Source organism: Bacillus sp. XB1, from assembly GCF_053557995.1.
Window position 1 is genome coordinate 1 of sequence record NZ_JBNRIL010000004.1, and the last position, 57,671, is coordinate 57,671.

The window sequence follows — 57,671 nt, forward strand, 5'->3', positions numbered from 1 at the left end:
ATACAAGTTCACAAAAGAAGAGTTAGTAGAGGCGTGGAAAGATCCACAAGTAAGAGAAAAGCTAAAAGACTTACCGAAACACCCATCTGGAAAAGCACTAAATGAATTAAGTGAGGAAGAACTAGCGGGAATTCAAGGGGCATCAGATGTACAACCAGAAACAACACCACTTTGTGTGGGAGTAATTATAGGAATAACGGCATCAATTAAAATTTGTAAGTAGATAGGTTTCATTCGAAAGGGGTGTTCATCTCCTTTTGAATGAAACAGATTCCAATATTCGAATGCGAAAAATCGAATGTTGGAATCTGTTTCCCCTGAAGGGGAGCCAATTTATTGGAATATGGATTTTAAAATAAGGAAGGGGATTAAATTATTATGTTAATTCACTCATATATAAATGAAAAGGCATTTGCGAAGAGTCTTAATTTGAAAGAGCGTTATAAAACGCTAAAGAGTAGAAGAGATTTATTATTATCGGAGGATTTAAATTTAGCCCAATTAAATAAATGGATAGATAAAATGTTTAGAAGTAATAAAGCTGATTTTGATTTTAAATTAAAAATGAATGAAATGACAAAAGAAGATTTTGCGAGTTTAATTGAGAAAATCCCTGAATCAAAAGAGCATTTATATATAGATGAATTAAATGAACATGTGAATTTGCGCGTGTTAGAAATAGGAATAGAGTTGTGTGAAAGTAAGCCATTAAGTTCAGAGGAAGATTTAGGGTTTATAGAATTTGTTAGGCCGTTTGCACTTTATGCAGCCGAAATGATAGATAGTTCGTTGAAATATAGATTAAATAAGATACGTTATGAGCATGAAGAGATTAAAGAAATGCTAGTGCGATCTTTAGTAGAAGAGTTATTAAATAATGCGGTGCGATCACTAGTCTTAGAATTTAATATTGCAAAACTAAGGGAAGAACTAGTAGGAGAGACTCCAGAAGAGCGATTTCTTTCCTTTGTCAGAGAGAAAGCTAGAAATAAGGAGAATTTAATTGCGTTCTATGAGGAATACGCAACATTAACACGAAGGTTAATTTTGAGAACAGAGTATTTTATACAAAATGTTCAAATGTTACTATTTCGTTTGAATGAAAATTGGCTACAATTACAAAAAGAATTTCAATTGCAGGATGTATCATTAAGCGAAATTAAGGTTGGATTAGGAGATACACATCAAGAAGGGAAAACAGTTGTTCAGCTTGTATTCTCTTCAGGTAAAGAAATTTTATATAAGCCAAAGTCTATGGAAATTACAAAATCGTACCATGCATTTTTAGAATGGATGAATGAGGTAAGTGGAAGTATACAACTTCCATCATATAAAGTTTTAGACTTTGGTGAATATGGATGGGAAGAAAAAATATTGTATAAACCGTGCTCTTCTAAAGAAGAGGTGGAGCGCTACTATTTACGTTTTGGTAAGTTGATTGGTTTAATGCATATGTTAAAAGGTGCTGATTTGCATTTTGAAAATATAATTGCTCATGGAGAGTATCCATACATTATTGATTCGGAGACGATTTTTCATCAATATCCAAAACTGAATTTTCCGGATAGTGCGGAAGTAAAATTGAAATATGAACAAAGCGACTCAGTGATAGGATCTGGATTGTTACCGCAAGCTATGTTTCAAAACATCGATGGAAAAGGTATAGATTTAAGTGCTTTAAATGGAAAAGAGCAAGATTTGCCGTTTAAGGTGTTGGCTTTAAATCAAAATAGTAAGGATGAAATGGAATTTACTATGAAAGAAGCTAAAAGTCAAAGTGCTAAAAATCTACCGAAACTTGGAGTAGAAGAAATTTATGTAGAGGATTATTTAACCTTTATTATTGATGGTTTTCAGGAAATGTGTAAATTTTTTATCGAGTATAAGGAAGAGATTTTATCAGAAAGAGGACCTTTAATTATATTTAAAGAAAATAAAATTCGCATTGTTGCTAGGGCGACTCAACAATATTGTAATTTCTTACAAGAGTCTACACATCCAGACTATATGAGAGATTCAATTTTATTGGAACAATTATTTGAAAGAGTATGGTATTACCCATATGAAAATAAGGAACTGGTCATTCATGAGATTCAAGACTTATTACGTGCGGATGTTCCTATATTTACGACTTTTACAGATTCACGAGATTTATATAGTAGTACAGGTGAAAGGATGGAAGACTTTTTTAAGGAGAGCGGTTATGAGCAAGTATATAATAGAATTTATCATTTTGATGATAAGGAATTGGAAAAGCAACGAGGATGGCTGAAGTTGGCAATACAGGGAAATAGAGATGTTGATATTAAAGTGGGAAGAAAAGGGGAGTATAGAAGTGAATTGTTAGAAAATCATCAGGAGACAATCTTGCAGGAAGCTATAAATATCGGAGAGGCTTTAGTAGAGAATGTAGTATTATCAGATGATAAAACAACGGCTTCATGGTTACAAGCAAATGTTATTCACGACAAGTGGTATGTTGCCCCTATGAAGCAAAATTTATATGACGGTTTAGGTGGCGTAGCACTATTCTTATTGTATCTAAATAAGGTTACAGGAAACGAAAAATATTTAGAGGTTGCTCATAAGGCGTTGAAGTCAGCGATGAACCCTTTATCGAAAGCGAAGGGGCTTCTATCGACATTCTTGGGTAAATATTCATTGTTATATCCATTAGCACATTTTCAATCTATAAGTCCTAGAAAAGAATATCAGGATTTTTTAGAAGAAATAAAAGTAGAATTAAAAGAAAGGCTCAAAGAAGAAGAAGAGTTTGATTTGTTAAGTGGCTCAGCAGGAGTTATTCAAGTGGCCCTTAATTTATTTGAAATGACAAAGGATCAAGATTATTTAGATCTTGCTGATATGTACAGTAAGCATTTGGTGGAAAATGTATCAATATTAGAAAGTGGAGTAGCGTGGAAGAATAAACATACTAACAGTTATTTAGGCGGTTTTTCTCATGGGACGAGTGGTATAGCTTGGAGCTTATGGCGTTCAGGGATTATGAATAGGAATCAAGAATATATTGATTTAGCTAAAAAAGCATTTGCTTATGATCGATCATTGTTTGAAAAAGAAGAAAGTGCGTGGAAAGACACAAGAGAGAGTGAGAAGAAGTGCTTACATCAATGGTGCCACGGTTCCACTGGAATAGGATTGAGTAGAGTTTTAGTAAGAAGCTATGAAGAAGATGTAGAAATGGACGAAGAAATTCGAGTGGCTGTAGATAATGTACGAAAGTATGGATTTAAAAATAATGATACATTATGTCATGGGAATATGGGGGACACGGAATTACTATTGGCTGTTTCACAGTTATATGGTAATAAAGAATTGTATGAACAGGCGTTACAAATTGGCATACAAGTTATTAATAATTATAGAGAAACTGGTAGTTATCAATGTGATGCACCAGATGATATTCAATCATTTGGTATGTTTGTAGGGATAGCAGGAGTTGGTATGCAGTTGTTAAGACTATTACAGCCGAATGAAATTCCATCCGTTATGACATTAGAAAATGTAAAAGGATAAATGAAAAGACATTCTACCTTTTGGTAGAATGTCTTTATTATACATTTACATTTATTATACCTTTTCGAACAGCTTCAGCTAATGCTTCAGAGCGAGAACTCACCTTGAACTTTTTAAACAGTTTCGTTAAATTATATTCAACAGCCCTAGAACTCATATATAATTCATCTGCAATTTGTTTATTACTTTTTCCTTTCGCGATGGATTCAAGAATTTCTAATTCTTTTTGTGTAATTGTAACATGGCTTGATGCTCTTTTCGTATCTAAGTTATCAACAGTCATATCTTCAACTCGAAGTTGTCGCAATAAAGAAATTGGAATTAAAGTATACCCATTTAAGACGGCCCGAATAGCCATTAATAACTCTTGCTGTGATGCTGATTTGCTAACAATACCGCTAATACCAGAATCTATTAATAAATTAAATTGTGATAAATATTCGAAGCCTGTATAGAGAATGATTTTTGCATCTGGTTGTATGTGTAAAAGTTTTTGAGCCACATCAAGTCCACTATAATTAGGCATGTTCATGTCTAAAAGATATATATCAAAAGGTGTTTTTGAACTTTGAGAAATTGCTTCCTGTTCGTTTAAAATGTATGTTGCTTGAATATCTTCTTCTAATTCGATCATATTTTTCGTACCTTCACCCACTATTTGGTGATCGTCTACAATCAAAACGTGTATCATTTTATTCACCTCGGTATAGTAATATTTACTTGTAGTCCATTTCCTATTTCTGAAATAAGCTGAATTTCGCCTCCTATTCCTTGAACGCGCCCTTTGATTCCGGATAAACCCATATGTTTATTTGAAGAATAGGGGGCTTGGGTATTAAAACCGATGCCGTTATCACGATAGTCTAGATAAATACAATTATTTTCTTCCCATAAAAATATATTAATTAAGGTTGCATTAGAGTGCTTATCAGCATTATTTAATAATTCTTGGATAATACGATAAATAGATAAAATTTTATCAAATTCGTAATGATTCTCCTGTATTGAGTCATATTCAAATTGAATTCGGAAATTAGTACGTAGTTGCATTTGTGCTAATAGCTCTTTAAGTGCACCTATAAGTCCAATTTCAGATAGAAGAGCAGGTTTTAATTCATTACAAGTGTCACGAATTTGTTGAATAACATCAAACATACCGAATTTTATTTTTTCTAATTGTCCCTGCAATTCACCTGGTACAGTATGTTCTTTTAATACGGTTTCTAGTTTACGATACCAGACAATTTGGTCTTGCAGGGCAGCGTCATGAAGATCCGCAGCAAGCCGACGCCTTTCAGTTTCTGAGATTTGAAATAGTAGGCGCGAAAGAGTTGCTGAGTGTGTTTTATTTGCTATGCTTTCTTTTTCTAAAGATTGAATGATTTGGTTAACTGAATTTAGGTTTTCATAAACTAGACGTACATATTTTACGATAGCAATAAACCAAGTTTTTTCATTGATATTAAATTTAATATTGTTGGTTTTATTTCCAACCCAAATGTAATGCTTTGTGTTTTGGGTAGAATATAAATAAATACCGATGCATCCGTCATCTTCTAATAAATCATTTATATACCCTGATTCCATTCCCCATTGTTTCTTTTTCGAAAGATTAAATTTTTCTGTTTCTCCGTAACTTTTATAACAATTGTATGTATTTTGTTTTGTATCAAACTCAATAAATTGTATAAAACACGGTTTTAGTAGGGAGATAATTTCATTCATAAATTTTTTCTCTAAATCTTTTACTTTCATAATGGAAGAAAGTTGTTGTGCGAATTGATCAATACTTACATGTAAATTGGTTTTGCTTCTGAATAATTGATTGCGAAATGTGAAATCTAATCGTTCTTTTATTACAAGAAACAGTATGTTTAAAGGGAAAATGATAATGAAATTTTGCATGAGTCTAATAAAGAATCGTTCGTCAGGATTAATACCCCAGCTTATAATTAATGTAATAATGATAGTTGGAAGTAATGAAAGCAAAGAGTAGTACCGAACACGATCAAACATAAAATCAATATCAAAGATTTGCTTTGTTAATATTAAATAAAAGTAGCCAATTGGAATGCAAAATAGGAATAATGCTGCAATATCAGCCCTAATAATGGCTGCATTAAATAATATCCTTGGAAGAGCATATAGCATTATAAATGGCCCGAAAGAAATACATTGGATAACTAACATAAATTTAAAAAAAGGTCTGTGTAAAGTATTTCTATATTTTATGTATCCTTTTAAAAGGAAATATACACTTAAAAGAATACTAAAACATAAATAAGCTAAATCTGTATAAGCAGAGACTTGTTGCAAATTTGGAAGAAAGGTAACGGATAATAAGCCGGTAGTAATAACGGTCATGTATAGGAAAATGTGAAATCTAATCACATTTTTATGTATAATAATAATTTCCTTCCGCTTAAACAGCTGATATAAAAATAAAGTAAGAAATAAAGATACACTTTGAAAAGAGATACTTATAATTAAGAGTCCGCCAAAATCAGATTTACTAGATATAGAAGAGGCGGAAAGGCTAATAGAGGTTGCTAATAAAAAAAGCATAAAATAACGCTCTTCTCGCCTTATAGCTTTATTTCTATAGACAATAAAGCATAAGCTTAAAATGGTCAGAGAAAAAATCATTGGTAGATATAATGTAATAATTAGCTCTTCGTTGTCTGAAGTAGCTGTTGTGCTATAAGTAGAAATCCTATCATTCTGTATAGTTTGAATTTCAGTTGCATTTAAAAATTGATTTTGGTACCGCTTGAAAACCCCTAAATAAGGATTCGCCCCATCCACTTTGTAAATTTCATCACCTGCTTTTAAGGCTGTTTTTGCAGCCCAACCCGACGTATCAATTTGACTGATTGTATATGTATTATGTTTTTCTTTAGAAGCGATAATGCCACTGTAAGGCTGATAAAACTTGTAGAGAATGTAACTTTGTATAATTAAGTAAAAAATTATTAATGAAATTACGAAATAAATTGGACGTTGTTTAATCATTGCTAGAATTACCTCACTATCATATATAATTTCGGAATCCCGCAATAGGATTGCGGATAATAGCAAAAGAATATGTAATAATATAAAACTATAAAAATTGGTGGGGTGAACGATATATGATTAGAGAATTAGTTGAACGTATATTAGAAGATATTCAATTTAAAAATGTGTGTAGTCAAGGAACAATAGCCATTGATGGTATATCAAAACAAGAATTAGAAATTATTTTAGGTACTTTAAATAAATCGTCTTTACTTAGTAAAGCTGCTGAGACATGGAAGTAAACTAAATTAGAGTATCAATTAACCTATCCTTATTTGCTTGACTGAGTGAAAGTTGTTCGATGTATCCTTTTGATTTGTATACATATAGGTTCTGCATAACGGAGCAGTACTCCATTGATCCACCGTACAGTAATATGTGTTTTAAAGAATCTAATGTTTGATTATTTAATTCATCATATTGTATCTCTTGATTAAAGAACTTTTTTATAAGTATAAAGTTATCATTTTTACTATTTAAATAATATAGTATTGGTAAAGTTTTCTTTAAATTAAGAAAATCATTTTTCTTATCCCATTGCATAATATCACGCATGTCGTTTTTTATTTGATTAATAACGCCTATACATAGTGCGTAGTTTTCAATTAAAGAACGCTGGATAGGGTTGATATTCCCTGTTCCTAATAAGCATGCAAGTTTAATTAGATATCCAGATTTGTGAGTTACCATATCAATATAATCTTTCTCGGAATGGATTTCATTTTTAAGATCTAGTTGTTGTCCATTAATAGAGTTTAAAATAGAAGAGTGTATTTCATTTTTGAGCCAGTTTTTCATTTGAATTGAAAGGGAAGCCTTGTCAATTTCTTGCAAACAAATAAGTAAAAATCCCATAATTATATTGAGATTTGTGGCAATTGGATGTTTTGTCCAAGGTCCTTCTAAGAAATCTTCGTCTTGAATATCATCCATAATATCTAGAGCGAGCATAAGTAATTCTATAATTGTTAGCAGTAATTGTTTTTCCTCTTCATTTTGGTTATCTTGAAATATTTCATAATGTACGAGAGTGATGTTAGCAAAACGAGTAGAATCATTGAATTTGTATTCAATATATTCTGAAGAACATTGACGTAATGTAGATTCGAAAAAATGTCCATAAACCAGTTTTTTTGCACGCAAAATTAATTCATTTTGTAATGAATAAATCACTCGTAGCTCCCCTTTTGTAAAAATTCGGAATATTCCAATTGTAACATAAGAGGGACATCTTCACAATTAAGCATATCGCAAATGCGATGTGTTTTTTTTATGAAGATGTTGCGGAGAATCCCGCTAATTTGTTTGCGGTAACTACAACATGCATTGCGGACAATAACGTTTAAAAGAAGGATATGATATGAGTACAGATTAAGACAACACAGTTTAATAAACGAGAAAAAATAATCTAATATGGATTGAGAATAAAGGAGGAGAATGATGAAGAAAGTTTTAAGTGGTCGAGAAAAAGAAGTAGCTGTGTTGATTGCACGAGGTTTGAAGGATGTTGAAATAGCAAGGGAGTTATTTATTAGTAGAAGGAGAGTGGGGGAATTAGTAGCCTCAATTAAAAGAAAGTTAGAAATACATTCAAGGGTCCAAATTGGAATAGCTGCATATTTTTTAGGATTAATTACATTTGAATTTAATTTTAATCATGGTAACCATGAGGGTGTTGCTATGATTAATAGTTAAAGAGATAGGGGGGAATAAAATGGCAAAGGTGCCCTTTATAGAACAGATGGAACATAGCGAATGTGGATTAGCCTCATTGGCGATGGTCTTTAGTTTTTATGAAAAGCATGTTTCGTTAGCTGAATTAAGAGAAGAGTTTGGTGTTCCAAAAGGTGGTACATCTTTATACCAGCTTATGCATATTGCTAGGAAAAATGGTTTTCAAGTAAAAGGATATAAAGCTGAATATGAAGCTTTAAGTGAAGTTAAATTACCAGCAGTTATCCATTGGGAACATAAACATTATGTAGTCCTAGAGAAAGTGACAAAAAAGGGGGCTATAGTTATAGACCCTGCTTACGGAAGAAATAAAATCTCTAAAAAAGAAATGGAGGAAAAGTATTCTGGATTTGTATTAACACTAGAACCAGATGAGTCATTTCAAAAACAAAAAGGTGTCTCTCATTTGCAATTCTTTTTATCGTTTGTGTTAGGGAAAAAGAAATTAATAGCTTTAATTGTATTAGCCTCTTTGATAATTCAGGCTTTTGCGCTGGTGATTCCATTTGTCACAAGTTGGATGACTGACCATGTAATTATTCCGAGAGATCCGAGCTATATGAATATGATAGGTTACAGCATTTTAGTATTGCTAATAAGTTATCAAGTATTTGCTTCGTTAAGAGGTTTCCTAATAGCGAAGTTGCAAACGGCAATTGATATGTCTTTAATGCAAAGTTTTATAGAAAAACTATTAAGTCTTTCTTATAACTTTTTTGAGAATCGCTCTATGGGAGAACTGTTATTTAGAGCAAATTCCAATGTATATATTAGACAAATATTATCTACTAAGGTAATTTCCTTTCTTATAGATGGAATTCTGCTTTTCACTTACTTATTTTTCATGTTTCGTTATTCGACCTTATTAGGATTCGTTGTGTTAGCAGTTGGGAGTGTTATATTCGCCCTACTTGTCATGAGCACGACTGTTTCTAAGAAGTTAGCTGATAAAGAGGTTTCGGCTCAAGCTCAAGTTCAAAGGATTTTGTCTGAGAGTATTAATGGGATTAGTGACGTGAAGGTTATGGGATTGGAAAAGCAAGTATATAAAGAATGGCAAGAACGCTTTGGTTCTCAGCTTATTCATGCAGAGAAGAGATCTATATGGACGGCATTGATGAATACATTAGCGGGTTCTATTCAATTTATCTTACCGTTGTTTCTACTTTGGTTCAGTGGACAACAGGTGCTAGCTGGAAATATGACATTAGGAAGTGTACTCGGCTTTAATGCGTTAGCGATTTCGTTTATAACTCCGATTATTTCCATTGGGAGTGGCTATGGTGAATTGATTTATATTAGCTCCTATATTCAGCGGATTTACGATGTAATGCATGCAAGATCGGAGAGAGAGGTCAATCAATTTTCAGGAATTAAGAAACTGAATGGTGATATTGAGTTTGACAATGTTTCTTATCGTCACAATTATTTCAGTGAAGATGCAATTCAGAATGTTTCATTTAAAATCAAAGCGGGTGAGAAGGTTGCAATTGTTGGGGCGTCTGGGTCTGGAAAAAGTACAATTGTAAAAATGCTTCTCGGACTATATACACCAACGAATGGGAAAATTCGATTTGATGGGATTGAAAGCGAAAAGTTAAATTTGAAATTTTTAAGGAAATCAATAGGCGTTGTTTTCCAAGAAGCGAGATTGTTTAACAAAACGGTAGGAGAAAATATCATTGCGCAAAGGAAAGGGGTGCCTCCGAATGGAGTAATTGAGGCATCGAAGCAAGCGAATATATTAGAAGATATTATGATGCTACCATTAAATTTTCAAACGATGGTATCTGAATTTGGAGTTAACTTCTCTGGTGGGCAAAGGCAAAGATTAATATTAGCTAGAGCATTGGTAACAAACCCATCTATTCTAATATTAGATGAGGCGACAAGTGCACTTGATACATTGTCTGAAAGAGTTATTGATGAGAATTTAACTGATATGTTATGTACAAGGATTGTCATTGCACATAGGTTAAGTACGGTTAAGAATGCAGATAAGATTATTGTTATGGATAAGGGAGCAATTGTAGAGATAGGATCACATACAGAATTACTTGAGAAGCAAGGGTATTATTATCAATTGTCAAAAGCTCAGGAAGTAAAAGGAGGGATTAAAAGTGAAAGATTGGCCTAAATATCGAAACACTATGGCGAAAATAGGTGCTGGAATTACAGTAGGATTATTATTAAACCTTCCTATAGTTGGAGTTAGTACGATAAGCGCTGAAGAAATGAAACATAATCAAATTAAAGAAAATTCGTATGTGTTTACATTGAGGCAAGGTGAAAATACGGATGAGATGATAAAGGAAATTAGAGATAAATATCCCGATTTAAAGCTAGAAGTAATAAAAGAAATTAAGATGCTGAATATCGAAGGTGATAATTTAGAAAGAGTACAAGAAGCGAAGCAGTATTTATTAAAAAATTATAAAGGGATAATTGAAAAAGCAGGTAGAGAGGATGTAGTGGAATTAAAGCCGCCCGCTATAGTAAAGAAACCTTCGAATATAACAAAATACGCACCTTCACAACTAGAACAAGAAGAGGTCGATTATAGCAAATGGAAATGGGATGTCGATAAGGTAACAGAAAATGGAGAGAGCTATAAAATTGAACAAGGAAATCATAGTGTAAAGATTGGTGTTATTGATAGTGGGATTGATGTAAATCATCCTGCGCTAAAGGGAAATATAGTTAGTCAGGGGAAAATTTTAGTTCCGAATGTAGAATCAATTGAAGATAATATTGGTCATGGAACAATGATTGCGGGGTTAATAGCTGCTGATGGGAAAATAAAGGGAGTAGCGCCCAAAATTGGGATTGTACCATACAAAGTATTTCAAGGTAGTTCTGCGGATTCAAGCTGGATTATTAAAGCTATTGTAGAGGCTGCAAATGATGGTATGGATGTTATTAATTTAAGTTTAGGAACATACAAGTCCATTAAAGATCCAGAAGAAGGAGCTGTGTACTTAGCTTATAAAAGAGCAATAGAGTATGCGAATAGTAAAGGGAGTTTGCTAGTGGCTTCCTCTGGAACAGAAGGATTCGATATTTCAAATCCTTTTCAATTAGCTAAGCAAAGAGGATATGAAAACGACTTGCAACTTCATATGCCAGGAGGTTTACCGGGGGTAGTAACTGTTGCGGGAACAAATAAAGATGATCGATTAGCTTATTACTCTAATTATGGAACCAATGTTGATATTGCAGCTCCATCAGGAGATTATGGATCTTTGTGGGAAAGTGAAAAAGTGGGAGATGAAACAGCTATGGTATTAACCACATATCCTACAAACCTTCCGCAATCCCAGCTAAGTGAATGGTTAGGGTTTGATAGAGGGTATGAGCTAATGATTGGAACGAGTCTAGCAGTTCCTAAAGTGTCTGCTACAGCCGCACTTGTAATTGCGGAATATAAAGAAAAATTTAGGCTGAAGCCTAGTAATGGATTTGTTAAAACAAGATTATATCAGGGGGCCAAACCCGCATTAGATGACGGAAAAAAGTACTTTGGAAAAGGTATTGTAAATGCGAAGGGTGCACTTGATTTTCGAAATACAAATTTCAAAAAATGGGAGAGATAAAGATGAATTTTAAAAAGTTTTTACTTATGATTGGTGGAATTGCTTTAGGAATGGCAGTTATTTACTTTATTAAACAGTAAAGGGGATGTTATATATGGCATTTGAAATTCAAGGATTAAATAAAACATTTGGTGAATATAAAGCCGTTAATGATTTAAATATACGTGTAGAAGAAGGTGGAATTTTAGGGATGCTGGGCCGAAATGGTGCTGGTAAGACGACAACGATTCGTATGATCTTAGATTTAATCAAACCGGATAGCGGCCAAATTCTATGGAATAATCGCCCTTTTTCAAAGAAAGACCTATCTATTGGCTATTTACCAGAAGAGCGTGGATTATACCCGAAAATGAATGTAGTGGAGCAATTGGTGTATTTCGGCAAGTTAGAAGGAATGCCAGCTAATCTTGCAAAAAGGCATGCGTTACAATGGCTAGAAAAATTAGAAATGACACCACATTTAAAGAAGAAAACAGAGGAATTGTCAAAGGGAAATCAACAAAAAATCCAATTGATTTCAGCGATATTGCATAATCCGGAATTCATCATACTAGATGAACCATTTAGTGGATTGGATCCTGTAAATGCAGAGATGTTAAAAAATGTTGTGCTTGAGTTAATTGCGCAAAGAAAAACGATTATTTTTTGTAGTCATCAAATGGACAGTGTAGAAACGTTCTGTGAGGAAATTTGTATTATGAAAAACGGTCAACTTGTATTATCGGGTGCTTTGTCAGATATTAAGAAAAGTTATCAATATAAATATATGACGTTGCAAACGGAAGGGGATATTGAACCTATTCTTAAGAAGAAAAATTTCAATTTTGAAAAAGTTAATCGTACGTTCATGATTAAAGTTAATGATGGAGAGGATGCATTTTCGCTGCTTGAAGATATTAAAACTAAACAATATATCCGAGATGTTTCTATTAAAGAACCTTCTTTACATCAAATCTTTGTTGAAAAGGCGGGTGCATAAGTAATGAGGAATTTCTGGATTGTTTTAGGGCAAACATACTGGGACCGTGTGAGAACGAAAATATTTATTGGGATGACATTGTTATTAATAGGAGGAGGGATATTCTTATTCTCTTTTCCAACTTTAGTACAAAAGTTTTCTGGGGAGAAAGAAAAAGCAAAGGTTGTATTTATTTCTGAAGCACCCAATGTTACGGTGGATCAATCTAATCTTAGTAAAGCTCTGCCAGAATGGGATTGGTCTTTAGGAGATAAAACAAAATTAAATCAATATAAGCAACAATTGTTAGATAAGAAAGTCGAAGCGCTCTTTATATTAAAAGAGGGTGCGGGTGCTGAACCAGTATTAGATTACTTTATGAAGCTAGATAATCCTAAGTTGATTCAAAGTGCACAGGTATTTGTACAAAATCAGTATTTTCAAAGTGCGGTAGTTAAGCAGCAGTTATCAGAAGAGGCTGTGAAATCATTGACGATGAACGTGCAAGCGACAAAGCAAAACTTAAATAATGAAGAAACAAGTTCATTTTTACTAGTATATTTATTAGTAGCGATTATGTACTTAGCGATCACTTCATATGGAAATGCTATCGCGACAGCAGTTGCATCAGAGAAAGCCTCACGTGTTATGGAAGTGATGGTCACAAAAGTATCTCCTGTCCATATGGTTTTCGGGAAAATTTTAGGAGTCGGTCTTGCTAGTTTGACACAGTTATTTATCTTCTTCTTTAGTATGGCGCTATATATTAAATCTGGAATTTTTAAGGTATCGGATTCGTTTTTTGGAGTGAATATTGATGTAAATATGATTACAGGTGAGCACGCTGCATATTTCTTGTTATATTTTGTTCTCGGTTACTTCGTTTATGCGGCACTTTTCGCAGTGTTTGGTTCTATGGTAAGCAGGCCAGAAGAATTATCTGGAACAACGATGCCAATTACTCTTATATTGATGGGAAGCTTAGTGGTGGAGTTATTAGTAGTACTTGATAACCCTGAAGGGCTAGTATCAAGAGTGACATCATATGTACCGTTTACAGCTCCGATTAGTATGGTAGTTAGGATTATTAATGGATCCGTTGGGAGTTTAGAAATTATTACATCTATGGTTGTATTATTAGCTAGTATCAGCTTAATTGCTATGTTTGCAGCGAAGGTCTATCCGAAAGGCGTGTTAAGAAGTGGTAAGAGCCTTAAATTTAGTCAATTGTTAAAAAATAATTAATTGTAGGGGGGAATAAATAATGAGATTTTTTTCGAAAAGAAAACAAAAAATGATGGATAGTAGTGGCGAGAGAAGCGTGAAAAAAATAGTTGAGTTGTCTGTGGAAGAGATGAGGGGAATTCAAGGAGCGTCTAGTGAATCAAATGATTATCTCTATGATTCCTATGTAATTAGGAATCAAAGTTCCTTAGCGTTGAATAAAAGGTTTCTTCCTTAATAAAAATCACAAAAGAGTAGTTAGGCATAGTGAAGCGTCACTATACCTAAACTGCTCTTTTTATTTTGGAATTGAACAGAGAGAAATTTAATGTTGTTATATATAAAATTAAGAGTTACTATTAGTATGTGGTTGTAAAAAAGTTTATCCCGCATTAACGGGCAGTAAGACCCCCACCTCAAAATTCAGCGGAAGCAAAGAAGTTAGGTGGGGGTCGGACTGCCCGTAAAAGCCCGATTGGTAAGGGCTAATAATCAGTGGGGATGGACAAAACCCCCCACTGATTAAAGTTTCACTTTATTATTTTCTTTCAATATTATTCAAATTTCGGTTGTAAGTTGTAAATCTCATTAATACATATAAATTAATAATATTTTGGAATGGGTGTCTGCGTGAGGATTCTCCTTTTACCAAACTTATTGTACAATAGAAACAAGGGGGAGATTAGTTTGAAGGCAAGTCTTTTACAAGAACAAAGCTTACGTTTGGCAATGACACAAGAGTTAAGGCAAGCGATTACAATGCTCCAGTATAATGTACAAGAATTATCTGAGTTTTTGTATGAGCAATCGTTAGAGAATCCCCTTATTGAGTTAGGTGGTTTTGAGAGGGAGAAGAAAAAGAGCTCTAACAACAGTAAAAGTACCAGCAAACAAGTCGAGAATCAGATGGAGATCTACAGTGTGGATTCTACAACGATTCAGCAACATTTATTAAATCAAATACAGTATTATAAAATAGATGAAGAAGAGCGAAAAGTAGCTTCTTTCATTATTATGAACATGGATGGAAATGGATATTTACAAGAAACGAATGAAGAGTTAGCAGAGCTCCTTTCTGCACATATTCATGTAGTCGACCGTTCTGTAGAGCTTGTCCAATCACTGGAGCCAGCAGGGGTAGGGGCGCGTAATATTCAGGAATGTTTAACCTTGCAATTGAAGCGCTTACAAAGACGTAATGGATTAGCAGAAGAGGTTGTAGAAGATCATTTCGCTTATTTTGTGAAGAAAGATTGGCGAAAGCTCGTTCAAGTGTTGAAGTGTAGTAATGAGGAATTGCAGATTGCGGTAAATTGTATAACGTCATTACAACCAAAACCAGGTCTTGCGTTTTCTTCAGATAAACCACTTTACATTGTACCTGATATGGCGGTGAAAAAAGATGGCGATCGCCTCGTTTTACAAATGAATGAGAGAAATATGCCGAGAATTGAAATTCATTCCGAATATAGTGCGCTTCTTAATAATAGTGAAAGTGAAGTAGCATCTTACGTATCAGAAAAGTATCAGCATGTGCAGTGGATTATGCGCAGTTTGAAGCAGAGAAAACAGACATTGCTGCAAGTAATGACTATTATTATGGAAAAACAACGTGATTTCTTCTGGAAAGGTCCAGAGTATTTAAGACCTCTCGCTTTAAAAGAGGTAGCGGAAGAGTTAAGTGTGCATGAATCGACAATTAGTCGTGCGACGCGAAATAAATATGTGCAAACACCACACGGTTTATTTGAGATGAAATCGTTCTTTAGCAATGCCGTTTCGACGACTGAAGATGAAGCAGTTTCTACAAAACGTGTAAAACAATTTATTCAAACGCTAATTGGGGCAGAGGATAAGAAAAAGCCACTTTCAGATCAAAAGATTTCAAAATTATTAGAAGAAGAGCATGAAATTGTTATTTCTCGAAGAACAGTGGCGAAGTATAGAGAACAAATGCATATCCCAGCTTCGTCATTACGAAAAACGATCGGATAGGTGAAGAAGATGAAAGTTGTACTGTATACTAAAAAAGATTGTGGCCTTTGCGTGAAGGCAAAACAAGTTTTACAGGAAGTACAATGTGAATATTCTTTTCAAATCGAGGAAATAGATATATATGAAGATAATGACCTTTTAGAAAAATATCACTTAATGATTCCGGTTGTAGAAATGGACGGAAAACAAGTAGAATATGGTAACATTCACAAAGGTGTCATAATAAACTATATAAAGAATGCAGTTAAGAGTTGAATAAGTTTCTATCTCCTGTTACAATAATACACGTAGCAGGGATTATTTTTTTAACCTATGTGGGACACAAAATGTCACTACGGGACGTAAAGTGACCACGAGGGAAAATGAACCGATGTAGTGAGGAGAAAAGATATGCGCTCATGGATTCAGAACACAAAAAAATTATTACCTGATCTGCTACCTGTTATGCAAACGAGAATGCAAATTCTTCAATACATTAGGCTCATGCAGCCGATTGGAAGAAGAAACTTATCAGCAAGTCTCGGTATGACAGAACGAGTATTGCGAAGTGAAGTTCAAGTTTTGAAAGAACAAAACTTAGTTCACGTCGCTTCTTCTGGAATGACTTTGACAGAAGAAGGAACAGCTTTAGTTCTTGCTTTGGAAGACTTTATGAAAGAAATTTCCGGGTTAAAGGTTTTAGAAAAGCAACTTAAGGAAACATTAGACTTGGATGAAGTTTTCGTTGTCCCTGGTGATAGTGATGAATCACCTTGGGTCAAACTGGAGATGGGCCGTGCTTGTGTGACTTGTATAAAAGACCGTCTGACAGCGAATAATATCGTTGCTGTGGCTGGAGGAACTACGCTAGCTGCTGCTGCGGACATGATGCAACTTGATTGCAAAGATTTACATATGCTGTTTGTCCCAGCACGTGGTGGAATTGGAGAAGGTGTTGAATTAGAAGCCAATACCATTTGTGCCAAGATGGCGCAAAATACGATGAGTAATTATCGCTTATTGTATGTTCCAGACCATGTTAGTAGCGAAGCATATGCGTCTATTGTGACAGAGCCTTCCGTGAAAGAAGTTCTTGAGTTGATTCGATCTTCCAATATCGTCATTCATGGAATAGGTGATGCGTTAACAATGGCACGTCGCAGAAGTACTTCAGAAGCAGATTGGTTAAAGATTCAGGCAAGCGAAGCGGTTGGCGAAGCTTTCGGTTACTACTTTAATGAAGAAGGAAATGTTGTTCATAAAGTAAGAACAGTTGGTATGCAACTAGAGGACTTACAAAATGTATCTCATGTTGTTGCAGTCGCTGGAGGTTCTTCAAAGGCAAAAGCAATACAGGCTGTAATTAAACAAGGGCACACTTCAATTCTAATTACAGATGAAGGTGCAGCAAAACAGTTAACAAAGGGTTTTACCCTTTAATATAATCCCCCAAGGAGGAAATTCAAATGACTAAAATTGGTATTAATGGATTTGGACGTATCGGACGTAACGTATTCCGCGCAGCTCTTAACAACTCTGAGGTAGAAGTAGTAGCAATCAACGACTTAACAGATGCTAAAACATTAGCTCACCTTTTAAAATATGACACAGTTCACGGAACTTTAAATGCAGAAGTATCTGCTAACGAAAACAGCATCGTTGTTAACGGTAAAGAAATTAAAGTTATCGCTGAGCGTGACCCAGCTCAATTACCATGGAGCGACTACGGAGTAGAAGTAGTAGTAGAATCTACTGGCCGTTTCACTAAAAAATCAGATGCTGAGAAACACTTAGGTGGATCAGTTAAGAAAGTTATCATCTCAGCTCCAGCTTCTGACGAAGATATCACTGTAGTTATGGGTGTTAACCACGAACAATACGATGCAGCTAACCACAACGTAGTATCTAACGCTTCTTGTACTACAAACTGTCTAGCTCCATTCGCTAAAGTATTAAACGAAAAATTCGGCGTAAAACGCGGAATGATGACAACAATTCACTCTTACACTAACGACCAACAAATCTTAGACTTACCACACAAAGATTTACGTCGTGCTCGTGCAGCAGCTGAAAACATGATTCCAACATCTACTGGTGCAGCTAAAGCTGTAGCATTAGTATTACCAGAACTTAAAGGTAAATTAAACGGTGGCGCTGTACGTGTTCCAACTGCTAACGTTTCTCTAGTTGACTTAGTTGTTGAACTTGACAAAGAAGTAACAGTTGAAGAAGTAAATGCAGCATTCAAAGCAGCAGCTGAAGGCGAATTAAAAGGTATCCTTGGATACAGCGAAGAGCCATTAGTATCTATCGACTATAACGGATGTACAGCTTCTTCTACAATCGATGCATTATCTACAATGGTAATGGAAGGTAACATGGTTAAAGTACTTTCTTGGTACGATAACGAAACTGGTTACTCTAACCGCGTAGTAGACCTAGCAGCTTACATGACTTCAAAAGGTCTTTAATTCTTAATTATATAAGTTATCAATGACAAAACGAGGGAGAGGGTTTGTTCCCTCTCTCTCTTCTTTCGTTTTAAAAGCAAATGTGTTAAGCTTTTGAGTGGGTTTTGTCAATCCTAACTAGTAGTCGGAGGGAAATCCAATGAACAAAAAATCAATTCGTGACGTAGATTTAAAAGGTAAGCGTGTATTTTGCCGCGTTGATTTCAACGTACCTATGAAAGAAGGCAAAATTACAGATGAAACTCGTATCCGTGCAGCTCTTCCTACAATTCAATATTTAGTAGAGCAAGGTGCGAAAGTTATTTTAGCAAGTCACTTAGGCCGTCCAAAAGGTCAAGTAGTAGAAGAAATGCGTTTAACTCCAGTAGCAGCACGTTTAGGCGAGCTTCTTGGTAAAGACGTTAAAAAAGCGGACGAAGCATTCGGACCAGTTGCACAAGAAATGGTTGCAGCAATGAACGAAGGCGACGTATTAGTTCTTGAAAACGTACGTTTCTATGCGGGCGAAGAAAAGAACGATGCAGAACTTGCGAAAGAATTTGCAGCACTTGCTGACATCTTCGTAAACGATGCATTCGGTGCAGCTCACCGTGCTCACGCTTCTACAGCAGGTATCGCAGACTACCTACCAGCAGTATCTGGTCTATTAATGGAAAAAGAGTTAGATGTACTTGGTAAAGCACTTTCTAACCCAGAACGTCCATTTACAGCTATCATCGGTGGTGCGAAAGTAAAAGATAAAATCGGTGTAATTCGTCATCTATTAGACAAAGTAGATAACTTAATCATCGGTGGTGGACTTGCTTACACATTCGTTAAAGCTTTAGGTCATGAAATTGGTCTATCTCTATGTGAAGACGACAAGATCGAACTAGCTAAAGAATTTATGCAACTTGCAAAAGAAAAAGGCGTAAACTTCTACATGCCAGTTGATGTTGTAATCACTGAGGAATTCTCTGAAACTGCAACAACTAAAATCGTTGGTATCGACTCTATCCCTTCTAACTGGGAAGGCGTGGACATCGGTCCTAAAACACGTGAAATTTATGCAGATGTAATTAAAAATTCTAAGCTTGTTGTATGGAATGGACCAATGGGTGTATTCGAAATGACTCCATTCGCAGAAGGTACAAAAGCAGTAGGACAAGCATTAGCAGATGCAGAAGATACATACTCTGTTATCGGCGGTGGTGACTCTGCAGCAGCTGTTGAAAAATTCGGTATGGCTGATAAAATGAGCCACATTTCTACTGGCGGCGGTGCGTCATTAGAATTCATGGAAGGTAAAGAGCTTCCAGGTGTAGTTTGTCTTAACGACAAATAAGTAGCAGCCAAAGAAAAAGGACGGTGCAAAGCATGCGTAAACCAATTATCGCAGGTAACTGGAAAATGAATAAAACTCTATCTGAAGCAGTTAGCTTCGTAGAGGAAGTTAAAGGTCAAATCCCAGCAGCTTCAGCTGTTGATGCAGTAGTTTGCTCTCCAGCTCTATTCTTAGAGCGCCTTGTAGCAGCAACTGAAGGAACTGACTTACAAGTAGGTGCACAAAACATGCACTTCGAAAAAAATGGTGCATTCACTGGCGAAATTAGCCCAGTAGCACTTAGCGACTTAAAAGTTGGCTATGTAGTACTTGGCCACTCTGAGCGTCGTGAAATGTTTGCTGAAACAGATGAGTCAGTAAACAAAAAGACTATCGCAGCATTTGAACATGGTTTAACACCAATCGTATGTTGTGGTGAGACTTTAGAAGAGCGCGAAAGCGGAAAAACATTTGATCTAGTAGCAGGTCAAGTGACAAAAGCACTTGCAGGTTTAACAGAAGAGCAAGTTAAAGCAACTGTTATCGCTTATGAGCCAATCTGGGCTATCGGTACAGGTAAATCTTCTTCTTCTGCAGATGCAAACGAAGTATGTGCGCACATCCGTAAAGTTGTTGCAGAAGCTGTTTCTCCAGAAGCTGCAGAAGCTGTTCGTATCCAATACGGCGGTAGCGTAAAACCAGAAAACATTAAAGAGTATATGGCACAATCTGACATCGACGGCGCTTTAGTTGGCGGTGCTAGCTTAGAGCCTGCTTCGTTCTTAGGTCTTCTGGGGGCGGTAAAATGAGAAAGCCAACAGCTTTAATCATTCTTGACGGTTTCGGACTTCGTGAAGAAACTTACGGGAATGCTGTAGCACAAGCTAAGAAACCTAATTTTGATGGTTACTGGAACAAATTCCCTCACACAACGCTTACAGCTTGTGGCGAGGCAGTAGGTCTTCCAGAAGGTCAAATGGGTAACTCTGAGGTTGGTCACTTAAATATCGGTGCTGGCCGCGTAGTATATCAAAGCTTAACACGCGTTAACGTTGCAATTCGTGAAGGCGAGTTCGATAAGAACGAAACTTTTCAAAATGCAATTAAAAGCGTAAAAGAAAAAGGTACTGCACTTCATTTATTCGGTTTACTTTCTGACGGTGGTGTGCACAGTCACATGAACCATATGTTTGCTCTTCTTCGCTTAGCAGCAAAAGAAGGCGTGGAGAAAGTTTATATCCATGCATTCTTAGACGGCCGCGATGTTGGACCACAAACAGCAAAAGGTTATATCGATGCAACGAATGAAGTAATTAAAGAAACAGGAGTAGGACAATTCGCGACTATCTCTGGTCGTTATTACTCTATGGACCGTGACAAGCGTTGGGATCGCGTAGAAAAATGTTACAGTGCTATGGTGAATGGTGAAGGCCCTACTTATAAATCAGCAGAAGAGTGTGTAGAAGACTCTTATGCGAACGGTATCTATGATGAATTCGTATTGCCGTCTGTAATTGTTAACGAAGATAACACGCCAGTTGCAACAATCAATGATGATGATGCAGTTATCTTCTATAACTTCCGTCCAGACCGTGCAATTCAAATTGCTCGTGTATTTACAAACGAAGACTTCCGTGAGTTCGATCGTGGTGAAAAAGTACCTCACATTCCAGAATTCGTATGTATGACACACTTCAGTGAAACTGTAGATGGATACGTGGCATTCAAGCCAATGAACCTTGATAACACTTTAGGTGAAGTTGTTGCGCAAGCGGGATTAAAGCAACTTCGCATCGCGGAAACTGAAAAGTATCCGCACGTTACATTCTTCTTTAGCGGTGGTCGTGAGGCTGAATTCCCAGGAGAAGAACGTATCTTAATTAACTCACCAAAGGTTGCAACGTATGACTTGAAACCTGAAATGAGCATTTACGAAGTAACGGACGCTTTAGTAAATGAAATCGAAAATGATAAACATGATGTTATCATTCTTAACTTTGCGAACTGTGATATGGTTGGCCATTCTGGGATGATGGAACCAACAATTAAAGCAGTAGAAGCAACTGACGAATGTTTAGGAAAAGTTGTAGAAGCGATTCTTGCAAAAGATGGTGTAGCACTTATTACTGCTGACCATGGTAATGCTGATCAGGAGTTAACTGCTGATGGTGGTCCTATGACAGCTCATACAACTAACCCGGTTCCTTTCATCGTTACAAAAAATGATGTAGAGCTTCGTGAAGGTGGTATTTTAGGAGATATCGCTCCAACAATGCTTACACTTTTAAATGTGGAACAACCGAAAGAAATGACAGGTAAAACAATTATTAAATAATTTGCTTATATAAAAAGGAGAGAATTTATTATGCCAACAATTATTGATGTTTATGCTCGCGAAGTCCTTGACTCTCGTGGTAACCCAACTGTAGAAGTAGAAGTTTATACAGAAAGCGGCGCTTTCGGACGCGCTATCGTACCAAGTGGTGCATCTACTGGTGAACACGAAGCAGTAGAATTACGTGACGGTGACAAATCTCGTTACCTTGGTAAAGGTGTTATTAACGCAGTAAACAACGTTAACGAAATTATCGCTCCAGAAATCGAAGGTTTCGATGTAACTGACCAAGCTGGTATCGACCGTGCTATGATCGAATTAGATGGCACTCCAAACAAAGGTAAACTAGGCGCTAACGCTATCCTTGGTGTATCTATGGCAGTAGCTCACGCAGCAGCTGACTTCGTAGGTCTTCCATTATACCGTTACCTTGGTGGATTCAATGCAAAACAATTACCAACTCCAATGATGAACATCATCAACGGTGGTTCTCACGCTGATAACAACGTTGACTTCCAAGAGTTCATGATCTTACCAGTTGGTGCTCCAACATTCAAAGAATCAATCCGTATGGGTGCTGAAGTATTCCATGCACTTAAAGCTGTATTACATGACAAAGGTCTTAACACTGCAGTAGGTGACGAAGGTGGATTCGCTCCAAACCTTGGTTCTAACCGTGAAGCTTTAGAAGTAATCATCGAAGCTATCGAAAAAGCTGGTTACAAAGCTGGCGAGAACGTATTCTTAGGAATGGACGTTGCTTCTTCTGAGTTCTACAACAAAGAAACTGGTAAATATGACCTTGCAGGCGAAGGCCGTACTGGCTTAACTTCTGCAGAAATGGTTGATTTCTATGAAGAGCTTTGCAAAGACTTCCCAATTATCTCTATCGAAGATGGTTTAGACGAAAACGACTGGGATGGTCACAAATTATTAACTGAGCGTATCGGTGATAAAGTACAATTAGTTGGTGATGATTTATTCGTAACTAACACTCAAAAACTTGCTGAAGGTATCGAAAAAGGTATCTCTAACTCAATCTTAATTAAAGTTAACCAAATCGGTACTTTAACTGAGACTTTCGAAGCTATCGAAATGGCTAAACGTGCTGGTTACACAGCAGTTGTATCTCACCGTTCTGGTGAAACTGAAGATGCTACAATCGCTGACATCGCAGTTGCAACTAACGCTGGCCAAATCAAAACTGGTTCTATGAGCCGTACTGACCGTATTGCTAAGTACAACCAATTATTACGCATCGAAGACGAACTAGGCGAAATCGCTGTTTACGATGGTATCAAATCTTTCTATAACATCAAACGATAATTGTAGAAAATAAACGACAGACCGTGAGAAATCACGGTCTGTTTTTTTATGCTAAAATTGTTCACCCGTCATAAGTGACATGAAATGTTTGAAGAAGCGGTTATAGTCAAAATCAATTGCGATTTGATGAACCGGCCAATCAATAAATGGCTTCTGGTTCACTAGAGAGCGAAATTCCCCTATGCTTGCTCCTTGTGCAGAGGATTCTGTCATGACAACAATAGGTGATTTATGATACGTGAACATAGAGTTATCAAATAAAGCGAGTATTGGCATTGTGTCATGGAAGGGGCTCCCCTTTAAATGTGGTAGGGCGTCTTTATAATATCCGTAGTAATAATGATCAAATAACGGTTTGACAAGTGGAGCTTTTCCTTTTGCCTCAATGTATTCTGCCATTTCTGGTGTAATGATGGAGTATTGAGTGACGTTTAATGGGTATATGTACATGTTAACTGCGGATTGAAGGACTATATTAGCAGCAGTAGGATCGCCATAAAAGTTTGCTTCGGAAATAGGGGTAACATTACCAGGATGTAAAAAGGCACCGCCCATTACGTAGTAAGATTTAATTTGTTTCATTAACTGTTTGCACATGATAAACAAAATTGCTAGGGAGGTAAGTCTTCCTAAACTCACAATGATTAATTCATCTTTATACTGTTCAATAAGAGGAATGACTTCAAAAAAATTCTCCATTTCTCCGTTAGTCACATTCACCTTTGGAATAATTGGACCGAGCCCCTGTTTCCCATGTACATCCGTAAAAAACGCAGGTGAGGCACCAGTAAGGGGACGTTCTGAACCACCGAATATCTTGATATTTCTATTCTTTGTTTCGTTATTAAAAAAATGAGCATTTTCTACGGCCGTTTTTTTTGGAACATTGCCGTAATCAGCAACGATACCGACGATTTCTATTTCATCGATAAAGAATGCTAAGAGGAGAGCCATCGTATCATCAATCCCAGGATCACAAAAAATGAGAACTTTTTTGGGCATATGTTCACCACCTATCTTGTTTATCCGGTACAAATCCGCTTGGTGAGGGCTAATAATTAATGGGGATGAGGAAAACCTCAATGATTAAAGTTTCACTTTATATATATGTAAGTTTAAGGATAAAAAGATTATTTTATTGAAATAATAGTCTTTTAAATTCAGAAAATAAAAACTTTTTATATTAGGTCAAGGTTTTTGACGTAATTTTCGTTTAGAAATGCAGTCATATCAAGGTTGTAAGCGTATAACATAGGCTGTTTTTGCTGTCAAGTTGATAAATTGCAGCTTTTTACAATTTATACTATGATAAAGATATTAACAGAAGATCGTATAAACATGAGGGATGATGAACATGAAATTTACAAAGATTCTTGTCCAAATTGCTGCTCTTTACGTGTTTTATATGGTTGGAACTTGGGTGCAAGAAATGTTAAATATTCCGATTCCAGGAAGTTTGATTGGAATGTTCCTCTTACTTGTTTTACTTAGCCTAAAAGTTCTTCCAGTGAAATGGTTCGATTTAGGAGCAGAAACACTCGTTGCTATTATGCCGTTTTTATTAATTCCGCCAACGCTTGGCCTAATGAATTACGGTGCTTTTTTTATGAGTAAAGGAATTTCTCTTTTCATTACAGTTGTAGCGAGTACATTTTTAATTATTATTGTCGCAGGACATACAGGACAATATCTTGCGAATAGGAAGGAAAGAGAGTCGCGATGAGCCAAATATTAATCGGAATCGGTTGGGTTCTTTTTACGGTGCTATTATATCAATTATCTAAAAAAATCTATAAATTATTTCCAACACCATTCACCATTCCAATGCTTGTAGCAACTGGATTAATGGCTTTCCTATTTATCGTGCTTGATATACCATATCAACATTATATGGAAAGTGGTGGTGGCTGGATTGCAAAGCTACTTGGACCCGGTGTTGTAGCATTTGCAATTCCTCTTTATAAACAACGTCATGTTCTGCAAAAATATGTTGTACCGATTGCTGGCGGGGTATTAGTAGGTACAACAGTTGCAATCGCTAGTGATTTTGCGATTGCTTCACTTATGGGAACGGATAAAAGCTTAATCTTATCGTCATTACCAAAATCGGTGACAATGCCAGTTGCGATGAGTGTTTCAGAGCAAGTCGGTGGTGTACCTTCCTTAACAGCAGCTTTCGTTGTTATCGCAGGTATTACTGGAACGATTACAGGACCCCTTTTATTAAAATGGAGCCGTGTTACAAACTCAGTTGGTAAAGGTATCGGATTTGGATGTGCTTCTCATATTATGGGCGTGATGAGAGCGATGAAAAATAACGAACATGAAGGTGTTATTGGATCGGTAACAATGACATTAACAGCAATTTTGACATGTTTACTTGGACCGTTATTTGCGATGATGTTTATGTAATAGAAGAAAAGCGAGAGCGCCTCTATAGCTCTCGCTTTTCTATAGAATTTATGCTACAGTTACAATAACTGAATCTTTGTAGGAGGTACGCCAAGTGCATACGTTATTATCAGTTTTACTTATTATTGTATCGATTTTAATGATTGTTATGGTACTTATGCAATCTAGTAATAGCTCAGGCCTTTCAGGTGCAATTTCAGGCGGTGCGGAGCAATTATTTGGTAAGCAAAAGGCACGTGGAATTGAAGCGGTATTAAACCGTATTACAATTGTTTTAGCTGTATTGTTCTTTGTATTAACAATTGGTGTTACGTACTTCAATTTATAAAATTGAAAGAAGAAGCGTTAGTGAATGGTACTAATGGTTCTTCTTTTTTTGTTTTGCTATTTGAAAGATGTTTCTAATTAGATTATAGAAATACAAATATGGTACACTAGATATAGAAAGAATACGACTAGATTACAGAAGAGAAAGAGGAGAAATACATGATGAAATTAGCATCTCCGAAACCATTTACATTTGAGGGTGGAGACCGCGCTGTTTTATTACTACATGGATTCACAGGGAACTCAGCTGATGTACGTATGTTAGGGCGTTTCTTAGAAAAGAAAGGCTATACTTGTCATGCGCCAATTTATAAAGGGCACGGTGTACCACCAGAAGAGCTTGTTCATACAGGGCCTGAAGATTGGTGGCAAGATGTAACGGAGGCATATCAGCTTTTAAAAGATAAAGGTTTTGAGAAAATTGCAGTTGTTGGATTGTCACTTGGCGGCGTATTTTCTTTAAAATTAGGTTATACAGTACCGGTTTTAGGTGTAGTACCAATGTGTGCACCGATGTATATTAAGAGCGAAGAAACGATGTACCAAGGTATATTGGCATATGCCCGCGAATATAAAAAACGTGAGCAAAAATCACCTGAACAAATTGAACAAGAAATGTTGGAATTCCAAAAGACACCGATGAATACATTAAAAGCATTACAACAATTAATTGCTGACGTACGTAACAATGTGGATATGATTTATGCGCCAACATTTGTTGTACAAGCACGTCATGACGAAATGATTAATACAGATAGTGCTAACATTATTTATAACGGTGTAGAATCTACGTTAAAAGACATTAAATGGTATGAAGACTCTACGCATGTCATTACACTTGATAAACAACGTGACGAGCTACATGAGGATGTATATAACTTCTTGGAGCAACTAGATTGGTAAGATCTAGTTGCCTCTTTTTTTCATAAGGAATTTTTTGTGAAAACTGTAAAAATCATAAGGGGAGTATTGAAGTTTCACTTTATACATCCCCTATCTTTCGGATACACTAAATAATATAAGGTTTTAAAGGAGGTATTTTTGCTTGGAAGAAATCATACAAGAACATATTGATAAGTTGTTATTATTTATGAGAGAAGAAGCGTATAAACCGCTAACGATACAAGAGTTAGAAGAGGCATTTGGGATTGAAGGTTCTGAGGGCTTTAAAGATTTCGTAAAGGCACTTGTAACGATGGAAGAAAAGGGACTTGTTATTCGTACTCGTAGCAACCGTTACGGTCTTCCTGAAAAGATGAATTTAGTAAGAGGTAAGTTAATTGGACATGCACGTGGTTTTGCATTCGTTGTACCAGACGAGAAGAAAACGGGAGACGATGATCTTTTCATCCCGCCTACAGAATTAAACGGTGCACTTCATGGTGATACAGTATTAGCACGCCTTAGTTCTCAATCGAGTGGCTCGCGTCAAGAAGGTTCAATTGTACGCATTTTAGAGCGTGGAACGAAAGAACTAGTTGGTACATATACAGAATCGAAAAACTTTGGATTTGTTATACCTGACAATAAGCGCTGGACGAGTGATATCTTTATCTTGAAAAGCGCATCGATGGGTGCTGTAGAAGGTCATAAAGTAGTTGTGAAAATTACGAGCTATCCAGAGAATCGTTTAAGTGCAGAAGGTGAAGTTATTCAAATTCTAGGTCATAAAAATGATCCAGGAGTAGATATTTTATCTGTCATTCATAAACATCATTTACCTTTAGCATTCCCTGAGGAAGTGATGGAGCATGCAAACCGTGTACCAGAAACGATTTCAGAAGAAGATTTAAAAGATCGCCGCGACCTGCGCGATCAAATGATCGTAACGATTGATGGTGCGGATGCGAAAGACTTAGATGATGCTGTTACAGTAACGAAGCTTGAGAACGGTAACTACAAGCTAGGCGTTCACATTGCGGATGTAAGTCATTACGTTCAAGAAGGCTCTCCAATTGATGTTGAAGCAGCGGAAAGAGCGACGAGTGTATATCTTGTTGACCGTGTAATCCCGATGATTCCGCATCGTCTATCTAACGGTATTTGTTCATTAAATCCGAAAGTAGACCGTCTGACGTTATCTTGTGAAATGGAAATCAACAACTTAGGTGATGTTGTTAAACACGAGATTTTCCAAAGTGTGATTAAAACGACAGAGCGTATGACGTATGCTGACGTAAGAAGCATTTTAGAAGATGAGGACGAAGAGTTAATTAAGCGTTATGAGCCGCTCGTACCGATGTTTAAAGAGATGGGTCAATTGGCACAAATTTTACGTGAAAAACGTATGCGCCGTGGTGCAATTGACTTTGACTTTAAAGAAGCGAAAGTATTAGTGGATGAAGAAGGAAAACCGACTGATGTTGTTATGCGTGATCGTTCTGTTTCAGAGAAGTTAATTGAAGAATTTATGCTTGTTGCGAATGAAACAGTAGCAGAGCACTTCCACTGGATGAACGTACCGTTTATGTACCGTGTCCATGAAGATCCGAAAGAAGATAAGCTTGAGCGTTTCTTCGAGTTTGTAACGAATTTCGGATATGCGGTAAAAGGACGTGCGAATGAAGTGCACCCTCGTGCGCTGCAACAAATTCTTGAAATGGTTCAAGGACAGCCAGAAGAAGTAGTTATTTCAACAGTTATGCTTCGTTCTATGAAGCAAGCTCGTTACGATGCGGATAGTTTAGGACATTTCGGTTTATCAACTGAGTTCTACACACATTTCACATCACCAATTCGTCGTTACCCAGATACAATCGTTCATAGATTAATTCGTGAATACATTATTAATGGTAAAGTCGACAACGAAACGCAAGCAAAATGGCGTGAAAAATTACCTGAGATTGCAGAGCACTCTTCTAATATGGAACGCCGTGCTGTTGAAGCAGAGCGTGAAACAGATGAGATGAAAAAAGCAGAGTATATGGTTGATAAGATCGGTGAAGAGTATGACGGTATGATTAGTTCTGTAACAAACTTCGGTTTATTCGTAGAGCTTCCAAATACAATTGAAGGTCTTGTACACGTTAGCTACTTAACGGATGATTACTACCGTTATGACGAGCAACATTTCGCTATGATCGGAGAACGTACAGGAAACGTATTCCGCATCGGTGATGAAATTACAATTCGCGTTATTAACGTAAACAAAGACGAGCGTGCAATCGACTTTGAAATCGTTGGCATGAAAGGCACACCTCGCCGTAAGTTCAAAGATCGTCCAGTCGTTATCGAACAGCCAAGAACAGGCAGAAAGAAACGCGGTGGACGTAGCGAGCGCAGTAATGAGCGCGGCGGTGAACGTGGCACAGGTAGAAAATTTGACCGTGGTGGCAAAGGAAAAGGAAGAGGATCCGCATCTGCATCCGCTTCTGCTAGCCAGCCAGGAAAAAAAGATGGTAACGGTAAGAAGAAAAAAGCATTCTTCGAAAACGTACCAGGATTCAAGAAGAAAAAGAAAAAGCGTAAGTAAGAAAAGAGTGGCTTCGCTTTGATGAAAAGCGGGGCCGTTTTCTTTTTTCTTCGTGGCTTGAGAGCGAGCCACTTTCGCTTTTTAATGGAATCCAGCTACAGTGGCTAGAATGTTCGGCGGCTTCACTTCTTCCCGAGAGGCAAAGAGCGCCTCAAGGTCAGAAGCTCCATCCACCTCACATTCTGAGCGAGCCACTTTCGCTTTTAATGGAATCCAGCTACAGTGGCTAGAATCTGTTGGCCATTTCACTCCCTCGGCCGAAGCAAAAAGCGCTTCTCTGTCGGGAGTTCCAATGTCCAAAGATTCTGAGCGAGCCACTTTCGCTTTTTATTAACATTTGTTACAATAGTAAAAATAGAGGAGGGACGTTATATGCCAAAGGGTACAGGTAAGGTTATTGCACAGAATAAAAAAGCATTTCATGATTATTTCATCGAAGAAACATACGAAGCAGGGCTTGTCCTTCAAGGAACGGAAATTAAGTCGATTCGCGCTGGACGCGTAAACTTGAAAGATGCGTTTGCACGTGTACATAATGGTGAAGTATGGGTTCATAATATGCACATTAATACGTACGAACAAGGGAATCGTTTCAACCATGATCCACTTCGTACGAGAAAATTACTTCTGCATAAAAAAGAAATTGATAAACTAGCGGGCGCTGCGAAAGAAACAGGTTACGCATTAGTTCCACTTAGAATTTATTTGAAAAATGGATTTGCAAAGATGGCACTTGGTTTAGCAAAAGGTAAGAAACAATACGATAAACGTCACGATTTAAAAGAGAAAGAAGCTAAACGTGAAATTGCCCGCGCGTTCCGTGATCGCCAAAAGATGTAATACAGATATTTACATTTGTAAAATGGAACTCGTATGTTATAATAACTTATGTAAGGTTGTTGCACATTGAAAAACAGCTCTTAGTAGCTATCACGATATTTTCTTCGTATGCTCCATTTTTATCATGGGGACGTTACGGATTCGACAGGGATAGTTCGAGCTTAGGTTGCGAGTCGAGGGGATCGGCCTCGTTAAAACGTCAAAGCCTATAATTGGCAAACAAAACAATCTTTCTTTAGCTGCTTAATTGCACTAAAGGTTCCTCCCTCCATCGTCCATGTGGTAGGGTAAGGGACTCAAACTAAGTGGACTACGCCGGAGTTCGCCGTCTGAGGACAAAGGAAGAGAACAACCAGACTAGCAACTTGGAAGCCTGTCGATAGGCCGAAGAGTTCGCGAAATGCTAATATATCGACTACACTCGTAGAAGCTTAAGTGCCGATATTTTTGGACGTGGGTTCGACTCCCACCGTCTCCACCAATACATATTTGGTGGTTTTTTATTTTGTATAATATGAACCATAATTTTGCCAGGTTGGTGAGGTTATGGTTCTTTTTGTTTGTGGTTTTATAGAATGCTGAAGTTGATGGGACGGTATCCCTGAAAGAGAGAATAAAAAATGGTTATTGATGATAAGCGGGTAGATACTATAGCAGATTGTAAACGCTCAATTGTTAAGTAGTTATTATTTTTTTACTTTATTCGAATCTTCATATGTTTTGTGTTTTTATCCATACCTATTGTAAGATTATATAGAGTTCTCCTAATAAACTGTTTTAATGGATTATTTAGGGGTTTTAAATTTATAAATCTTAAATTATTTTTTCGGGATAATTTTTTTATCTAAATAATTTATATTGAAGTAGAGGTGAACCATCGGTGAAGCAGGTGTTGGTGATTAAAAATGAACGGTCTTCAGCAAAGAAAATCGTAAGCGGTTTAACGCAAGAGGGCCATTTCATTTTAAAACTTCACAATGAAAACCAAGGTTTAAATATAGCATATGAGCAAGATTGGGATATTATCATATTGGATTGGGATTCATTAAGTATATCGGGACCAGAAATTTGTAGACAAATACGACTTGTTAAAACGACACCAATCATTATTGTGACCAACAATATTTCTAGCGAGGATTGCATAGCAGGGTTACAAGCAGGAGCAGATGATTATATTAGAAAACCATTTGTGAAGGAAGAATTAGTAGCGAGAGTTCAAGCTATTTTAAGAAGAAGTGACTATAACCAGCAAAATGAGACAAACTTTTTTCAGTTTAAAGATCTCTTTGTTGATGCATCTAGCAATATTGTGAAAAAAGGTGGCAAAAATCTCTCGCTTACGAAGCGCGAGTACGATTTACTTGTATTTTTAATTAAGAATAAAAATACGATATTAAGCCGTGAAATGCTTTTGAATCAAGTTTGGGGATATGACGTAGTAGTAAATCCGAATGTAGTAGACTTATATATTGGGTATGTAAGAAAAAAGCTAAAGTGCGAGAAGAAAGATAGATATATTCAAACGATACATGGCAGAGGCTATTCAATGGTTGAATGATAAAAATAAGATAATAAAGTAGTTTCTGTGAAATATTAGCTATTACTGCGCGTATTTTGTAAGGGAAGGTCTCTGTCCCGTATTTGTTGAGAAAGTATTTAATGAAGGTTAATCAACAGTCCTGACCGCACATATTACTTTTTATGCTTGATTTTATGAATTCATACGATTCACAAGATTTTCACAGAATTAATGACTATACTAATTAACAGGATGTTCAAATGAAAATGATTATCAATAGCGATTCAATTGAATAAAAGTTACCTTCTAATTCAATCTATGGATGTCATCATTTTCGAAATAAATCACACTATAAGGAGTATACATATGAAAAAATCTATGCTTTTAAAATTAGTGAGTATTCTAGCAATTTTCACTTTAATGTTAGTGGCTTGCTCAGATTCAAGTAAAGAAACTTCGAAGGCTAATAATAAAGATAATGGTAGTGATAAGCCAAAAACGGTTGAAATCACTGATGCTCATGGAACTGTTAAAGTACCTGTAAACCCAAAGAATGTAGTTGCTTTGGATAACAGAACTTTTGAAACTTTATCTGATTGGGGAATTAAATTAGCGGCTGCTCCAAAGGATATCATGCCTGCTGATTCAGCATATAAAAAGGATGAAAAAGTTCAAAATATTGGGAATCACCGTGAACCAAATCTAGAAATTATTGCAGCGGCAAACCCTGATCTTGTAATCGTTGGTCAAAGATTTGCTGATCATTATGAAGAAATCAAAAAATTAGTGCCAAATGCAGCTGTTATTGATCTTAATTTTGATGTTTCTGAGAAGGCTACTAAGCCTGGAGAAAACTTAGTAAAAGGACTTAAAGATTCTACAACTACTTTAGGTAAAATCTTTGCTAAAGATAAAGAAGCTAAACAATTAGTAGCTGATTTCGATAAATCTATTGAAAAGGCAAAATCTGCTTATAACGGAAAAGATAAAGTTATGAGTGTTATCGTTACTGGTGGAAATATTGGCTTTGCTGCGCCGCACTCTGGTCGCGTTTGGGGACCTATGTATGACATTTTCGGTTGGACTCCAGCATTAGAAGTTTCGAATTCTACTGCAGGTCATAAAGGTGATGACGTTTCTGTTGAAGCTATTGCACAAACAAATCCTGATTGGCTTTTCGTATTAGATCGTGATGCTGCAACATCTGATGCAGCTAAGTCAACACCTGCTAAGGATGTTATTTCTAAATCACCTGCTCTTCAAAACACAACTGCTGTTTCTAAAAAACAAGTTATTTATGCACCAGAAGATACTTACACAAATGAATCAATTCAAACTTATATAGAGTTATTTGGAAATATGGCAAAAACTTTAGCTAAGTAGTGTAAAGGGGTACGAAACAGTGTCAAAAAATATGATTTCTAGGGTTGAGAATATTTCTCAACCCCAGTTTTATAATCAAAATAAAATATGGACAAAACCTTTTATAATAGCAGTTATAGTTGTTATAATTTTAGGGATTATATCACTGTTTACTGGAGTTTATGATATACGTGGACAAGAGGACGGAATGGAGATGTTTTTCATCACTCGTGTTCCAAGAACGTTTGCATTAATGCTTACTGGAGCTGCGATGGCGATGGCAGGGCTCGTCATGCAACTTATTACACAGAATCGCTTTGTTGAACCTACTACAACGGGGACTATTGAATGGTCAGGCTTAGGCCTGCTTTTTGTGTATTTATTATTTCCTGCCCCGACTTTAGTTCAAAGAATGACTGGTGCAATCATTTTTTCTTTTATAGGAACTATGATTTTCTTTCTATTTTTAAGAAGAGTTAAGCTTCGTTCGTCTTTAATTGTTCCGATTATTGGATTGATGCTTGGAGCAGTAATTTCTGCAGTGTCTACTTTTTTAGGACTCCTTTTTCAAAAGACGCAAAGTATTGAAACTTGGTTTGTCGGTTCATTTGCTAACATTCAGGTGGGAAGATATGAATATTTATGGCTGATTGTTATCATTACTTTTCTTATTTTTATGTATGCTAATAGATTGACTTTAGCTGGACTAGGAGAAGATGTCGCAACAAGTCTTGGAGTTAATTACAATAGAATTGTTCTTTTTGGGACTGCTCTTATCTCTGTTGCAGTTGGAATTGTTGCAGCTGTTATTGGACACTTACCTTTCTTAGGATTAATTGTGCCAAATATCGTTTCAATGTTTAGAGGTGATGATCTTAGGAGTAATTTACCTTGGGTTTGTGTGATCGGAATGGGATCAATAACTGCCTGTGACATCATTTCTCGAACAATTATACAGCCTTTTGAATTACCTGTTTCTTTAATACTTGCAACAGTGGGAGCAGTCGTGTTTATTACTATTTTATTGAGAAAAAGAAAACCAAGGAGGCTACGATGATCACATTAGAATATAGAAAAAAAGAAAATGTCGAGATCGATTCTAGCCTTCATAATGAAAGTAGATCAGCTAGCGCTTTTCGGTCTAAGAAGGAAGCAAGACGTTATTGGATTTTACTGATAACATTGATTGCTTTAGGTCTTCTTTCTTCATATGGACTTTTAGTTTATAACAATCCAGTTCCGATAGATTCACCTTCTTTTATCCCAGTCGTTAAGAGAAGGATAGTAGCTATTGTTGCAATGATTATTGCTGCGGTTTGCCATAGCTTGTCGACAGTTGCTTTCCAATCTATTACGAATAATAAAATTATTACTCCTTCACTTTTAGGTTTCGAATCACTTTATTCAGCAATTCAAACGAGTACAGTATTCTTCTTTGGTGCTAGTGCGTTAATAAATTTTAATGGAATTGGATCATTTTTATTCCAAGTTGTTGTTATGGTCTTCATGAGTTTAATACTTTATGGATGGTTACTTTCCGGTAAATACGGGAATTTACAACTTATGCTTTTAGTTGGAATTATTATTGGTACCGGGCTAAATTCTGTGTCAACTTTCATGAGAAAACTACTTGCGCCTTCAGAATTTGATATTTTACAAGCAAGATTATTTGGTTCTGTTAATCATGCAGATCCTGCATATTTTCCTATTGTAATTCCTATGATCATAATTGTAGCGGTATTAATTTTTGCTCATTCTAAGAATTTGAATGTTTTGTCACTAGGAAAAGATGTTGCTACTTCTTTTGGAGTTAAATATCAACCTAGTGTAATTTATACGCTTGTATTAGTAGCTATTTTGATGTCTATTTCAACAGCTCTAATTGGGCCACTTACTTTCTACGGCTTTTTAGTAGCAACTTTGAGTTATCAGGCAGCGGCAACTTATGATCATAGATATATTTTTCCGATGGCTTTTGCTATAGGATTTTTAATAATGACGAGCGCATACTTTTTAATGTATCATGTATTCCATGCTCAAGGTGTAGTTTCAGTTATTATTGAATTATTTGGTGGAATTATATTCTTAACTATAGTTTTAAGGAAGAGGGCTTTATGATAAAAATTGATAATGTTAAAAAGTTCTATACTGATAAGGTAAAAATAGGACCTTTGGATATTGAAATACCAAAAGCAGGCTTTACTTCTTTAATTGGACCAAATGGCGCTGGAAAGTCCACGACACTTTTGATGATTGGCAGACTTTTAGATATGGATGAAGGCCAAATTCAGGTAGCAAATATGGATGTTTCTGAATCCAAATCAAAAGACTTAGCAAAAGTTTTGACTATATTGCGACAAGAAAATCATTTTGTAACTAGGCTTACAGTTAGACAATTAGTTGGATTTGGGCGCTTTCCTTATTCAAAGGGAAGATTGACTAAAGAAGATGAGGTTATCATTTCTAAATATATCGATTTCTTAGATTTAACTAGTTTAGAGAATAGATATTTAGATGAGCTTTCTGGTGGTCAAAGACAAAGGGCATATGTAGCGATGGTATTGTGCCAAGAGACGGAATATGTACTTTTGGACGAACCTTTGAACAACCTTGATGTTGCTCGTTCTGTTCAAATGATGGAGCATTTAAGACGTGCAGCTAATGAATTTGGACGAACAATTTTGACTGTTATGCATGACATAAATTTTGCAGCTAAATACTCGGATAAAATTTGTGCTATGAAAGATGGACAAATTGCTGCTTTTGGAACAGTAGAAGAGGTTATGGACTCAACACTTTTGACAGATATTTTTGAAACAAAAATAGAGATTATTAATGGTCCTTATGGGCCGATCGCTGTTTATTAGTTATAAAATGTGAAAAAATACTGTAGCTTGCGTAGATTATGCAAGCTACTCTAGGTGAAGTTGCTGTCTGTATTTTATAGGCAGCGGCTTTTTTATGTGACTACTCATAAAATGCAAAAGAATGCTTCACCTTTTCAAATATGTACTAAACGAAAAAAATATCCCTGTATAACTTTTTAAAAGAATTCAGCTTGTTTTTTGATATGTAATATTGCATATCAGAGTGTATTGATAAAAGTGTAAGGGGTCACTATAATGAGGGCATAAAGATAAATCACATTTTCGTAGCAATAAAAAGGAGGAAATAATATGGAAATCGCAATGGCAGTTTTAAAATTTGTAGGTGGCGTAATCCCGTTAATTCAAGAACTTTTAAAAGCATTTATGTAAGTTTATTAGTTAGCTATCATTTATCAATCATTATCATATTTTACTAAAAAAAGAACGGGGTGATTTTTCTGAATATTAAGAAAAACACTAAAAGAAGAAAGTTCCTTGCATGTTTATTAGTTAGTCTATGCACTATTAATTATTCATCTATTTCCTTCGCAGAAACACAAGCAAGTAATGCAACTGATGTAACCAAAAATGCTAGTGGCATTGATACTGGTATAGCAAATCTTAAATATAATAATCAAGAGGTTTTAGCTGTAAATGGTGATAAAGTAGAAAGTTTTGTTCCGAAAGAAAGTATCAATTCAAATGGTAAATTTGTAGTAGTGGAACGCGAGAAAAAATCACTTACAACGTCACCAGTCGATATTTCAATTATTGATTCTGTAGTGAATCGCACGTATCCAGGAGCTGTACAACTTGCAAATAAAGCTTTTGCAGACAATCAACCAAGTTTATTAGTGGCTAAGAGAAAGCCTTTGAATATTAGTATAGACTTACCGGGCATGAGAAAAGAAAATACAATCACTGTCCAAAATCCGACATATGGTAATGTAGCTGGAGCAGTAGACGATTTAGTATCTACTTGGAATGAAAAGTATTCTACAACACATACGTTACCTGCAAGAATGCAGTATACGGAATCTATGGTTTATAGTAAATCACAAATAGCAAGTGCTCTTAATGTTAACGCTAAATATCTTGATAACAGTCTAAACATTGATTTTAATGCGGTTGCAAATGGAGAGAAAAAAGTGATGGTAGCGGCGTATAAGCAAATATTTTATACGGTAAGTGCTGAACTACCTAACAATCCATCCGACCTTTTTGATAATAGCGTTACTTTTGACGAGTTAACTCGAAAAGGCGTAAGTAATTCGGCTCCACCTGTTATGGTTTCAAATGTAGCTTATGGTAGAACGATTTATGTAAAATTAGAAACAACATCTAAGAGCAAAGATGTACAAGCTGCTTTTAAAGCCTTACTTAAGAATAACAGCGTTGAAACAAGTGGACAGTATAAAGATATTTTTGAAGAAAGTACCTTTACTGCTGTAGTATTAGGCGGAGATGCGAAAGAGCATAACAAGGTTGTTACTAAAGATTTCAATGAAATCCGAAATATCATTAAAGATAATGCTGAATTAAGTCTTAAAAATCCAGCATACCCAATTTCATATACAAGCACTTTCTTAAAAGGTAATGCAACTGCTGCTGTTCATAACAATACAGATTATATTGAGACGACAACTACAGAATATTCAAGTGCTAAAATGACACTTGATCATTACGGTGCTTACGTTGCTCAATTTGATGTATCTTGGGATGAATTCACATTTGACCAAAAGGGTAACGAAGTACTAACACATAAAACGTGGGATGGTAGCGGAAAAGACAAAACGGCTCATTACTCTACAGTTATCCCTCTTCCACCGAACTCAAAAAATATAAAAATTGTAGCAAGAGAATGTACAGGTCTTGCATGGGAATGGTGGAGAACAATTATTAATGAACAAAATGTTCCATTAACAAATGAAATAAAAGTTTCAATTGGAGGAACAACATTATACCCAACAGCTAGTATTAGTCATTAAGTATAAAACAAGCGTCCTATAAGTAGGGCGCTTTTTACTTGGTCACAAATTTTATTTTGTATCGGTATGTTTTTAAGTTTTGTAAATCATCAACTATAAGGTGGGAATATTGTGCAGACGAAAAGCTACATGTTTTTCGTCTTTTCGTTCTCCTGCTTAATAAGAAAGATCCTGTAACTCAGTACAGGATCTTTAATCAAACGTTTTTAAAAGCTAAATTGTGGTTTCATATCACCTTTATAAGGTTCATGTTCAACGAATATAGTTATATCGTTACCAGCTTGGTCTTTACCAGTTCTTTTATACGTAAATTTATTTTTATTTAGTTCAGTAAGTTCAAGAGCAGCACCGTATTTGTTATTTCCAATTGAAACATGGGCTCTTATTTTATTTTCGTGTACAACATCGAAGTAGCCATAATCACCGCGGCTTTGACCTGTTTCGCTATTGAAGAACTCATATTTATTAGATTTGTCATCAAATTTTGCTAGACTTATAAAATTCGAATTAAACTGTGTTACATCGTTACCAGTTTCGTCTAATACCTTTGTTCCGTGCCAAAGGGTACCGCCTAAAATTTTATCTCCATCAACGTTTTTAACAATATCTCCTGTAGTCGTGTTCAGCTGCTTGTCCGGATCAGTGAAAGAAAGTTCTTTTTCTTTATATGGAACATGTTCAACGAAAACTTCTACATCTTTACCGTTAGCGTCTTTCCCCATTCGTTTATAAGTAAATACATTTTTATTTAGTTTTGTCATGTCAACGACAGCTTGATACTTCATTGATTCTGAAATTAATATTCTTTTTTTTCCATCATTTGTGATAAAGAAAGTTCCTTTATCGCCACGACTTGCACCTGTTTTAGCATCAAAAAATTCATATCTGCCTGACTTCGCATCATATTTTGCAAGACCGATGAAGTTTGCATTCTCTTTTGTTAAGTCATTCTTATCTTTGTCATACACTCGTGTACCTTGCCAATTTGTCTCGCTAAGAATATTAGCCATTTTTTGCCCTTTAGTTAATTTATTTTCCTTTTTTGTTTCTTTAGCAACTTGTTCTTGCTTTTGTTTCCCATGATTTTCTTCAGCTTTAGTACCAGCACACCCTGTTAATGCTAATGTGAATCCGAGCAGTATGGATGATAGTGTTTTTGTTTTTTTGTTCATGTTTTATCGTCTCCTTATTTTATGATTTCAAGTAGTACGGTTAGCGATTATAGTAGCAGTGCATCATATATAAACTTAATTGCTACGTTTCTTATGTTAATCCCCGACTATAAACTGCCTCTAAATAAAACATTAAAAAAAGATAAACTAATTCCTAAATTTTTTTCATACTTATAAAAAGGTTTTTTACATGGGGGGAATGTAAATTTCTTATTTTGAAACTGGCGTAATCACATTGGGGTATACACATTATGCTTACATTGCGATTTTAGATGTGATGTTATACTGTGTATAAGATTTTATGTGTGTATGTTGTGTCGGTTTTTGTCGGTAAGTCGATATATTTCGAAAATCGCTGATATATTTGGAGTTGCGCCGATATATTTCGAAAATCGCCGATATATTTGGAGTTGCGCTGATATATTTGAAAAATCGCTGATATATTTTGGAGGGGGATAAAAATGATTGTGAAAGAGCGGAAAATGCCCGTATATTTGCTGCAATTAGAAGCTTTACTTAGAAGATTGCCTGCTCATCATCCAAAAAGGAATGTGGTGGTTGAAAGTCTAGCGAAATTTATGGCTGGCTATAAAGGAGAGCAGGCGATTGAGTATCCACTTAGTTTTTTACCCGAAACAGAATACAGTATTTTACATGATATTAGGTTATTTGATCAAAAACATTATTTCCAAATTGATACCCTCATAGTTTCATCTTATTTTCTTCTTTTTCTTGAAATAAAAAATATTATTGGTACATTAATTTTTGATACAAAGTTCAATCAACTTATTCGAATAGTAGATGGTAATACGGAAGAAGGATTCCCAGATCCGCTTTTACAACTGAAACGGCAAGAGATGCAACTGAGAAAATGGCTGAATCTACATGATTTACATAATATTCCGATTGAAGCCCTCGTTGTAATTAGTTCCCCTCGTACAATTATTAAAACTTCAGATGAAATACTGTCTAGTAAAATTATCCACAGTGCAAATTTACCTAATAGAATAAAACAGATTAAAAATCAATATAAAGAAAAAGTGATTGATAATATAAATGGACTTATAGGCCAGATTATGAATGAGCACATTCCGCAACGTCAAAATGTTCTTGCACAATATAAAATTAAAAAAGAGGAATTGCTAAAGGGTGTACAGTGTGAGGAATGTTTTACAATGGCAATGTTAAAAGAAAGACAGGGATGGCGTTGTTCAAATTGCAATAGTATGTCTAAACATGCTCATTTACGTGCTGTACAAGATTACACACTTCTGTTTAGTGTGATAACTACTAATAGCGAATTGAGGGAATTTCTTAATATGGAATCTAGTTCTGCGGTTAAAAGACTCCTCCAAACAATGAACATCACCTTCACTGGCAATAACAAAGGACGAATATATGATTTAACTTCTTTCCAATCGTAATTTTGCTATAATAAATAAGTACTTATACGAAGGGGAGTCTAAAGAGAGTATGAAGTCATTTAATATCGATCATGTTATAGCTAGTGTTTTGCAATGGATATTAAATATAGCCTTAATTATATTATCCATTGTGTTATCAATTTTCTTAGTGAATGAGACAATTACGTTCGTGCAGTATATTTTTTCGGCAAAAGAGTATACGTCTTATAAATTGGTTGAAAGTATCATCGTCTATTTCTTATACTTCGAGTTCATTGCATTAATTATTAAGTATTTTAAATCGAACTATCATTTCCCGTTACGCTATTTTATTTATATCGGAATTACGGCCTTAATTCGATTAATTATTGTGTCTCATGAGGAACCGATGGAGACGTTATTATACGCAGGAGCAATTCTTGTTTTAGTTATTGCTTTATACATATCAAATATGAGAGATTTGAGAAAAGAGTAGTAGTGCAGACATAAGTCAGCACTACTTTTTTACATCTTGACCTTCAAGTTGCTTGAAAGTTTACAATGAAATTAGGGCGTTTGAAATCGAAAAAAATTGAGAAATTAAGTGAAGAGGTTTCTTTTACTTGGAGGTTATAGGAATGAATCAGGAATTGAAGTTACGTCCATTAGAACGAGAAGATTTAAAGTTTGTACACGAACTGAATAATAATGCGCATATTATGTCGTATTGGTTTGAAGAGCCGTATGAGGCATTTGTGGAGCTGCAAGACTTATATGATAAACATATACATGATCAAAGCGAACGCCGATTTATCGTTGAGAAAGACAATGAAATGGTTGGATTAGTTGAGTTAGTAGAAATCGATTATATTCACCGTAGAACAGAATTCCAAATCATTATTGATCCGAATTATCAAGGATATGGTTATGCAGTGGATGCGACGCGTTTAGCGATGGATTACGCTTTTTCCGTACTAAATATGCATAAGATTTATTTAGTTGTGGATAAGGAAAATGAAAAGGCGGTACATGTTTATAAAAAAGTTGGGTTTATGGTAGAAGGTGAGCTTATCGATGAGTTTTTCGTTGATGGTAACTATCATAATGCGATAAGAATGTGTATGTTTCAGAAGCAATATTTTGAAAACAAGTAGTTGAAAGATTCGGAAGTAATGTTGACGCTTCGTAAAACCGTATGCTAAAATCCTTTTTAAGTATTAAGGAAGGTGCATAATATGCTTTATATAAAATTTGTAAAACTCATCAGAAAACTTTGCTCCGCACAAATGTATACGGTGAAGCGTTGTACGGAGCTTAATCAAGGGGCATAAATCCCCTATATTCATCGGCTGAATAACTTTTCTAAAAAAGTATAGTTTATCTATGCTTATTTCGTTATGGTTTTTCAGCTGGTGTATAAAATAGATTAAGGGGCCATAGACAATGCTTTGTCTATGGCCCTTTGTGTATATTATTCCGATGAGTCTTTACTATAAATTGGAGTAGTATAGGAAAAACCACGAAGCAGAGGGCTAGTGTCGAATGACGCTATCTCTCTGCTTTTTTTAATTTCAGGAAAAGAGGAATAAAAATGAGTTTACTTAAAGTTGAAAGTTTATCACATAGTTTTATAGATAAAGTATTATATGAAAATGCTTCTTTTGATTTGCATAAAGGGGAGCATATGGGAATTGTTGGACAGAATGGTGCAGGAAAAAGCACATTAATGAAAATATTGGTGGGGGAAATTATTCCTGATAAGGGAGACATAAAGTGGCAACCTAATATTCAAATTGGACATCTTGATCAATACGCAGAAATTGATGAGGGTTACACCATTTCACAATATTTAAAGAGAGCCTTTTATGATTTGTATGAAATGGAAAAGAGAATGAACAAGTTATATGAAGAAAGTGCGATGACTGGAGATGAAAATCAACTATTGAAAGCGGCAGAAATTCAAGGACTGCTCGAGGCTCGTGATTTTTATTCAGTAGATAGTATTACGAATAAGGTGGCAGCCGGTTTAGGTATTGATGTGATTGGGATAAATCGTGTGATTGGTGAATTAAGCGGAGGGCAGCGTGCAAAGGTAATTTTAGCGAAGCTCTTATTAGAAGAGCCTAATATTTTATTGCTAGATGAACCGACGAATTTTCTCGATAAGGAGCATGTGGAGTGGCTTGCTAATTATTTAATGAATTTTGAAGGAGCGTTTATTGTCGTATCACATGATTTTGATTTTCTGGAAAAGGTAACTTCTTGCATATGTGATGTAGAGTTCGGAACAGTTAAGAAGTATTACGGCAAATACTCAGATTTTGTAAGACAAAAGGAGCATTTGCGAAAAGATTATATTCGCCAATATTATGCACAGCAAAAGAAAATTGAAAAAACGGAAGAGTATATTCGTAGAAATATTGCTGGGGTGAATTCAAAAATAGCGCAAGGTCGTAGAAAACAATTACAGCGTATGGAAAGAATTGCGCCACCAAGTTTTACTCATAAACCGTCTATTCATTTTCAGGAACTTCCCATTTCAGTTCAGACAGTTCTTGAAGTAAATAATCTTGAAGTTGGTTACGACTTCGCTCTCTTACCAAAGTTGAATTTTTCAGTAATGGGTGGGCAAAAACTTGTCATTACAGGTTTCAATGGAGTAGGGAAATCTACTTTATTAAAAACAATCGTTGGAAATATTGCTAGTATTTCTGGAGAGTTTCACTTTTCAGAGCAAATAAAGATTGGATATTATGAGCAAGATTTAAATTGGGGCAATGATTCTTTAACGCCGCTTCAAATTATTTCAGAACAGTTTCCTAAACTGAATATGAAGGAAATACGTCATCATTTAGCTGCGTGTGGAGTGAAGGATACGCACGTTTCGCAAGAAATTCGTACGTTAAGTGGTGGTGAACAATCGAAGGTGAAACTGTGTGGATTATTACTATCACCTTGTAACTTCTTAATTTTAGATGAGCCGACAAATCATTTGGATGCAGAAGCGAAGGAAGCTTTGCAAAAGGCGTTAATTAAGTTTAAGGGCAGTATTATACTCGTATCTCACGAAGCAAGTTTTTATCTTGATTGGGCAGATAGCATCTTTCATATAGAGACGGGATTAGTTAAGGGGGTGTGAAACATATGAGTGAAAACAATTGGAAAACGAAAATTATATTATTTTTGACCGCTCAAACTATTTCGTTGTTCGGTTCCTCTCTCGTGCAATACGCGATTATATGGTATATCACCCTTACAACATCATCAGGAGTGATGTTGACTATTTCAACTGTTTGCGGTTTTCTACCACAAATTGCGATATCTTTGTTTGCAGGTGTTTGGATTGATCGTTATGACCGTAAAAAGATGATTATGTTATCGGACGGGATTATAGCGATTGCGACGTTAGTTTTAGCAATTTTATTTTTAACAGGATATAAAAGTATTTGGTTACTTTTTATTGTGTTACTCATTCGTTCAGCTGGAACAGGAGTACAAACGCCAGCTGTGAATGCATTAATTCCGCAAATCGTTCCGAAAGAGTATCTTATGAAAGTAAATGGAATAAATAGCAGTATTACATCTTTAATTATGTTTCTTTCTCCAGCAGCAAGTGCTACGATTCTTTCTATTGCCAGCATTGAAACAACATTTTTTATTGATGTTATTACGGCTATGATTGGAATTGGTATTATGTTTATCATTCAGGTGGAAGGACATGTGAATGTAGAGAGTAAGCAAAAATCTAATCTACAAGGAATTAAAGAAGGGTTCTCTTATTTAAAAGAAAATGTATTTATTAAAAGGCTAATCGTTTTATTAATTATCGTCATGATTTTAATAAGTCCAGCTGCTTTTTTAACACCTTTAATGGTAAATCGTTCTTTCGGGGCCGAAATGTGGAGACTTACTGCTAGTGAGATGACCTTTAGTGCGGGTGCGGCAGCTGGTGGCGTATTGATTGCAGCGTGGGGTGGTTTTCGTAATCGTATGCATACAACAGCGCTAGCTTGTGCATTATATGGACTGCTTATGATTGGACTCGGAATAGCACCGATATTTATTATGTATTTAGTCTTTAATTTTTTAATTGGTATAACAATGCCGTGCTTCAATACACCAGTTACTGTGTTATTGCAGGAGAAAGTAGAACCATCAATGCACGGACGGATGTTTAGCCTTGTACAAATTGCGAATTCATGCGCGCTTCCTTTAGGAATGATAATATTTGGTCCGTTGTCGGATATGTTTAGTGTAGAGATTTTGTTAATTTATGCTGGGATATTCGTGCTATTTTGCGCAATGTATATTGTATTAAGCAAGAGGTTTGAAGTGTAAATATTTATAATTTAGAAGGTTTGCGAAGTGATTTAAGATGCTTTGCAAACCTTTTTGTTGTTTGTTTAGTCAATAATTATTTATTGTTTAACGATAAATAATTATTGACTGTTAATTCTTTTTTAGATAATATGATGGTAAGAATCTAAGGGGAATTACATAAGTAGAGGAGAATGTGAAATGAAAAATAAATACGTAGTAGCTATTTCTTTCATGATTTTAGCGATTATTTCTTTAACGATACATGCTTCAAACAGTAAAGTAGGAGCGGATGGATTTCTTGAAGAACCTTTCTTTTTCCTAGTACCGATAAGTTATATATTGTTCCTTAGTGGTATTGGTATATTGCTATTTGGATTTATTACTTCAAAGCTGAAAAAGGGCAATAGATAGGGACAAAACACTCACTATGAAATAGAAACATACCATGTGGAAGAAAAAGAATAAGTGAGATGAATCATGATGAATCATTATTTTTATAATGGTAGACAAGTAGGAGCTGCTATTACGCTGGCTGGGGCACAAGGGACAATTCATGCTGTGAATCAAGCTATTCAAATGCAGCAACAAGCATATTTTGCACAAATGATGCAAAGTCAGTATATGCCGTATTCACAACTTCCGATGCAAATTGTACATTACGATGTACATCCAGCTGGTTTATTTTCCATTCCATATGGCGGGACATATTTCTTATGAAAGAAAGCGACTCAATAGAGTCGCTTTTTTTATATTCCGCCTAGCTTCATTCCAAGGAAGGCGAAGAGGATACCAATTATGTAAGTAGCACTTAAATATAAAAGGAAGATGTATAGCTTTTTACGATTGAGAAGCTGAACGGATTCTAATTTAAACGTAGAAAATGTAGTGAATGCGCCCATAAATCCAGTACCTAATAATAGTTGCCAGCCTGTAGTAACTCCGTTGCCGATTATATATCCAAGTAAAAATGCTCCTGTTATATTAATAAGGAATGTAGCAATTGGAAATTGTGTTTTATTTCTTTTCTTAAACCAATTGCTAATTGCAAATCGTGTAATCGCACCGAAAAATCCTCCTGTTGCGACTAATAAGGCTTCTATCATGAGTAATCACCTTCCGTAAGAGACTTCTTAATTAAGAAATCTCCAAGTGTATAGCCAAGACCAGACATAATGAGGCCACCAAGTATGCTGCATGATACATATAAGAAGGCTATGCTCCACTCAGAATGATTGATCAATTGCACAGTTTCTACACTAAATGTTGAAAAAGTCGTAAAGGAACCGATGAATCCAGTTCCGATGCCTGTGATAACCTCTGAAGGTAAGATGTTTAGCCGAGCGATATAAGTAGTTAGCCACGCTAAGAAAAAGCAACCGATTAAGTTAATGAGTAATGTTGCCAATGGAAATGAATGATGCCAAAATGTGTTGATATTAAGACCTAAATAATAACGAGAAAGAGCTCCTAATATACCAGCAATGCCAACGATAATATAAATCAATTTTCTCACCTCTTTAAATAGCTTGCTCAAAAAAATAGACTCCTACCAGTATCCATACTGGTAGGAGTCATTAGCTAAGCAGCGTTTATGGCGAACTCCATCGCCTATGATTATTACATATAGTGTACTAAATATACCGTTTAATTTCCAGTGAGGAGGAGGGTGTAACTTTTCTTTTTTTGATGTCTGAAGGCTTTTTAAGTAATTAAAATGGGATCGATTACTTATCAACTAAATATAGTGATATACGGTTTTAATTATGATAAAATGTTTCTTATGTGTGTCGTTTTGTTTTATTTGACTGAAAATAAAGAAAAATAAATTTGCGTGAAAAGGAGTCATTTATTTGAAGAAATTTTTAAAAATCGTATTTACATGTGTTTTAGTAGTAGCGGGCATTGTAGGAGGATTTCTAGCTTATATGACACTTACTAAAGAACAGCCTGCTGATGTTATAAGCTTGAAGGTAGAGAATAATAAGGAGCGCGTATTAGCGACTGGAAATGAGTTTAAAGTTACAACATTTAATATTGGATATGCTGGGTTAGATAAGGATCAAGATTTCTTTATGGATGGTGGAAAGGGATCTGGTTCAAGTAGTAAAGAGCAAACGGAAACTAATTTAAAGAATATGCTTTCGTTTTTACAAAATGAGAATAGTGATTTTGCGCTATTACAAGAAGTTGATATAAAGTCACTTCGTTCATTTGATGTAAATGAACATGAATTTTTGAAAAAAGGATTACCTGATTATGTTTCGTCATTTGGCAAGAACTACGATACGAAATGGGTTCCAGTACCAATAACAAATCCAATGGGATATGCGGAGGCTGGATTAAGTACGTTTTCTAAATACACTGTTCAAGAAGCGAAGAGGTTCCAGCTGCCTGGAATGGAGCCTTGGCCAAAGCGTTTGTTTGATTTAGATCGAGCAATTGTGGAATATAAAATTCCTGTTAATAATGGAAAACATGTTAGACTCGTAAATTTACATTTGTCTGCTTATGATGAAGGCGGGAAAATTAGAAAACAGCAAGTAGAGTATTTAAAAGAATATATGAACAAGCATTATGAAAATGGTGATTACGTAATAATGGGTGGAGATTGGAATCAATTGGTTTCGAACGCTCAATTAAGTGATCCGAAGTTCGTGAAAGAGCGTCCTGAGTGGTTAGTAGAGTTACCGAAGGACTTTACAGACGGTGGCTTTAAATGGGCTGTAGATCCGTCTGTTATGACTGTAAGAGATGATGTAAAGAAATATGTAGAAGGTGAAAATTTCGTCACTATTATTGATGGCTTTATCGTTTCACCGAATGTAGAGATTGTAAATGTACAAGGGAAAGATTTAAAGTTTGAAAATAGCGATCATAACCCAGTAAGTGCGGTATTTAAACTGAAGTAATTGATATGTATAAGTAGAAGGTGGGGCTTCATATGGAGTGGTTAAAGAGGACTTGTTTTTCTAACCTTGAGAAAGAATCACAGAAAAATCATTTATTACTGTTTATAACGATTTGTAGTTTCTTCCTTGGGATAATCGCAATTGGGTATTATGGATATATTTTTACAGAGAGAGCCATAGCATTTTGGATTTGTGGTATTTCTGTCGTTGCATTTGGAACGCTTTTTACTTTTATAAAAAGTATGGAATCAGCGTATAAATATATCATGACATTTATGTTGCTTACAATGTCTTACATTATGGTACAAGCTTTTAATGAAAGCCCGGCTGTATTTCAAATGGTCTATTTTACATTAGCTGTTTCACTTATTTACTTAAGTGAGCGCCTCATTTTAATTCTTGGCGGGATAGCTGTTGTGATCACATTTATCCTTTGTAGCTATTGGCCGGAGCAATTTTTTGCTTATACAGCCTCATCTGAAGCTGCTAATTTCGCAAGTTTGTTAGCGATTGTAACAATCGCTATGTGGGGCGTCACGAAAATCGGTTCTAATCTGCTCCTTCGTTTAAGTGATGAGAAGCAAGAAGTAATGAGAAAAGCTCAGGAGTTAGAAGAGACGCAAAGACTTATTGAAGAAACAGTTGTGAAACTAGATAGTAATTTCAATCATTTAAGACAAAATATGAACACGTCGATGGAATCGATGAGTGAAATTAATTTTGCCTTTGAAGAGGTGGCAGTTGGTACGCAATCACAATCAGAGATGATGTATCGTTCGGTAGAAGTATTGAATGATATGGAGGGAAATATTGAGCAAATCATCTCTCAAGTAAGAACTGCATCGGCTCATGTGGATGAAAGCTTAGAAATTTCAAAAGGTAGTGTACATACTCTAAGAAATTTTGAAACTAACATGAGAAGTTTAAATGATGTTGTTTCACAGTCTGGAATTATATTTAGAGATTTAATGATGCAATCGAAACAAATTAATGAAATTGTAGATGTAATAACGAATATTTCAAGTCAGACGAGTTTGCTAGCTTTAAATGCAAATATTGAAGCTGCGAGGGCAGGCGAGCATGGAAAAGGTTTTGCTATTGTAGCGAGTGAAGTGTTAAAGCTTGCTGAAGAATCAAATCGTTCTGCGGGAAGAATTCAAGGGATTTTGAAGGAGTTTAGTAATCAAGCAAGTAAGGTAGAAGTGCAAGTAGAGAAGTCAGAAAGAGTGCAAGAAGAATGTAACGAGATGTTAGCAAGCGTTTTAACAAATGTAACTGATTTAGGGAAGTTTATTGATGCGATTAATGAAGTAATGCGAGAGGTTGTTGTTCAACAAGAAAGTTTCCAAGTTAAAACGACGAATATCGTAAAGGATGTTACGCATGCTTCTAACGTAATTCAGCAAACTTCTACAGCTACAGAAGAAGTGCTAGCGAGTGTGGAAGAAGAAAAACATCGAAATGATACGTCAGTGAAGACGTTACAAACTGTTAGCGAGCAAGTGAAGTTGTTAGAAGATATTTTAGAAAAGTAATATTGCTTAGAAAGAGCACGAGTGATGTGCTCTTTTTTCATTGAAACGAATACTTGATAGGAATTTAATTGCTTTTCTGCGCGTTTTCTGCCAAGCTTAAGGAGATAAAGTGAGACTAGTACATACTGATTATTAGCCCTCACCAATCAAGCTATCCGCAAATAGCGGAATAAAATACTTCAAAGAAAGAATTATATAGGTGACGCATATGATCGAAGTTAAGACTTCTGAACTTAGTGATGGAGAATTTAATAGAGGTGTATTTGCAACTCGTGATATTAAAAAGGGTGAGTTGATACACGCAGCACCAGTTATCTCTTATCCGAATGAACAGCATGAACATATTGAGAAAACGTTACTTGCTGATTACGCATTTGAGTATGGAATCAATCATACGGCAATCCTTTTAGGATATGGTATGTTATTTAATCATTCATATACACCGAATGCAACGTATGACATCGTTTTTGAGAATCATACATTTAACTTCTATGCTTATAAAGATATAAAAGCAGGAGAAGAAATTTTAATCAATTATAATGGTGAAGTTGATAACGATGAGCTGTTATGGTTTGATAAAGAAAAAGAAGAGAACGAAAAGTAATATAAAGAGTATAGAAAGAGCACATTCTGTGGGATGTGCTCTTTTTTGTTGATGTAAATAAAGTAAAAAGTACAAAAAAATACCACTTTCTTTTTGTGTGGTATAGTAAGATACTGAGGGATAGTGTTTTGAAAAAGTCATATATTTTACAAATTGTTGTCTTTCTGATGACATGTCAAGTTTAGTAGTCCATTTGGGTTGCTTTATTATGCAATATATATTTTAATATGAGTGGCACCTCTTATAAATTAAGAGGTTTATAGGTGTCTCGAATTGATTTTGGGTACACTGTATCCACCACTTTAGGTTCTTTCATGTACGTGGGGGTATTATGGGCCCGTATAACGGGATAAAATGAATATAGAAATAGAGGAATCGTAAAATGAATATGCAAGAGGTTTATAAATATTTAAGTACGGTATTGCCTGAAGGACATGTTAAACAAGATGAAATGTTAAAGAATCATACGCATATTAAAGTTGGCGGAAAAGCAGATGTTTTTGTTGCGCCTACAAATTATGATGAAATTCAAGAAGTTATCAAATATGCGAACGAATATAATATTCCAGTTACGTTTTTAGGAAATGGATCAAATGTCATTATTAAAGATGGTGGAATTCGCGGGATTACAGTAAGTTTAATTCATATTACAGGTGTTACTGTAACAGGAACGACGATTGTAGCACAGTGCGGTGCAGCAATTATTGACGTATCACGTATTGCCTTAGACCATAACTTAACGGGTCTTGAGTTTGCTTGTGGTATTCCAGGTTCAGTTGGCGGAGCATTATATATGAATGCTGGTGCATACGGCGGTGAAATTTCGTTTGTATTAACAGAAGCTGTCGTAATGACAGGTGATGGAGAGCTACGTACTTTGACGAAAGAAGCATTTGAATTTGGATATCGTAAGAGTGTATTTGCGAACAACCATTACATTATTCTTGAAGCGAGATTTGAACTTGAAGAAGGTGTACATGAAGAAATTAAAGCCAAAATGGATGATTTAACGTTTAAACGTGAGTCAAAACAGCCTCTAGAATATCCTTCATGTGGTAGCGTATTTAAGCGCCCACCAAATAACTTTGCTGGTAAGTTAATTCAAGACTCAGGACTACAAGGTAAGCGAATTGGTGGAGTAGAAGTTTCTTTAAAACACGCTGGATTTATGGTGAATGTTGATAACGGAACAGCACAAGATTACATCGATTTAATTCACTTCGTACAAAAGACAGTTGAAGAGAAATTTGGCGTGAAGTTGGAGCGAGAAGTAAGGATTATTGGAGAAGATAAAGAATAACGAAATACGTATGAAGATATGAATTATTTTAAAATAACATTTGGGTATTGTTGACAATTTGTTTTCAATTCAATATAATGGCTAATAATTTAACAAATAACATACGTTGAAAGAGCCCAGTAGCAGTTTGTCACTGTTAACGAGAGAGCTAGGGGTTGCTGGAACCTAGCACAAACAAACTTGCGAATTACACTCTGGAGTATCTTAGGTAATGCTAAGCGGACTAGCAATCGATATTATTGCTAAGAGTGGTATGAGTAGCTATGCTATTTATGCAAACTGGGTGGTAACACGGTGAATAATCGTCCCTATGTCTATCGTAGACATAGGGGCTTTTTTGTTTTTAAAAAATAAAGGGGATGACAAAAGATGAATATTATTGATGAATTAGAATGGCGCGGCGCCGTTAATCAGCAGACTGACGAAGAAGGCTTACGTAAGCTAGTAGAAGAGAAAAAGATTTCACTATACTGCGGAGTTGATCCAACTGGTGATAGTATGCATATCGGACATTTGATTCCGTTTATGATGATGAAGAGATTCCAATTAGCTGGCCATCATCCTGTTATTTTAATTGGCGGGGCAACAGGAACAATTGGTGATCCGAGTGGACGACAATCAGAGCGTCAGCTTCAAACGTTAGAAGTGGTTCAGCATAATGTAGATGCGTTAACAGCACAAATGAAAAAGCTATTTGATTTTGGTGGAAATAGCGAAGTGAAGATGGTAAATAACTATGATTGGACACATGAAATAAATATTATTGAGTTTTTACGTGATTACGGGAAAAACTTTAGCATCAATAGCATGTTAGCGAAGGATATTGTAGCAAGCCGTTTAGATACAGGTATTTCTTTCACAGAATTCACGTACCAAATTTTGCAAGCGATGGACTTCCATCATTTATACACGAAAGAGGATGTTCAACTTCAAATTGGTGGTAGTGACCAATGGGGAAATATTACGAGTGGTTTAGATTTAATTCGTAAGTTAGAAGGTCATGAGGCGAAAGTATTCGGATTAACGATTCCGTTATTATTAAAATCGGACGGTACGAAGTTTGGTAAATCAGCGGGTGGTGCGGTTTGGCTTGATCCTGAAAAAACGACACCGTTTGAATTTTACCAGTTCTGGGTAAATACAGATGACCGTGACGTAATTAAATACTTGAAATACTTTACGTTCTTAACGAAAGAGCGTATTGATGAATTAGCAACGAAGGTAGAAACAGAGCCTCATAAACGTGAAGCGCAAAAAGTGTTAGCGGAAGAAATGACGAAATTTGTTCATGGAGAAGAGGCGTTCCTGCAAGCTGAGAAAATTACAGCAGCGTTATTTAGCGGAAATATTAAATCGTTAACAGCTGATGAAATTGAACAAGGCTTTAAAGAAATGCCAACATTCCAGTCTTCAAAAGAGACGAAAAACATCGTAGAGTGGCTAGTCGATTTAGGGATTGAACCATCTAGACGACAAGCACGCGAGGACATTAATAATGGTGCGATTTCTATGAATGGTGAGAAAGTAACAGATGTGGGTACAGATGTTACTGTAGAAAATTCATTTGATGGAAGATTTATTATTATTCGTAAAGGGAAGAAGAACTACAGTCTTGTGAAATTAGGATAATAAGTAAGGCTGGAAAATATATCGGCGATTTTTCGAATATATCGACCGTAACTCAAATTATATCGGCGATTTTCGAAATATATCAGCGCAAATCCGAATATATCAGCGATTTTCCCAATATATCGATTTACCGACAATAAGAGCTGTTCCGAACGGGACAGCTTTCATTATAAAAAGTCAGTATATTTAGATAAATTTAAAGGGTATATAATTTTTTTGACGAATAAATAAGTTAGAGAAAATTACGGATAAAAAATAGCCCGAACCATGCAGGGCATGATTCGGGCTTATATTCAGATTAGTAAGCTAAGCTGAATAGACCTTTAATGTGTGATAAGTAACGAACGTTACTTGCTTCTTTCATTAATGATGCTGGTAAGCCTTTAAGTGGAGTATTGCTTGCTCCAATTGTAGCAACCGCATCTTTACGTCCTAGACTAGCAAGTGTTCCAGAGTTTACAGGTGCGAACTCTTCTAATGCTTTGCCTTCTAGTGCTGCGTATAAGTTGTATCCAATTAACTCACCCATTTGCCAAGCGATTTGTGCAGTTGGTGGGTATGGACGTCCGTCTGGAGCGAAGACAACAGCGCTGTCTCCAGCAACGAATACGTCTTTGTGAGAAGTAGATTGTAGGTATGCATCAACTGTTGCACGTCCACGGTTAACTTCAAGACCTGATTCACCGATTAATGGGTTACCTTGTACGCCGCCTGTCCAAACGAATGTGTTAGCAACAAGTTTTTGACCGTCTTTTAAGTCAATTTCATTGCCAGCAACGTTTGTTACAGGAAGACCAGTTAAGAATGTAACACCGCGTGCTTCTAGGCTAGTAGTTGCACGTTCGATTAAGTGGTCTGGTAATACTGGAAGGATTTTTGGACCTGCTTCAACAAGAAGAAGTTTCACTTCTTTTGGATTTACGCCGTGGCTTTTTGCAAGTTTAGGCATAATGTCAGCAAGCTCACCAACTAGCTCAACGCCAGTTAATCCGCCACCACCGATTACGATTGTAGCATCAGCTTCGTTTTTCGTTTTCGCGTATTCACGAATACGGTCTTCAACGTGTTTGTAGATTTTGTTTGCATCAGCAGCCGATTTTAATACCATGCTGTTTTCTTCTAGTCCTGGAATACCGAAGTAAGCAGTTTTACTTCCTAAAGCAACTACAAGTGCATCGTAAGATAAAGTAGTGCCACCAGCTAGTTTGATTTCTTTGCTATCAACTGAGAATGACTCAACTGTTGCGATTTTAAGATCGATGTCTTTACCTTTGAAAAGCTTTGTAAGTGGCATTGCAACTGCTTGCTCAGACACGTTACCAGCTGCAAGGCGGTGTAGTTCAGTGATGATTTGGTGTGTTGGGTATTGGTTAATCACTGTAACTTGTGCTTCTGATTTGCTGTAATATTTACGTACGTTTAAAGCGGCAAGAAGACCGCCATAACCAGCGCCTAAGATGACAATTTGTTTTGACATAGTATGATATCCCCCGTCTTTACTAATTGTTGTTATAAGTTAAATTATTTATTGTTACGTTCTGCACTAATTTGAAGATATGCGTTCACAAAGCGGAACATTTTTTGTGCTTGTGGATCTTTTAGTAATTTTAACAGACCGAATAGGCCGATAACTTCGTTGCTTTCTTCAGCACGATCTTTCGCTTCGATTGCAGTTGCAGCCATGCTTTTCACTGTATCTTTTACAGGTTCTACAAGCTCTGTAATTGCACCAACAGTGTCGCTTTTTAATACTTCATCAGTAGCAACAGTTTGAGCGAAGTCATAAGACTTAGTTAAAATGTTAACAAGCTCAGTTAATTTTGGAAGCTGTTCTACTAGTGTTGTTAATGATTCTTGTACCTCAGGTTTTAACAACTGATCAAGTACATCAAGTTGTCCTTGGCTAGCAGAAATTTGTACAGTTTCTTGTTCTGGCTTTGTTTGAGTCATAGTTTCTGGCATCTCCAATTCTCCTTTACGATAGCAATACTCTTATTTTTTATAAGTAAGATAGTAAACGTTTACGAAACTTTATACAAAGTTTCACAAAACACAATAAAATGCCTTTAAATTTATGACAGCAAGTAAGCTGCAAACATAAATCTAAAACCATAACGTCTTACTTATTATTTATGAACTGTCCGATACATGGCTTGTCCGCATAATGGAAAAGCTCCGTTACCGGAAAGTGTATATAATATATATCCTATATTATATACTATATACACCTATGTTAACATAAAAATGATTCCTAATTATTTGATATTGAGTGTATAACGTAGTGCTGACAAGGTATGAAAGCGTATAAAATATTTTGTTCCAGTTAGAAATGTATATACATATAAAGAAAAAAAGGAAAAAATGAACAAATTCATGTTCGTTTTTTCCTTTTTCCTATTATTCACCTTCTACAATTAGCATCGATGTGTTACCGCTTTTTTCAAGATGGCATTCGCCCCAAGTACAAAGAGAATCAAGAATGGACTCTAAAGACCAACCGTATTCTGTAAGTGAATATTCTACTTTTGGTGGTACTTGATTGTATACCTTTCTTTGAATAACCCCATCGTCTTCTAATTCACGTAATTGCTGAGTTAACATTTTTTGTGTAATCCCAGGCATTAAACGTTTTAGTTCACTTGTTCTTTTTGTGCCTTTCGTTAGATGACAAAGGATAACAACCTTCCATTTTCCACCGATAACCTCTAAAGTCGCTTCAACGGGAATATTGTATTTCTTCATATAAAAATCTCCTTTGATGAATGTAGATTTAAGTTCTCCAACAAAAGAAGCTAAACAATTAAATGTTACTAAAAAGTGCCTATAGCACTTTAAAGTACGTACTTTTTATCATGTTGAATATGTTCCATAATAGCATACGTAAGAGGGAAATGAGTAGTACGGTACTAAAAAGTGCCTATGTTACTTTTAGGTACCTATCGTACTTTTAAGTGCGTTCTTCAAAAAAAGAGTAAAGCCATTCATAATAGCGTATATCAACAGTAAAGTTATTTTTGTAGAAGATAAAAAGGCCTTTTTATCATACTATTATGATTGGATTTCTCGCATTAAGGAGGAGTTCAATTGAATTCATATACAGTATCTTCTTCGGTTATGCAGACGAATCGGAGAAGTATATTTGCTTTATTAGCACTAGCAATTAGTGCGTTTGGAATTGGTACAACTGAATTTATTAGTGTCGGCTTATTACCATCTATCTCAGAGGATTTACATGTTTCTGTTACAACAGCGGGGTTAACTGTTTCTTTATATGCATTAGGAGTAGCGTTTGGTGCTCCAGTATTAACGTCATTAACAGCTAGTATGTCGCGAAAGACGTTATTAATGTGGATTATGATTATTTTCATTATTGGTAATGGAATTGCGGCGGTAGCAACAAGTTTTACTGTGTTACTTATTGCGAGGGTTGTATCTGCATTTGCGCATGGTGTTTTTATGTCAATTGGATCTACAATTGCGGCTGCGCTTGTACCTGAGAATAAACGTGCAAGTGCAATAGCATTTATGTTTACTGGTTTAACTGTTGCGACTATTACAGGTGTACCAATTGGAACATTTATCGGTCAACAATTTGGCTGGAGGGCCTCGTTTATTGTTATTGTGGCCATTGGAATCGTTGCTTTAATCGCCAATAGTATGCTAATTCCTTCTAATTTAAAAAAGGGTACGTCTGTATCATTTCGCGATCAATTTAAGCTGATTACGAATGGAAGACTGTTACTTGTATTTATTATTACTGCATTAGGATACGGGGGAACGTTCGTAACATTTACGTATTTATCTCCGTTATTACAAGAAGTAACAGGATTTAAAGCAAGTACCGTTACAATTATTTTGTTAGTATACGGAATTGCAATTGCGATTGGGAATATGGTCGGGGGAAAATTATCAAATCATAATCCGATTCGAGCGTTATTTTACATGTTCTTTATTCAAGCGATTGTATTATTTGTTTTAACATTTACAGCGCCATTTAAAGTCGCTGGATTCATCACAATTATTTTCATGGGACTATTCGCATTTATGAATGTTCCAGGGCTACAAGTGTATGTTGTTATATTAGCTGAGAGGTTTGTACCTAGCGCTGTTGATGTAGCATCGGCGATTAACATTGCAGCATTTAACGCAGGAATTGCTCTTGGTGCTTACTTGGGCGGTATTGTAACGAACTCGTTAGGATTAATTCATACGGCTTGGGTAGGTGGAATTATGGTAGTAGGTGCTGTTGTTTTAACTGCGTGGAGTATGACATTAGAAAAAAGAGATCAAGTAAAATAAAAGGAGAGAAAATAAAATGAAAAACTTACAAAGTAAAACAGTATTAAATAATGGTGTAGAAATGCCTTGGTTCGGTTTAGGTGTATTTAAAGTAGAGGATGGACCAGAACTTGTAGAAGCAGTGAAATCGGCGATTAAAGCAGGATACCGCAGCATTGATACAGCTGCAATTTACGGAAATGAAAAAGCTGTAGGTGAAGGAATTCGCGCGGGTATAAAAGAAGC

At 35.8% G+C, this 57,671-nt stretch carries 54 protein-coding genes, 1 other RNA gene, 1 riboswitch and 1 other annotated feature (1 of these 57 running past the window's edge); of the genes, 44 read left to right on the forward strand and 11 right to left on the reverse strand.

The window, feature by feature from the left end; all coding sequences use genetic code 11:
- On the forward strand, positions 1–223 hold a 223-nt coding region (locus ACK1U5_RS23040; protein ID WP_274416299.1), incomplete at its 5' end, for a mersacidin family lantibiotic.
- 155 nt (positions 224–378) lie between these two features.
- Positions 379–3,537: a type 2 lanthipeptide synthetase LanM family protein gene (locus ACK1U5_RS23045; RefSeq protein WP_048568714.1), complete on the forward strand. Its 3,159-nt coding sequence runs from the start codon at positions 379–381 to the stop codon at positions 3,535–3,537.
- A 37-nt stretch (positions 3,538–3,574) separates the two neighbouring features.
- Here the strand turns inward: ACK1U5_RS23045 and ACK1U5_RS23050 are convergent, their stop codons facing one another.
- On the reverse strand, positions 3,575–4,228 hold the full coding sequence (locus tag ACK1U5_RS23050; protein WP_000582194.1) for a response regulator: 654 nt from the start codon (positions 4,226–4,228) through the stop codon (positions 3,575–3,577).
- 5 nt (positions 4,229–4,233) lie between these two features.
- Positions 4,234–6,549, reverse strand: coding sequence for a sensor histidine kinase (locus tag ACK1U5_RS23055; protein WP_000595466.1), 2,316 nt, complete (start codon positions 6,547–6,549; stop codon positions 4,234–4,236).
- Between the two features lie 116 nt (positions 6,550–6,665).
- Between ACK1U5_RS23055 and ACK1U5_RS23060 the strand changes: the two genes are divergently transcribed.
- A complete protein-coding gene (locus ACK1U5_RS23060; RefSeq protein WP_000617614.1) occupies positions 6,666–6,833 on the forward strand; it encodes a hypothetical protein in 168 nt (55 codons plus the stop codon).
- 1 nt (position 6,834) lies between these two features.
- Here ACK1U5_RS23060 and ACK1U5_RS23065 read toward each other — a convergent pair whose 3' ends face one another.
- Positions 6,835–7,764 carry a polyprenyl synthetase family protein gene (locus ACK1U5_RS23065; RefSeq protein ID WP_000640553.1) on the reverse strand — a complete coding sequence of 310 codons (930 nt, stop codon included), beginning with the start codon at positions 7,762–7,764 and terminating at the stop codon, positions 6,835–6,837.
- Between the two features lie 267 nt (positions 7,765–8,031).
- On the opposite strand from ACK1U5_RS23065, the gene ACK1U5_RS23070 reads away from it, so the two are divergent.
- The 14 genes from ACK1U5_RS23070 to eno all read left to right on the forward strand — a co-directional run bounded on the left by ACK1U5_RS23070 (position 8,032) and on the right by eno (position 23,509).
- A complete protein-coding gene (locus ACK1U5_RS23070; protein WP_000757187.1) occupies positions 8,032–8,286 on the forward strand; it encodes a response regulator transcription factor in 255 nt (84 codons plus the stop codon).
- A 19-nt stretch (positions 8,287–8,305) separates the two neighbouring features.
- The gene (locus ACK1U5_RS23075) at positions 8,306–10,462 is read left to right on the forward strand and encodes a peptidase domain-containing ABC transporter (RefSeq protein ID WP_001151549.1); all 2,157 of its coding nucleotides are present in this window, start codon (positions 8,306–8,308) and stop codon (positions 10,460–10,462) included.
- Positions 10,446–11,918 (forward strand): S8 family peptidase, encoded by a 1,473-nt coding sequence (locus tag ACK1U5_RS23080; protein WP_000656185.1) that lies wholly within the window; start codon positions 10,446–10,448, stop codon positions 11,916–11,918. Before ACK1U5_RS23075 ends, ACK1U5_RS23080 begins: the two co-directional genes overlap by 17 nt.
- Before the next feature lie 94 nt (positions 11,919–12,012).
- On the forward strand, positions 12,013–12,897 hold the full coding sequence (locus ACK1U5_RS23085; protein WP_000863493.1) for an ABC transporter ATP-binding protein: 885 nt from the start codon (positions 12,013–12,015) through the stop codon (positions 12,895–12,897).
- Between the two features lie 3 nt (positions 12,898–12,900).
- Positions 12,901–14,121 (forward strand): ABC transporter permease, encoded by a 1,221-nt coding sequence (locus tag ACK1U5_RS23090; RefSeq protein WP_001243609.1) that lies wholly within the window; start codon positions 12,901–12,903, stop codon positions 14,119–14,121.
- Positions 14,122–14,140: 19 nt separating this feature from the next.
- Positions 14,141–14,338 (forward strand): hypothetical protein, encoded by a 198-nt coding sequence (locus tag ACK1U5_RS23095; RefSeq protein ID WP_001210632.1) that lies wholly within the window; start codon positions 14,141–14,143, stop codon positions 14,336–14,338.
- Positions 14,339–14,787: 449 nt separating this feature from the next.
- Positions 14,788–16,095 (forward strand): RNA polymerase factor sigma-54, encoded by a 1,308-nt coding sequence (gene rpoN, locus ACK1U5_RS23100; protein WP_000647952.1) that lies wholly within the window; start codon positions 14,788–14,790, stop codon positions 16,093–16,095.
- A gap of 9 nt (positions 16,096–16,104) precedes the next feature.
- A complete protein-coding gene (locus tag ACK1U5_RS23105; protein WP_000869730.1) occupies positions 16,105–16,350 on the forward strand; it encodes a glutaredoxin family protein in 246 nt (81 codons plus the stop codon).
- Between the two features lie 135 nt (positions 16,351–16,485).
- Positions 16,486–17,514: a gapA transcriptional regulator CggR gene (cggR, locus tag ACK1U5_RS23110; protein WP_001258185.1), complete on the forward strand. Its 1,029-nt coding sequence runs from the start codon at positions 16,486–16,488 to the stop codon at positions 17,512–17,514.
- A 26-nt stretch (positions 17,515–17,540) separates the two neighbouring features.
- Positions 17,541–18,545 (forward strand): type I glyceraldehyde-3-phosphate dehydrogenase, encoded by a 1,005-nt coding sequence (gene gap, locus ACK1U5_RS23115; RefSeq protein ID WP_000161236.1) that lies wholly within the window; start codon positions 17,541–17,543, stop codon positions 18,543–18,545.
- Positions 18,546–18,684: 139 nt separating this feature from the next.
- Entirely contained in the window at positions 18,685–19,869 is a 1,185-nt protein-coding gene (locus tag ACK1U5_RS23120; RefSeq protein WP_001036350.1) for a phosphoglycerate kinase, read from the forward strand.
- Positions 19,870–19,901: 32 nt separating this feature from the next.
- A complete protein-coding gene (tpiA, locus tag ACK1U5_RS23125; RefSeq protein WP_001231038.1) occupies positions 19,902–20,657 on the forward strand; it encodes a triose-phosphate isomerase in 756 nt (251 codons plus the stop codon).
- A complete protein-coding gene (gene gpmI / locus ACK1U5_RS23130; protein ID WP_001231158.1) occupies positions 20,654–22,183 on the forward strand; it encodes a 2,3-bisphosphoglycerate-independent phosphoglycerate mutase in 1,530 nt (509 codons plus the stop codon). Before tpiA ends, gpmI begins: the two co-directional genes overlap by 4 nt.
- A gap of 30 nt (positions 22,184–22,213) precedes the next feature.
- Positions 22,214–23,509 (forward strand): phosphopyruvate hydratase, encoded by a 1,296-nt coding sequence (gene eno, locus ACK1U5_RS23135; RefSeq protein WP_001142111.1) that lies wholly within the window; start codon positions 22,214–22,216, stop codon positions 23,507–23,509.
- A 51-nt stretch (positions 23,510–23,560) separates the two neighbouring features.
- On the opposite strand, the gene ACK1U5_RS23140 is transcribed toward eno, so the two are convergent.
- Complete coding sequence (locus tag ACK1U5_RS23140; RefSeq protein WP_001125064.1) at positions 23,561–24,511, reverse strand: nucleoside hydrolase; 951 nt, start codon at positions 24,509–24,511, stop codon at positions 23,561–23,563.
- A gap of 352 nt (positions 24,512–24,863) precedes the next feature.
- Between ACK1U5_RS23140 and ACK1U5_RS23145 the strand changes: the two genes are divergently transcribed.
- From ACK1U5_RS23145 to rnr, 5 genes are all read left to right on the forward strand, one after another.
- The gene (locus tag ACK1U5_RS23145; protein ID WP_000673222.1) at positions 24,864–25,232 is read left to right on the forward strand and encodes a CidA/LrgA family holin-like protein; all 369 of its coding nucleotides are present in this window, start codon (positions 24,864–24,866) and stop codon (positions 25,230–25,232) included.
- The gene (locus tag ACK1U5_RS23150) at positions 25,229–25,921 is read left to right on the forward strand and encodes an LrgB family protein (RefSeq protein ID WP_000078304.1); all 693 of its coding nucleotides are present in this window, start codon (positions 25,229–25,231) and stop codon (positions 25,919–25,921) included. Before ACK1U5_RS23145 ends, ACK1U5_RS23150 begins: the two co-directional genes overlap by 4 nt.
- A gap of 94 nt (positions 25,922–26,015) precedes the next feature.
- Complete coding sequence (gene secG / locus ACK1U5_RS23155; protein WP_000557264.1) at positions 26,016–26,249, forward strand: preprotein translocase subunit SecG; 234 nt, start codon at positions 26,016–26,018, stop codon at positions 26,247–26,249.
- A gap of 161 nt (positions 26,250–26,410) precedes the next feature.
- Positions 26,411–27,151, forward strand: a complete 741-nt coding sequence (estA, locus tag ACK1U5_RS23160) for a carboxylesterase (protein ID WP_000761976.1) — start codon at positions 26,411–26,413, stop codon at positions 27,149–27,151.
- A gap of 142 nt (positions 27,152–27,293) precedes the next feature.
- Positions 27,294–29,720, forward strand: coding sequence for a ribonuclease R (gene rnr, locus ACK1U5_RS23165; RefSeq protein ID WP_113710560.1), 2,427 nt, complete (start codon positions 27,294–27,296; stop codon positions 29,718–29,720).
- An 81-nt stretch (positions 29,721–29,801) separates the two neighbouring features.
- Here the strand turns inward: rnr and ACK1U5_RS23170 are convergent, their stop codons facing one another.
- Positions 29,802–29,969, reverse strand: a complete 168-nt coding sequence (locus tag ACK1U5_RS23170) for a hypothetical protein (protein WP_162279587.1) — start codon at positions 29,967–29,969, stop codon at positions 29,802–29,804.
- Positions 29,970–30,092: 123 nt separating this feature from the next.
- Here ACK1U5_RS23170 and smpB point away from each other — a divergent pair, with 123 nt between their 5' ends.
- The 8 genes from smpB to alo all read left to right on the forward strand — a co-directional run bounded on the left by smpB (position 30,093) and on the right by alo (position 38,296).
- Entirely contained in the window at positions 30,093–30,560 is a 468-nt protein-coding gene (gene smpB / locus ACK1U5_RS23175; protein ID WP_001123919.1) for an SsrA-binding protein, read from the forward strand.
- 126 nt (positions 30,561–30,686) lie between these two features.
- Positions 30,687–31,041, forward strand: a transfer-messenger RNA (tmRNA) gene (ssrA, locus tag ACK1U5_RS23180).
- Between the two features lie 399 nt (positions 31,042–31,440).
- Positions 31,441–32,118, forward strand: a complete 678-nt coding sequence (locus ACK1U5_RS23185) for a response regulator transcription factor (RefSeq protein ID WP_000815809.1) — start codon at positions 31,441–31,443, stop codon at positions 32,116–32,118.
- Positions 32,119–32,445: 327 nt separating this feature from the next.
- Complete coding sequence (locus tag ACK1U5_RS23190) at positions 32,446–33,462, forward strand: siderophore ABC transporter substrate-binding protein (protein WP_000749435.1); 1,017 nt, start codon at positions 32,446–32,448, stop codon at positions 33,460–33,462.
- A 19-nt stretch (positions 33,463–33,481) separates the two neighbouring features.
- Positions 33,482–34,498 (forward strand): ABC transporter permease, encoded by a 1,017-nt coding sequence (locus ACK1U5_RS23195; RefSeq protein WP_000042071.1) that lies wholly within the window; start codon positions 33,482–33,484, stop codon positions 34,496–34,498.
- Positions 34,495–35,559: an iron chelate uptake ABC transporter family permease subunit gene (locus ACK1U5_RS23200; protein WP_000631244.1), complete on the forward strand. Its 1,065-nt coding sequence runs from the start codon at positions 34,495–34,497 to the stop codon at positions 35,557–35,559. Before ACK1U5_RS23195 ends, ACK1U5_RS23200 begins: the two co-directional genes overlap by 4 nt.
- The gene (locus ACK1U5_RS23205; RefSeq protein WP_000590071.1) at positions 35,556–36,308 is read left to right on the forward strand and encodes an iron ABC transporter ATP-binding protein; all 753 of its coding nucleotides are present in this window, start codon (positions 35,556–35,558) and stop codon (positions 36,306–36,308) included. Before ACK1U5_RS23200 ends, ACK1U5_RS23205 begins: the two co-directional genes overlap by 4 nt.
- Before the next feature lie 449 nt (positions 36,309–36,757).
- Positions 36,758–38,296 (forward strand): anthrolysin O/cereolysin O family cholesterol-dependent cytolysin Alo, encoded by a 1,539-nt coding sequence (gene alo / locus ACK1U5_RS23210; RefSeq protein WP_113710561.1) that lies wholly within the window; start codon positions 36,758–36,760, stop codon positions 38,294–38,296.
- Between the two features lie 206 nt (positions 38,297–38,502).
- On the opposite strand, the gene ACK1U5_RS23215 is transcribed toward alo, so the two are convergent.
- Positions 38,503–39,468, reverse strand: coding sequence for a DUF4822 domain-containing protein (locus tag ACK1U5_RS23215; RefSeq protein WP_074624902.1), 966 nt, complete (start codon positions 39,466–39,468; stop codon positions 38,503–38,505).
- A 461-nt stretch (positions 39,469–39,929) separates the two neighbouring features.
- On the opposite strand from ACK1U5_RS23215, the gene ACK1U5_RS23220 reads away from it, so the two are divergent.
- From ACK1U5_RS23220 to ACK1U5_RS23250, 7 genes are all read left to right on the forward strand, one after another.
- Entirely contained in the window at positions 39,930–40,892 is a 963-nt protein-coding gene (locus ACK1U5_RS23220) for a nuclease-related domain-containing protein (protein WP_000635744.1), read from the forward strand.
- Positions 40,893–40,941: 49 nt separating this feature from the next.
- Entirely contained in the window at positions 40,942–41,346 is a 405-nt protein-coding gene (gene psiE / locus ACK1U5_RS23225; RefSeq protein ID WP_000834708.1) for a phosphate-starvation-inducible protein PsiE, read from the forward strand.
- Positions 41,347–41,488: 142 nt separating this feature from the next.
- Complete coding sequence (speG, locus tag ACK1U5_RS23230; RefSeq protein ID WP_001071092.1) at positions 41,489–42,004, forward strand: spermidine N1-acetyltransferase; 516 nt, start codon at positions 41,489–41,491, stop codon at positions 42,002–42,004.
- 437 nt (positions 42,005–42,441) lie between these two features.
- A complete protein-coding gene (locus ACK1U5_RS23235) occupies positions 42,442–43,989 on the forward strand; it encodes an ABC-F family ATP-binding cassette domain-containing protein (protein ID WP_087875931.1) in 1,548 nt (515 codons plus the stop codon).
- Between the two features lie 5 nt (positions 43,990–43,994).
- Positions 43,995–45,188 carry an MFS transporter gene (locus ACK1U5_RS23240; protein WP_113710562.1) on the forward strand — a complete coding sequence of 398 codons (1,194 nt, stop codon included), beginning with the start codon at positions 43,995–43,997 and terminating at the stop codon, positions 45,186–45,188.
- A 180-nt stretch (positions 45,189–45,368) separates the two neighbouring features.
- A complete protein-coding gene (locus tag ACK1U5_RS23245) occupies positions 45,369–45,581 on the forward strand; it encodes a DUF3955 domain-containing protein (protein ID WP_000792610.1) in 213 nt (70 codons plus the stop codon).
- Between the two features lie 66 nt (positions 45,582–45,647).
- Positions 45,648–45,887, forward strand: coding sequence for a DUF3947 family protein (locus tag ACK1U5_RS23250; RefSeq protein ID WP_000980956.1), 240 nt, complete (start codon positions 45,648–45,650; stop codon positions 45,885–45,887).
- A gap of 29 nt (positions 45,888–45,916) precedes the next feature.
- Here the strand turns inward: ACK1U5_RS23250 and crcB (ACK1U5_RS23255) are convergent, their stop codons facing one another.
- Positions 45,917–46,273, reverse strand: coding sequence for a fluoride efflux transporter CrcB (crcB, locus tag ACK1U5_RS23255; protein ID WP_000568581.1), 357 nt, complete (start codon positions 46,271–46,273; stop codon positions 45,917–45,919).
- Positions 46,270–46,674 (reverse strand): fluoride efflux transporter CrcB, encoded by a 405-nt coding sequence (crcB, locus tag ACK1U5_RS23260; protein ID WP_000639312.1) that lies wholly within the window; start codon positions 46,672–46,674, stop codon positions 46,270–46,272. The genes crcB (ACK1U5_RS23255) and crcB (ACK1U5_RS23260) overlap by 4 nt, the downstream gene beginning before the upstream one ends.
- Positions 46,675–46,728: 54 nt before the next feature.
- A riboswitch (Fluoride riboswitch) is annotated at positions 46,729–46,788 on the reverse strand.
- A gap of 232 nt (positions 46,789–47,020) precedes the next feature.
- Between crcB (ACK1U5_RS23260) and ACK1U5_RS23265 the strand changes: the two genes are divergently transcribed.
- The 5 genes from ACK1U5_RS23265 (at position 47,021) to tyrS (ending at position 53,147) form a co-directional block, all read left to right on the forward strand.
- Positions 47,021–48,079, forward strand: a complete 1,059-nt coding sequence (locus ACK1U5_RS23265; protein WP_000714051.1) for an endonuclease/exonuclease/phosphatase family protein — start codon at positions 47,021–47,023, stop codon at positions 48,077–48,079.
- A 32-nt stretch (positions 48,080–48,111) separates the two neighbouring features.
- Entirely contained in the window at positions 48,112–49,614 is a 1,503-nt protein-coding gene (locus ACK1U5_RS23270) for a DUF4077 domain-containing protein (protein ID WP_087875929.1), read from the forward strand.
- A gap of 208 nt (positions 49,615–49,822) precedes the next feature.
- Positions 49,823–50,218 (forward strand): SET domain-containing protein, encoded by a 396-nt coding sequence (locus ACK1U5_RS23275; RefSeq protein WP_000573649.1) that lies wholly within the window; start codon positions 49,823–49,825, stop codon positions 50,216–50,218.
- A 382-nt stretch (positions 50,219–50,600) separates the two neighbouring features.
- The gene (gene murB / locus ACK1U5_RS23280) at positions 50,601–51,518 is read left to right on the forward strand and encodes a UDP-N-acetylmuramate dehydrogenase (RefSeq protein WP_001057102.1); all 918 of its coding nucleotides are present in this window, start codon (positions 50,601–50,603) and stop codon (positions 51,516–51,518) included.
- 97 nt (positions 51,519–51,615) lie between these two features.
- Positions 51,616–51,831, forward strand: a binding site (T-box leader).
- Positions 51,832–51,887: 56 nt separating this feature from the next.
- Entirely contained in the window at positions 51,888–53,147 is a 1,260-nt protein-coding gene (gene tyrS / locus ACK1U5_RS23285; RefSeq protein ID WP_001021099.1) for a tyrosine--tRNA ligase, read from the forward strand.
- A 298-nt stretch (positions 53,148–53,445) separates the two neighbouring features.
- Here the strand turns inward: tyrS and ACK1U5_RS23290 are convergent, their stop codons facing one another.
- The 3 genes from ACK1U5_RS23290 to ACK1U5_RS23300 form a co-directional block, all read right to left on the reverse strand.
- A complete protein-coding gene (locus ACK1U5_RS23290; protein ID WP_000043203.1) occupies positions 53,446–54,624 on the reverse strand; it encodes an NAD(P)/FAD-dependent oxidoreductase in 1,179 nt (392 codons plus the stop codon).
- A gap of 44 nt (positions 54,625–54,668) precedes the next feature.
- A complete protein-coding gene (locus ACK1U5_RS23295) occupies positions 54,669–55,109 on the reverse strand; it encodes a DUF1641 domain-containing protein (protein WP_001115311.1) in 441 nt (146 codons plus the stop codon).
- A gap of 435 nt (positions 55,110–55,544) precedes the next feature.
- Complete coding sequence (locus ACK1U5_RS23300) at positions 55,545–55,889, reverse strand: winged helix-turn-helix transcriptional regulator (RefSeq protein ID WP_000760475.1); 345 nt, start codon at positions 55,887–55,889, stop codon at positions 55,545–55,547.
- A gap of 372 nt (positions 55,890–56,261) precedes the next feature.
- Here ACK1U5_RS23300 and ACK1U5_RS23305 point away from each other — a divergent pair, with 372 nt between their 5' ends.
- Together ACK1U5_RS23305 and ACK1U5_RS23310 are read left to right on the forward strand one after the other, a co-directional pair.
- Positions 56,262–57,446 carry an MFS transporter gene (locus ACK1U5_RS23305; protein ID WP_162841980.1) on the forward strand — a complete coding sequence of 395 codons (1,185 nt, stop codon included), beginning with the start codon at positions 56,262–56,264 and terminating at the stop codon, positions 57,444–57,446.
- A 16-nt stretch (positions 57,447–57,462) separates the two neighbouring features.
- Positions 57,463–57,671 carry the start of an aldo/keto reductase gene (locus ACK1U5_RS23310; protein WP_000793550.1) on the forward strand. Its footprint extends 631 nt past the window's final position, so 209 of the gene's 840 nt are visible here — the first part of the coding sequence; its start codon is at positions 57,463–57,465; its stop codon lies off the right edge, out of view.

What these genes read in the sequence shown, in the direction of transcription:
- ACK1U5_RS23045 (WP_048568714.1), top strand. Translation starts at nt 379, where the DNA reads ATGTTAATTCACTCATATATAAATGAAAAGGCATTTGCGAAGAGTCTT.
- ACK1U5_RS23050 (WP_000582194.1), bottom strand. Translation starts at nt 4,228, where the DNA reads ATGATACACGTTTTGATTGTAGACGATCACCAAATAGTGGGTGAAGGT.
- ACK1U5_RS23055 (WP_000595466.1), bottom strand. Translation starts at nt 6,549, where the DNA reads ATGATTAAACAACGTCCAATTTATTTCGTAATTTCATTAATAATTTTT.
- ACK1U5_RS23060 (WP_000617614.1), top strand. Translation starts at nt 6,666, where the DNA reads ATGATTAGAGAATTAGTTGAACGTATATTAGAAGATATTCAATTTAAA.
- ACK1U5_RS23070 (WP_000757187.1), top strand. Translation starts at nt 8,032, where the DNA reads ATGAAGAAAGTTTTAAGTGGTCGAGAAAAAGAAGTAGCTGTGTTGATT.
- ACK1U5_RS23075 (WP_001151549.1), top strand. Translation starts at nt 8,306, where the DNA reads ATGGCAAAGGTGCCCTTTATAGAACAGATGGAACATAGCGAATGTGGA.
- ACK1U5_RS23085 (WP_000863493.1), top strand. Translation starts at nt 12,013, where the DNA reads ATGGCATTTGAAATTCAAGGATTAAATAAAACATTTGGTGAATATAAA.
- ACK1U5_RS23090 (WP_001243609.1), top strand. Translation starts at nt 12,901, where the DNA reads ATGAGGAATTTCTGGATTGTTTTAGGGCAAACATACTGGGACCGTGTG.
- ACK1U5_RS23095 (WP_001210632.1), top strand. Translation starts at nt 14,141, where the DNA reads ATGAGATTTTTTTCGAAAAGAAAACAAAAAATGATGGATAGTAGTGGC.
- ACK1U5_RS23105 (WP_000869730.1), top strand. Translation starts at nt 16,105, where the DNA reads ATGAAAGTTGTACTGTATACTAAAAAAGATTGTGGCCTTTGCGTGAAG.
- cggR (WP_001258185.1), top strand. Translation starts at nt 16,486, where the DNA reads ATGCGCTCATGGATTCAGAACACAAAAAAATTATTACCTGATCTGCTA.
- gap (WP_000161236.1), top strand. Translation starts at nt 17,541, where the DNA reads ATGACTAAAATTGGTATTAATGGATTTGGACGTATCGGACGTAACGTA.
- ACK1U5_RS23120 (WP_001036350.1), top strand. Translation starts at nt 18,685, where the DNA reads ATGAACAAAAAATCAATTCGTGACGTAGATTTAAAAGGTAAGCGTGTA.
- tpiA (WP_001231038.1), top strand. Translation starts at nt 19,902, where the DNA reads ATGCGTAAACCAATTATCGCAGGTAACTGGAAAATGAATAAAACTCTA.
- gpmI (WP_001231158.1), top strand. Translation starts at nt 20,654, where the DNA reads ATGAGAAAGCCAACAGCTTTAATCATTCTTGACGGTTTCGGACTTCGT.
- eno (WP_001142111.1), top strand. Translation starts at nt 22,214, where the DNA reads ATGCCAACAATTATTGATGTTTATGCTCGCGAAGTCCTTGACTCTCGT.
- ACK1U5_RS23140 (WP_001125064.1), bottom strand. Translation starts at nt 24,511, where the DNA reads ATGCCCAAAAAAGTTCTCATTTTTTGTGATCCTGGGATTGATGATACG.
- ACK1U5_RS23145 (WP_000673222.1), top strand. Translation starts at nt 24,864, where the DNA reads ATGAAATTTACAAAGATTCTTGTCCAAATTGCTGCTCTTTACGTGTTT.
- ACK1U5_RS23150 (WP_000078304.1), top strand. Translation starts at nt 25,229, where the DNA reads ATGAGCCAAATATTAATCGGAATCGGTTGGGTTCTTTTTACGGTGCTA.
- estA (WP_000761976.1), top strand. Translation starts at nt 26,411, where the DNA reads ATGAAATTAGCATCTCCGAAACCATTTACATTTGAGGGTGGAGACCGC.
- smpB (WP_001123919.1), top strand. Translation starts at nt 30,093, where the DNA reads ATGCCAAAGGGTACAGGTAAGGTTATTGCACAGAATAAAAAAGCATTT.
- ACK1U5_RS23190 (WP_000749435.1), top strand. Translation starts at nt 32,446, where the DNA reads ATGAAAAAATCTATGCTTTTAAAATTAGTGAGTATTCTAGCAATTTTC.
- ACK1U5_RS23200 (WP_000631244.1), top strand. Translation starts at nt 34,495, where the DNA reads ATGATCACATTAGAATATAGAAAAAAAGAAAATGTCGAGATCGATTCT.
- ACK1U5_RS23205 (WP_000590071.1), top strand. Translation starts at nt 35,556, where the DNA reads ATGATAAAAATTGATAATGTTAAAAAGTTCTATACTGATAAGGTAAAA.
- ACK1U5_RS23215 (WP_074624902.1), bottom strand. Translation starts at nt 39,468, where the DNA reads ATGAACAAAAAAACAAAAACACTATCATCCATACTGCTCGGATTCACA.
- ACK1U5_RS23220 (WP_000635744.1), top strand. Translation starts at nt 39,930, where the DNA reads ATGATTGTGAAAGAGCGGAAAATGCCCGTATATTTGCTGCAATTAGAA.
- psiE (WP_000834708.1), top strand. Translation starts at nt 40,942, where the DNA reads ATGAAGTCATTTAATATCGATCATGTTATAGCTAGTGTTTTGCAATGG.
- speG (WP_001071092.1), top strand. Translation starts at nt 41,489, where the DNA reads ATGAATCAGGAATTGAAGTTACGTCCATTAGAACGAGAAGATTTAAAG.
- ACK1U5_RS23235 (WP_087875931.1), top strand. Translation starts at nt 42,442, where the DNA reads ATGAGTTTACTTAAAGTTGAAAGTTTATCACATAGTTTTATAGATAAA.
- ACK1U5_RS23240 (WP_113710562.1), top strand. Translation starts at nt 43,995, where the DNA reads ATGAGTGAAAACAATTGGAAAACGAAAATTATATTATTTTTGACCGCT.
- ACK1U5_RS23245 (WP_000792610.1), top strand. Translation starts at nt 45,369, where the DNA reads ATGAAAAATAAATACGTAGTAGCTATTTCTTTCATGATTTTAGCGATT.
- ACK1U5_RS23250 (WP_000980956.1), top strand. Translation starts at nt 45,648, where the DNA reads ATGATGAATCATTATTTTTATAATGGTAGACAAGTAGGAGCTGCTATT.
- crcB (WP_000568581.1), bottom strand. Translation starts at nt 46,273, where the DNA reads ATGATAGAAGCCTTATTAGTCGCAACAGGAGGATTTTTCGGTGCGATT.
- ACK1U5_RS23270 (WP_087875929.1), top strand. Translation starts at nt 48,112, where the DNA reads ATGGAGTGGTTAAAGAGGACTTGTTTTTCTAACCTTGAGAAAGAATCA.
- ACK1U5_RS23275 (WP_000573649.1), top strand. Translation starts at nt 49,823, where the DNA reads ATGATCGAAGTTAAGACTTCTGAACTTAGTGATGGAGAATTTAATAGA.
- murB (WP_001057102.1), top strand. Translation starts at nt 50,601, where the DNA reads ATGAATATGCAAGAGGTTTATAAATATTTAAGTACGGTATTGCCTGAA.
- tyrS (WP_001021099.1), top strand. Translation starts at nt 51,888, where the DNA reads ATGAATATTATTGATGAATTAGAATGGCGCGGCGCCGTTAATCAGCAG.
- ACK1U5_RS23290 (WP_000043203.1), bottom strand. Translation starts at nt 54,624, where the DNA reads ATGTCAAAACAAATTGTCATCTTAGGCGCTGGTTATGGCGGTCTTCTT.
- ACK1U5_RS23295 (WP_001115311.1), bottom strand. Translation starts at nt 55,109, where the DNA reads ATGCCAGAAACTATGACTCAAACAAAGCCAGAACAAGAAACTGTACAA.
- ACK1U5_RS23300 (WP_000760475.1), bottom strand. Translation starts at nt 55,889, where the DNA reads ATGAAGAAATACAATATTCCCGTTGAAGCGACTTTAGAGGTTATCGGT.
- ACK1U5_RS23305 (WP_162841980.1), top strand. Translation starts at nt 56,262, where the DNA reads ATGCAGACGAATCGGAGAAGTATATTTGCTTTATTAGCACTAGCAATT.